The 57,038-nt window shown below is 63.0% G+C and carries 54 protein-coding genes (1 of these 54 only partly in view); 11 read left to right on the top strand and 43 right to left on the bottom strand.

Annotated elements, in window-relative coordinates; genetic code table 11:
• Positions 1–204: 204 nt before the first annotated feature.
• Together Q8R75_RS18040 and Q8R75_RS18045 are read right to left on the bottom strand one after the other, a co-directional pair.
• Entirely contained in the window at positions 205–687 is a 483-nt protein-coding gene (locus tag Q8R75_RS18040) for a hypothetical protein (protein WP_305614149.1), read from the bottom strand.
• On the bottom strand, positions 659–1,141 hold the full coding sequence (locus Q8R75_RS18045; RefSeq protein WP_305614150.1) for a hypothetical protein: 483 nt from the start codon (positions 1,139–1,141) through the stop codon (positions 659–661). The genes Q8R75_RS18040 and Q8R75_RS18045 overlap by 29 nt, the downstream gene beginning before the upstream one ends.
• A gap of 433 nt (positions 1,142–1,574) precedes the next feature.
• On the opposite strand from Q8R75_RS18045, the gene Q8R75_RS18050 reads away from it, so the two are divergent.
• Positions 1,575–2,737, top strand: a protein-coding gene (locus Q8R75_RS18050; protein ID WP_305614151.1) for an IS3 family transposase whose coding sequence is annotated in 2 segments (ribosomal slippage) — positions 1,575–1,833 and positions 1,833–2,737 — 1,164 coding nt in all. Because the reading frame shifts where the segments join, the coding sequence is not laid out codon by codon here.
• A 142-nt stretch (positions 2,738–2,879) separates the two neighbouring features.
• Here the strand turns inward: Q8R75_RS18050 and guaA are convergent.
• The 3 genes from guaA to guaB form a co-directional block, all read right to left on the bottom strand.
• Positions 2,880–4,484 carry a glutamine-hydrolyzing GMP synthase gene (gene guaA / locus Q8R75_RS18055; protein WP_305663818.1) on the bottom strand — a complete coding sequence of 535 codons (1,605 nt, stop codon included), beginning with the start codon at positions 4,482–4,484 and terminating at the stop codon, positions 2,880–2,882.
• 35 nt (positions 4,485–4,519) lie between these two features.
• On the bottom strand, positions 4,520–4,840 hold the full coding sequence (locus Q8R75_RS18060) for a four helix bundle protein (RefSeq protein ID WP_305614153.1): 321 nt from the start codon (positions 4,838–4,840) through the stop codon (positions 4,520–4,522).
• 105 nt (positions 4,841–4,945) lie between these two features.
• Positions 4,946–6,406, bottom strand: a complete 1,461-nt coding sequence (gene guaB / locus Q8R75_RS18065; protein WP_305627036.1) for an IMP dehydrogenase — start codon at positions 6,404–6,406, stop codon at positions 4,946–4,948.
• A 116-nt stretch (positions 6,407–6,522) separates the two neighbouring features.
• Between guaB and Q8R75_RS18070 the strand changes: the two genes are divergently transcribed.
• On the top strand, positions 6,523–6,963 hold the full coding sequence (locus Q8R75_RS18070; protein WP_305613811.1) for a DUF4124 domain-containing protein: 441 nt from the start codon (positions 6,523–6,525) through the stop codon (positions 6,961–6,963).
• Positions 6,964–7,003: 40 nt separating this feature from the next.
• On the opposite strand, the gene Q8R75_RS18075 is transcribed toward Q8R75_RS18070, so the two are convergent.
• Together Q8R75_RS18075 and Q8R75_RS18080 are read right to left on the bottom strand one after the other, a co-directional pair.
• Positions 7,004–7,339, bottom strand: coding sequence for an RnfH family protein (locus Q8R75_RS18075; RefSeq protein ID WP_305613810.1), 336 nt, complete (start codon positions 7,337–7,339; stop codon positions 7,004–7,006).
• A gap of 1 nt (position 7,340) precedes the next feature.
• The gene (locus Q8R75_RS18080; RefSeq protein WP_305627038.1) at positions 7,341–7,781 is read right to left on the bottom strand and encodes a type II toxin-antitoxin system RatA family toxin; all 441 of its coding nucleotides are present in this window, start codon (positions 7,779–7,781) and stop codon (positions 7,341–7,343) included.
• Positions 7,782–7,883: 102 nt separating this feature from the next.
• Between Q8R75_RS18080 and smpB the strand changes: the two genes are divergently transcribed.
• Both smpB and folK read left to right on the top strand, forming a co-directional pair.
• Positions 7,884–8,330: an SsrA-binding protein SmpB gene (gene smpB / locus Q8R75_RS18085; protein ID WP_305611775.1), complete on the top strand. Its 447-nt coding sequence runs from the start codon at positions 7,884–7,886 to the stop codon at positions 8,328–8,330.
• A 164-nt stretch (positions 8,331–8,494) separates the two neighbouring features.
• Entirely contained in the window at positions 8,495–9,043 is a 549-nt protein-coding gene (gene folK / locus Q8R75_RS18090) for a 2-amino-4-hydroxy-6-hydroxymethyldihydropteridine diphosphokinase (protein WP_305611773.1), read from the top strand.
• 2 nt (positions 9,044–9,045) lie between these two features.
• Here folK and Q8R75_RS18095 read toward each other — a convergent pair whose 3' ends face one another.
• The 26 genes from Q8R75_RS18095 to Q8R75_RS18220 form a co-directional block, all read right to left on the bottom strand.
• A complete protein-coding gene (locus tag Q8R75_RS18095) occupies positions 9,046–9,594 on the bottom strand; it encodes an NUDIX hydrolase (protein ID WP_305611772.1) in 549 nt (182 codons plus the stop codon).
• Complete coding sequence (nuoN, locus tag Q8R75_RS18100) at positions 9,594–11,075, bottom strand: NADH-quinone oxidoreductase subunit NuoN (RefSeq protein ID WP_305611771.1); 1,482 nt, start codon at positions 11,073–11,075, stop codon at positions 9,594–9,596. Before nuoN ends, Q8R75_RS18095 begins: the two co-directional genes overlap by 1 nt.
• Positions 11,076–11,087: 12 nt before the next feature.
• Positions 11,088–12,566 carry an NADH-quinone oxidoreductase subunit M gene (locus tag Q8R75_RS18105; protein ID WP_069039999.1) on the bottom strand — a complete coding sequence of 493 codons (1,479 nt, stop codon included), beginning with the start codon at positions 12,564–12,566 and terminating at the stop codon, positions 11,088–11,090.
• 103 nt (positions 12,567–12,669) lie between these two features.
• The gene (gene nuoL, locus Q8R75_RS18110; protein WP_305627041.1) at positions 12,670–14,769 is read right to left on the bottom strand and encodes an NADH-quinone oxidoreductase subunit L; all 2,100 of its coding nucleotides are present in this window, start codon (positions 14,767–14,769) and stop codon (positions 12,670–12,672) included.
• Between the two features lie 5 nt (positions 14,770–14,774).
• The gene (gene nuoK, locus Q8R75_RS18115) at positions 14,775–15,095 is read right to left on the bottom strand and encodes an NADH-quinone oxidoreductase subunit NuoK (protein WP_305663819.1); all 321 of its coding nucleotides are present in this window, start codon (positions 15,093–15,095) and stop codon (positions 14,775–14,777) included.
• A gap of 17 nt (positions 15,096–15,112) precedes the next feature.
• Complete coding sequence (locus Q8R75_RS18120) at positions 15,113–15,715, bottom strand: NADH-quinone oxidoreductase subunit J (protein ID WP_305612762.1); 603 nt, start codon at positions 15,713–15,715, stop codon at positions 15,113–15,115.
• Between the two features lie 68 nt (positions 15,716–15,783).
• The gene (nuoI, locus tag Q8R75_RS18125; RefSeq protein ID WP_257080827.1) at positions 15,784–16,263 is read right to left on the bottom strand and encodes an NADH-quinone oxidoreductase subunit NuoI; all 480 of its coding nucleotides are present in this window, start codon (positions 16,261–16,263) and stop codon (positions 15,784–15,786) included.
• Between the two features lie 19 nt (positions 16,264–16,282).
• Complete coding sequence (gene nuoH, locus Q8R75_RS18130; RefSeq protein ID WP_305612756.1) at positions 16,283–17,350, bottom strand: NADH-quinone oxidoreductase subunit NuoH; 1,068 nt, start codon at positions 17,348–17,350, stop codon at positions 16,283–16,285.
• Complete coding sequence (nuoG, locus tag Q8R75_RS18135; protein WP_305627045.1) at positions 17,350–19,677, bottom strand: NADH-quinone oxidoreductase subunit NuoG; 2,328 nt, start codon at positions 19,675–19,677, stop codon at positions 17,350–17,352. The genes nuoH and nuoG overlap by 1 nt, the downstream gene beginning before the upstream one ends.
• On the bottom strand, positions 19,671–21,005 hold the full coding sequence (gene nuoF, locus Q8R75_RS18140) for an NADH-quinone oxidoreductase subunit NuoF (RefSeq protein ID WP_305611782.1): 1,335 nt from the start codon (positions 21,003–21,005) through the stop codon (positions 19,671–19,673). Before nuoF ends, nuoG begins: the two co-directional genes overlap by 7 nt.
• Positions 21,002–21,484: an NADH-quinone oxidoreductase subunit NuoE gene (nuoE, locus tag Q8R75_RS18145; RefSeq protein WP_305611866.1), complete on the bottom strand. Its 483-nt coding sequence runs from the start codon at positions 21,482–21,484 to the stop codon at positions 21,002–21,004. The genes nuoF and nuoE overlap by 4 nt, the downstream gene beginning before the upstream one ends.
• Positions 21,485–21,517: 33 nt before the next feature.
• Positions 21,518–22,771, bottom strand: coding sequence for an NADH-quinone oxidoreductase subunit D (locus tag Q8R75_RS18150; RefSeq protein WP_305611783.1), 1,254 nt, complete (start codon positions 22,769–22,771; stop codon positions 21,518–21,520).
• The gene (locus Q8R75_RS18155) at positions 22,764–23,366 is read right to left on the bottom strand and encodes an NADH-quinone oxidoreductase subunit C (protein WP_305611784.1); all 603 of its coding nucleotides are present in this window, start codon (positions 23,364–23,366) and stop codon (positions 22,764–22,766) included. The genes Q8R75_RS18150 and Q8R75_RS18155 overlap by 8 nt, the downstream gene beginning before the upstream one ends.
• 5 nt (positions 23,367–23,371) lie before the next feature.
• On the bottom strand, positions 23,372–23,848 hold the full coding sequence (locus Q8R75_RS18160; RefSeq protein WP_018411439.1) for an NADH-quinone oxidoreductase subunit B: 477 nt from the start codon (positions 23,846–23,848) through the stop codon (positions 23,372–23,374).
• A 50-nt stretch (positions 23,849–23,898) separates the two neighbouring features.
• Positions 23,899–24,255: an NADH-quinone oxidoreductase subunit A gene (locus Q8R75_RS18165; RefSeq protein ID WP_069039991.1), complete on the bottom strand. Its 357-nt coding sequence runs from the start codon at positions 24,253–24,255 to the stop codon at positions 23,899–23,901.
• A 146-nt stretch (positions 24,256–24,401) separates the two neighbouring features.
• Positions 24,402–24,767, bottom strand: coding sequence for a preprotein translocase subunit SecG (gene secG, locus Q8R75_RS18170; RefSeq protein WP_305611786.1), 366 nt, complete (start codon positions 24,765–24,767; stop codon positions 24,402–24,404).
• Positions 24,768–24,776: 9 nt separating this feature from the next.
• A complete protein-coding gene (gene tpiA, locus Q8R75_RS18175) occupies positions 24,777–25,532 on the bottom strand; it encodes a triose-phosphate isomerase (protein ID WP_305611787.1) in 756 nt (251 codons plus the stop codon).
• A 91-nt stretch (positions 25,533–25,623) separates the two neighbouring features.
• Positions 25,624–26,409, bottom strand: coding sequence for a phosphate ABC transporter ATP-binding protein PstB (gene pstB / locus Q8R75_RS18180; protein WP_305611788.1), 786 nt, complete (start codon positions 26,407–26,409; stop codon positions 25,624–25,626).
• A gap of 37 nt (positions 26,410–26,446) precedes the next feature.
• Positions 26,447–27,379, bottom strand: a complete 933-nt coding sequence (gene pstA, locus Q8R75_RS18185; protein WP_305611789.1) for a phosphate ABC transporter permease PstA — start codon at positions 27,377–27,379, stop codon at positions 26,447–26,449.
• Position 27,380: 1 nt separating this feature from the next.
• The gene (gene pstC, locus Q8R75_RS18190) at positions 27,381–28,313 is read right to left on the bottom strand and encodes a phosphate ABC transporter permease subunit PstC (protein WP_305611867.1); all 933 of its coding nucleotides are present in this window, start codon (positions 28,311–28,313) and stop codon (positions 27,381–27,383) included.
• Between the two features lie 97 nt (positions 28,314–28,410).
• Positions 28,411–29,409 carry a PstS family phosphate ABC transporter substrate-binding protein gene (locus Q8R75_RS18195; protein WP_305611791.1) on the bottom strand — a complete coding sequence of 333 codons (999 nt, stop codon included), beginning with the start codon at positions 29,407–29,409 and terminating at the stop codon, positions 28,411–28,413.
• Between the two features lie 113 nt (positions 29,410–29,522).
• A complete protein-coding gene (locus Q8R75_RS18200; protein ID WP_305611793.1) occupies positions 29,523–30,794 on the bottom strand; it encodes an aminotransferase class I/II-fold pyridoxal phosphate-dependent enzyme in 1,272 nt (423 codons plus the stop codon).
• A gap of 131 nt (positions 30,795–30,925) precedes the next feature.
• A complete protein-coding gene (gene glmM, locus Q8R75_RS18205; RefSeq protein WP_305611795.1) occupies positions 30,926–32,281 on the bottom strand; it encodes a phosphoglucosamine mutase in 1,356 nt (451 codons plus the stop codon).
• Positions 32,282–33,151, bottom strand: a complete 870-nt coding sequence (gene folP / locus Q8R75_RS18210) for a dihydropteroate synthase (protein ID WP_305611796.1) — start codon at positions 33,149–33,151, stop codon at positions 32,282–32,284. It lies immediately after the preceding gene.
• 64 nt (positions 33,152–33,215) lie between these two features.
• Positions 33,216–35,102, bottom strand: coding sequence for an ATP-dependent zinc metalloprotease FtsH (gene ftsH, locus Q8R75_RS18215; protein WP_305611798.1), 1,887 nt, complete (start codon positions 35,100–35,102; stop codon positions 33,216–33,218).
• 102 nt (positions 35,103–35,204) lie between these two features.
• A complete protein-coding gene (locus Q8R75_RS18220; RefSeq protein WP_305611799.1) occupies positions 35,205–35,837 on the bottom strand; it encodes an RlmE family RNA methyltransferase in 633 nt (210 codons plus the stop codon).
• 34 nt (positions 35,838–35,871) lie between these two features.
• Here Q8R75_RS18220 and Q8R75_RS18225 point away from each other — a divergent pair, with 34 nt between their 5' ends.
• Entirely contained in the window at positions 35,872–36,327 is a 456-nt protein-coding gene (locus Q8R75_RS18225) for a YhbY family RNA-binding protein (RefSeq protein ID WP_305611800.1), read from the top strand.
• 24 nt (positions 36,328–36,351) lie between these two features.
• On the opposite strand, the gene greA is transcribed toward Q8R75_RS18225, so the two are convergent.
• The 6 genes from greA to Q8R75_RS18255 form a co-directional block, all read right to left on the bottom strand.
• Positions 36,352–36,825: a transcription elongation factor GreA gene (gene greA, locus Q8R75_RS18230; protein ID WP_305611801.1), complete on the bottom strand. Its 474-nt coding sequence runs from the start codon at positions 36,823–36,825 to the stop codon at positions 36,352–36,354.
• A gap of 1 nt (position 36,826) precedes the next feature.
• Positions 36,827–40,042, bottom strand: coding sequence for a carbamoyl-phosphate synthase large subunit (gene carB, locus Q8R75_RS18235; protein ID WP_305611802.1), 3,216 nt, complete (start codon positions 40,040–40,042; stop codon positions 36,827–36,829).
• Between the two features lie 82 nt (positions 40,043–40,124).
• Complete coding sequence (carA, locus tag Q8R75_RS18240; RefSeq protein WP_305626307.1) at positions 40,125–41,267, bottom strand: glutamine-hydrolyzing carbamoyl-phosphate synthase small subunit; 1,143 nt, start codon at positions 41,265–41,267, stop codon at positions 40,125–40,127.
• A gap of 416 nt (positions 41,268–41,683) precedes the next feature.
• Positions 41,684–44,269 (bottom strand): PAS domain-containing hybrid sensor histidine kinase/response regulator, encoded by a 2,586-nt coding sequence (locus tag Q8R75_RS18245; RefSeq protein ID WP_305611804.1) that lies wholly within the window; start codon positions 44,267–44,269, stop codon positions 41,684–41,686.
• Between the two features lie 89 nt (positions 44,270–44,358).
• Positions 44,359–45,156: a 4-hydroxy-tetrahydrodipicolinate reductase gene (gene dapB, locus Q8R75_RS18250; RefSeq protein ID WP_305611869.1), complete on the bottom strand. Its 798-nt coding sequence runs from the start codon at positions 45,154–45,156 to the stop codon at positions 44,359–44,361.
• 55 nt (positions 45,157–45,211) lie between these two features.
• The gene (locus Q8R75_RS18255) at positions 45,212–45,658 is read right to left on the bottom strand and encodes an outer membrane protein assembly factor BamE (protein ID WP_305611805.1); all 447 of its coding nucleotides are present in this window, start codon (positions 45,656–45,658) and stop codon (positions 45,212–45,214) included.
• A 115-nt stretch (positions 45,659–45,773) separates the two neighbouring features.
• On the opposite strand from Q8R75_RS18255, the gene fur reads away from it, so the two are divergent.
• Complete coding sequence (gene fur / locus Q8R75_RS18260; RefSeq protein WP_305611806.1) at positions 45,774–46,238, top strand: ferric iron uptake transcriptional regulator; 465 nt, start codon at positions 45,774–45,776, stop codon at positions 46,236–46,238.
• On the opposite strand, the gene recN is transcribed toward fur, so the two are convergent.
• Together recN and Q8R75_RS18270 are read right to left on the bottom strand one after the other, a co-directional pair.
• The gene (recN, locus tag Q8R75_RS18265) at positions 46,239–47,906 is read right to left on the bottom strand and encodes a DNA repair protein RecN (protein WP_305611807.1); all 1,668 of its coding nucleotides are present in this window, start codon (positions 47,904–47,906) and stop codon (positions 46,239–46,241) included.
• Positions 47,907–47,971: 65 nt separating this feature from the next.
• The gene (locus Q8R75_RS18270; protein ID WP_305611808.1) at positions 47,972–48,862 is read right to left on the bottom strand and encodes an NAD kinase; all 891 of its coding nucleotides are present in this window, start codon (positions 48,860–48,862) and stop codon (positions 47,972–47,974) included.
• 146 nt (positions 48,863–49,008) lie between these two features.
• On the opposite strand from Q8R75_RS18270, the gene hrcA reads away from it, so the two are divergent.
• Entirely contained in the window at positions 49,009–50,028 is a 1,020-nt protein-coding gene (gene hrcA / locus Q8R75_RS18275; protein ID WP_305611809.1) for a heat-inducible transcriptional repressor HrcA, read from the top strand.
• A gap of 58 nt (positions 50,029–50,086) precedes the next feature.
• Complete coding sequence (gene hemH, locus Q8R75_RS18280) at positions 50,087–51,184, top strand: ferrochelatase (protein WP_305611810.1); 1,098 nt, start codon at positions 50,087–50,089, stop codon at positions 51,182–51,184.
• Positions 51,185–51,256: 72 nt separating this feature from the next.
• On the opposite strand, the gene Q8R75_RS18285 is transcribed toward hemH, so the two are convergent.
• Both Q8R75_RS18285 and Q8R75_RS18290 read right to left on the bottom strand, forming a co-directional pair.
• Positions 51,257–51,790: an AP2 domain-containing protein gene (locus Q8R75_RS18285; RefSeq protein ID WP_190295032.1), complete on the bottom strand. Its 534-nt coding sequence runs from the start codon at positions 51,788–51,790 to the stop codon at positions 51,257–51,259.
• A 152-nt stretch (positions 51,791–51,942) separates the two neighbouring features.
• Entirely contained in the window at positions 51,943–53,325 is a 1,383-nt protein-coding gene (locus Q8R75_RS18290) for a serine/threonine-protein kinase (protein WP_305611811.1), read from the bottom strand.
• A 216-nt stretch (positions 53,326–53,541) separates the two neighbouring features.
• Here Q8R75_RS18290 and grpE point away from each other — a divergent pair, with 216 nt between their 5' ends.
• The 3 genes from grpE to dnaJ form a co-directional block, all read left to right on the top strand.
• Positions 53,542–54,075 carry a nucleotide exchange factor GrpE gene (gene grpE, locus Q8R75_RS18295; protein WP_305611812.1) on the top strand — a complete coding sequence of 178 codons (534 nt, stop codon included), beginning with the start codon at positions 53,542–53,544 and terminating at the stop codon, positions 54,073–54,075.
• Between the two features lie 93 nt (positions 54,076–54,168).
• The gene (gene dnaK, locus Q8R75_RS18300; protein ID WP_305626305.1) at positions 54,169–56,088 is read left to right on the top strand and encodes a molecular chaperone DnaK; all 1,920 of its coding nucleotides are present in this window, start codon (positions 54,169–54,171) and stop codon (positions 56,086–56,088) included.
• Between the two features lie 104 nt (positions 56,089–56,192).
• Positions 56,193–57,038 carry the 5' portion of a molecular chaperone DnaJ gene (dnaJ, locus tag Q8R75_RS18305; protein WP_305611814.1) on the top strand. 288 nt of this gene lie beyond the right edge of the window, so only the first 846 of its 1,134 coding nucleotides appear in the window; its start codon is at positions 56,193–56,195; its stop codon lies off the right edge, out of view.

The raw sequence follows: 57,038 nt of genomic DNA on the forward strand, positions 1-57,038 counted from the left end.
GTGACGTCCTGGGGTCCAGCCCTGCTGGTGGGTTTTCCCATCGCCGGCGCCGTGCCGGGGCTGTGAGCCTACGCCTTTGTGTGCTGGGGCTGGGCCGTGCTCATCAAACAAGAACGGCGGCGGCGCCCGCGGCGTGCTAACGGGGGCTGAGGAAAGCCAGCGCGCAGCAACGCCCGCAGGCCCCGCAACGGTTGCTGTCATCGATCAAGGCGGTGTGTGAAGCGCGCACCCGAAGCGTCCGGGAGGCTCCGGTCGCGTCGCCTGCCGGCGTGCGCGAGGTGCAACAACGGGCTCCTCACCGTCGAACAGCTGCCAATGGTGACGGGCCGCCTCGACAACCCTGGCTTCGCCGTCGGCGAGGTGGCCGTCTGCCCTTGCAGCAGCCAGCGACAGGCGCAGCACCGTCCTGCGCAGCACCGGGTCGGAGACCTCGGCCATCAACGATGCCAAAGTGCTGTCGTCGACGTTGTCCAGCAGCGATCCCGTCCCGTAGCCGCCCAGCATAAGTTCTTCACGCAGCGTGTAGACGAGGTGGGGCAGAAGCTGCGGTACCAAGCCAAGTTCGCGCTCGGCACCCAACTTCTTCAGGATATCGAACTCGGACATGCACACTTGACCGTCGGCGATGAGCACCATCGCGACGATGCGCGCTGCGGCTTCAGGGCTGTTGTGGGGGTAGCTGCGCATGATGATTGGCCTTGGATGTGAACGGGTTGCTCAAAGGTGGGGCTGAAGGAAGGGGTACTGTCTCCCGCCTTGCGCGGATCCGAAAGACCGTCGCGCGGGCCCTCTGTTCGTGCAGCAGCAGCGGGCGGACGCCGGCGACCAGCGCCCCGGCCATCGTCTGCGGCTCCATGACCGTTGCGCGGTGCGTTTGAAGCACGACCTTTTGCCGCAGCCGGGACGCCACGGCCTCGACCGAGTCCCGCCAGGTTCGAGCGGTCGCGCTGATGGCCACAGGGCCGCTCCCCTGCTGCACCAGAACCTCGACGCAGCCGGGCTTTTCGGCGCCGCCTGAAGCATCGTCGACGTCGTCCAGTTTGACCTTCACACGTGCCCCCAGCGCCTGGCACAGCCTGTTGGCCACACGCTGTTGCCACTGCTGGCCTTCACGGTCGTTGGATCGAAACTGAAACTTCACGATGACGGTCCCGCATGGTTGAGATGCCAAGACTCTGACGGCTTCAGGCGTTCGGTAAAAGCATAATTTGCATTACACCAAGTTCTAAAATTACGAAGTCTTTGCAGCCATGTGCTCGGGCCACGGCGAGCAGCTCGGGCAGGTCCGCGACGTCCAGACCCGGTGAACGGGGCTGTCGCGGGGACAGGCGCGCTCAGGGGCGTTGGCGCTGCACGGGGCTGACCACCGTGCGGAAGCTGTCACGCCCGGCAAAGGACTGGGCGACGCACGGTGATCGCGCCCCTGCGTTCGGGCCTACGGCCCTCACTACGGGGCGCGATCACCAACTGTGCAAATGCAATGGGTGTGTATCAGTTGTAAATTGGCAAACTGAATCGCCCCGGATTTTCTAGACACCCTGTAGCCTCACAATCGAGGCATGACGGAGGTGTTTATGGAAGAGAAGAAGTCGGGTCGTCGCTTCACCGAAGAGTTCAAGGTCGAAGCGGTTAGGCAGGTCACCGAGCGTGGCCACCCAGTGGCGGAGGTTGCCGCACGCCTTGGTGTCAGTACGTACAGCCTGTACGGCTGGATCAAGCGCTATTCGGTGAGCCCGGCTCAGCGGGTACAACAAGACGGTCAGGCCGATGAGATTCGGCGCCTGAAGGCGGAATTGCGCCGGGTGAGCGAGGAGCGCGACATCCTAAAAAAGGCCGCCGCGTACTTTGCCAAGCAGTCCGGGTGAAGTACGCCTTCATCAAAGCCCACGAGATGGAATATCGCGTACGGCGCATGTGTTCGGTGATGCGCGTGCATCCGAGTGGCTATTACGCCTGGCGCACACAGCCTGCGTCGGCTCGCGCCCGAGAGGATGCCCGGCTGGGAGCACTCATCCGCACCAGTTGGGAAGAGAGTGGATGCGTCTATGGGTATCGCAAGATCAACAACGATCTGCGTGACCTGGGTGAGCGCTGCGGCAAGCATCGCGTGGCGCGTCTGATGCGCCTGGCAAAGATGAAGTCACAGACAGGGTATGCGCGCAGGCCGCACTTTCGATCCGGCAAGCCGGCAGTGGTAGCGCCGAACCATCTGCAACGCCAGTTCGCTGTCAGCGCACCGAACAAGGCTTGGGTTACCGACATCACGTACATCCGCACGCATGAGGGTTGGCTGTATCTGGCGGCAGTCCTTGATCTGTTCTCGCGGCAGGTGGTGGGCTGGTCGATGGGCGAGCGCATGACGCGCGATCTGGCCATCAACGCCTTGTTGATGGCTGTGTGGCGCCGCAAGCCGACCGAGGAGGTGATGGTGCATTCCGATCAGGGCAGCCAGTTCAGCAGCCACGACTGGCAGGATTTCCTGAAGGCGCACCATCTGAAACCGAGCATGAGCCGGCGCGGCAACTGTCACGATAACGCGGTGGCCGAGAGCTTCTTCCAGTTGCTCAAGCGCGAGCGGATCAAGCGCAAGATCTATCCGACGCGGGCTGATGCGCGTGCCGACGTGTTCGACTACATAGAGATGTTCTACAACGTGAAGCGTCGGCATGGTTCCAGCAACGAGCTCTCGCCGGTAGAGTTTGAAAAGCAATACTTTCAGAGGCTCGGGAACGTCTAGAAAACCCGGGGCGATTCACCTCGAACCGCTTCCAAGCGACAGGTCATAGGCTATCCACCTTCTGCACGCTTGGCGGCGCATCGAGAGCCGTCCCCCCGCTTGGGACATCAACGATCCGCAGCTTTTACCGTCACGAAACCCGTCACTCCCACTCAATCGTCGCCGGCGGCTTGCCCGAAATGTCGTACACCACGCGATTGATGCCGCGCACCTCGTTGATGATGCGGTTGCTGGTGCGGCCGAGCAGGCTGTGCGGCAGTTCTGCCCAGTGGGCGGTCATGAAGTCCTGCGTCTGCACGGCGCGCAAGGCCACCACCCACTCGTTGGTGCGGCCGTCGCCCTTGACGCCGACCGACTTCACCGGCAGGAACACGGCGAAGGCCTGGCTGGTGAGGTCGTACCAGCTCTTGCCGCTGGCCGGGTCGAGGGTGTTGCGCAGTTCTTCGATGAAGATGGCGTCGGCGCGGCGCAGCAGGTCGGCGTACTCGCGGTGGATTTCGCCAAGGATGCGCACGCCCAGGCCCGGGCCGGGGAAGGGGTGGCGATAAACCATGTCGCGCGGCAGGCCGAGCGCCACGCCCAGTTCGCGCACTTCGTCCTTGAACAGTTCGCGCAGCGGCTCGAGCAGCTTGAGGCCGAGCTTTTCCGGCAGGCCGCCGACGTTGTGGTGCGACTTGATCACCGTCGCCTTCTTGCTCTTGGCGCCACCGGACTCGATCACGTCCGGGTAGATGGTGCCCTGGGCCAGGAAGGACGCCCCCTTGTGTCCCTCACCGCCCGCCTTCAGCCTGGCCGCCTCGGCCTTGAACACCTCGACGAATTCGCGGCCAATGATCTTGCGCTTGGCTTCCGGATCGCTGACGCCCTTCAGGTGACCGAGGAACTGGTCGGACGCATCGACGTGGATCACCCGTGCGTGCAGCCGGCCGACGAACATGTCCATCACCATTTGCCCCTCGTTCAGGCGCAGCAGGCCGTGATCGACGAACACACAGGTGAGCTGGTCGCCGATGGCGCGGTGGATCAGCGCGGCGGCGACCGATGAATCGACGCCGCCGGACAGGCCGAGGATGACCTCTTCGTCACCGACCTGTTCGCGGATGCGCGCGACCGCCTCCTGGATGTAGTCGCCCATGATCCAGTCGGCGGCGCAGCCGCAGACGTCGATGACGAACTTGCGCAGGATGTCGGCGCCGCGTGCGGTGTGCGTCACTTCGGGGTGGAACTGCAGGCCGTAGAAGCGGCGCGTCTCGTCGGCCATGCCGGCGATCGGGCAGCTGTCGGTCGACGCCATCAGCTTGAAGCCGGGCGGCAGTTCGGTCACCTTGTCGCCGTGGCTCATCCACACCTTGAGCATGCCGTGGCCCTGCTCGGTGCGGAAATCCTCGATGCCGTCCAGCAACTTCGTGTGGCCGCGCGCGCGCACTTCGGCGTAGCCGAATTCGCGCACCGTACCGGCTTCCACCTTGCCGCCCAGCTGCTGCGCCATCGTCTGCATGCCGTAGCAGATGCCCAGCACCGGCACGCCCAGTTCGAACACCGCCCGCGGCGCGCGGTCGGTTTCTTCCTCGTACGCCGACATGTGGCTGCCGGACAGGATGACGCCCTGCGCGCCGAAGCCGCGCACGAAGTCGTCACTCACATCGGCCGGATGGATTTCGCAAAAGACATGCGCCTCGCGCACACGGCGCGCGATGAGCTGGGTGACCTGGGAGCCGAAATCGAGGATGAGGATCTTGTTGTGCATGGGATATTCAGGAATCAGGGGACAGGGGCTGGGGTCTAGGGTGAGTCCGCGAGGCGCGACGATAGGGACGCTTGCAGACCTCTGATCATCCGGCCGAGTTCATCGGCGTCCTTCAGCGTGACGTTCATTCGTTGCGCATCCACGTAATCAAGGCGATGCGAGAGAAGGAGCCGGGTTTCGATCTCGGCAAGAGAGCCGGCTGCGATCGACAGAAAACGCAGGAAATCACGCGTGGAGCTTCTTGCATGGCCTTCGGCGATATTTGAAGGGACCGAAACAGCGGCGCGTCGCAACTGGCTCACCAGTGCGAAGCGCTCGCCCTCGGGGAAACACCGGCTCAGGGCATAGACAGGCAAGGGCGAGATCCATTGCTCGTTGCCAGACCAGCAAATCGCGATAGCTGCGCACCTCGCTCATCCAGCCCCGGTCCCTCCAGCCCCTAGCCCCTGTTCCCCAGCCCCTCACTCAACATGGTAGTTCGGCGCTTCCTTGGTGATCTGCACGTCGTGCACATGCGACTCGCGGATGCCGGCCGACGTGATTTCGACGAACTGGGCGATGCTGCGCATCTGGTCCACCGTCGAGCAGCCGCAATAGCCCATCGACGCACGCAGGCCGCCCATCAGCTGGGTGATCACGTTGACCACCGGGCCCTTGTACGGCACACGGCCTTCGACGCCTTCGGGCACCAGCTTGTCGGCATTCGATGCAGGGTCCTGGAAGTAGCGGTCGGCCGCACCCTGCTGCATCGCGCCCAGCGAGCCCATGCCGCGGTAGGACTTGTAGGAGCGGCCCTGGAACAGTTCGATCTCGCCCGGCGCCTCCTCGGTGCCGGCCAGCAGGCCGCCCAGCATGACCGCGTTGGCGCCTGCGGCGACCGCCTTGGCGATGTCGCCCGAAAAGCGGATGCCGCCGTCGGCGATCATCGGCACGTCGGTCGAGGCAAGCGCGGTCGCGACGTTGTCGATGGCAGTGATCTGCGGCACGCCGACACCGGCGACGATGCGCGTGGTGCAGATCGAACCGGGGCCGATGCCGACCTTGACGCCGTCGGCACCGGCATCGACCAGTGCGCGTGCGGCGTCGGCCGTCGCGATGTTGCCGCCGATCACATCCAGTTGCGGAAAAGTGCGCTTGACCCAACGCACGCGGTCGAGCACGCCCTGCGAGTGGCCGTGCGCGGTATCGACCACGATCACGTCGACGCCGGCTTCGGCCAGCGCCGCTGCGCGTTCTTCGGTGCCTTCGCCGACACCGATGGCCGCGCCGACGCGCAGCCGGCCATGCGGGTCTTTCGCGGCCAGCGGGTGTTCGGTCGCCTTGAGCATGTCCTTGACCGTGATCAGGCCGCGCAGTGTGTCGTTTTCGCCGAGCACCAGCACGCGCTCGAGCCGGTTGCGGTGCATGAGCGTACGCGCTTCGTCGAGCGAGGCGCCCTCATGCACGAAGATCAGGCGCTCGCGCGGCGTCATGATGCGCGCCACCGGCTGGTCAAGATTGGTTTCGAATCGCAGGTCGCGGTTGGTCACGATGCCGACCACGCGCGGGCCGTCGAGCACCGGGAAACCGGAAATACGGTGACTGCGTGTCAACCCGAGCAGCTCGCGAACCGTCATGTCGGGAGAGATGGTGATCGGATCCTTCAACACGCCGGCTTCGAACCGTTTCACTTTCGACACTTCAGCGGCCTGCATTTTGGCCGTCATGTTCTTGTGAATGATGCCGATGCCGCCTTCCTGAGCCAGCGCAATGGCCAGGCGTGCTTCGCTGACGGTGTCCATCGCGGCGGACAGCAGGGGGAGATTGACGTGGATGTTGCGGGAAATACGGGTACTGAGGCTTACATCGCGTGGCAGAACACTCGAATGTGCCGGCACAAGCAGCACATCATCGAAGGTCAGCGCCTTCTGGATAACACGCATGACTACTTTCCAATCTGTCAAAAACGTATTATACGCCGCGCGACGCAGCTGGCTGCAGCAGGCGTCCGCGGCGATCGCCGCTGTGCCTTCACTCATTCCGGGCAGGAGTTTCCAACGTGCATCTTCGCTTAACGCTCATCGCTCTGGTCTGTCTGCCGCTGGTCGCGACCGCCCAGGTGTATCAATACAAGGACGCCAACGGCAACACGGTGTTCTCGGACAGCCCGCCGCCCGGGGCAAAAGCCATCCGCAAGGACATCAAGGTCGCGCCGCCCGCCGCTGACGCACCGAACACCGACCTGCAGGACAAGCTGCAGGGCTTCCAGCAGCGACGCGAGGCGGCCGCGGCAGAGGAATCCAGGGCGGCCAAGGACAAGGCCGAGAAGGAAAAGGCCGACGCCAACTGCACGCGCGCCCGCAACAAGCTGGCTGCGCTGCAATCCGGCCAGCGCATCGTGCGTTACAACGCGCAGGGCGAACGCGAGTTCATCGACGACGCGACGCGGGCGACGGAAACCTCCGAAGCGCAGCAGTCGGTGTCGGAGTGGTGCAAGTAGCGCTACGGGTCATGCGGCGTGCCGAAGGCGTCGCTCAGGCTCAGGCAACCGGTTCTGCCTCGCCGCCCCGCTCGCCACCGCCCTTCTTCAGCACCTTGCCTTCGGCTGCGCGCTGACGGCGCACTTCCTTCGGATCGGCGATCAGCGCGCGGTAGATTTCCACCCGGTCACGGTCGCGCAGTACCTGATCTGCTTTCACCAGCTTTGCGAACACGCCCAGCTTGTTTCGCGCGAGATCGATGTCCGGATACTTCTGCAGCAGGCCGGACGCTTCGACTGCCTGCACGGCCGTGGCACCTTCGGGCAATTCGATGGTCACGATGTCCTGCCGCTCGGGCAGGGCGTAAATGACCTGGACGCAGATGCTTGCACTCACGTCAGCCCACCTTTCCGTAGATGCGGTCGGCCTGCTTCACGAAAGCCTCGACGAACGTGTTGGCGATGTGACTGAACACCGGGCCGACCACCTTTTCGATCAGACGACTGGAAAATTCGTAGCGCAGGTTGAATTCGATCTTGCACGCCACATCTCCCAGCTGCCTGAAGGCCCAGGTGCCGTCGAGCGACTTGAACGGGCCTTCGACCAGTCGTATGGTCATGCTGTGCGGAAAGGACTTGGCGTTGGCGGTTGCGAAATGCGCCTTCACGCCGTGGTAGTTGATGTCGATGCGCGCGCGCGTCAGTGTGTCAGTGCGCTCGATGACTTCACTGCCGCCGCACCAGGGCAGGAACTCCGGGTAATGCTCGACACCGTCGACCAGCCTGAACATCTGTTCCGCGCTGCGCTCGATGAGCACGGTTTTTCGGACTTCGGCCATGTCTTCAGAAGGTAAAATCGCAATTCTAGCTGCGCAGCGACTTCTCGCGCAGCCTCTCGTTCAAGCTACAGAAGCAATTCCCCCGGTCAACGGTTACCCGACATGAGCATCGCCGAAAACAAGAAAGCGTTTCACGACTATTTCATCGAAGAACGCTTCGAGGCAGGATTGGTGCTGGAAGGCTGGGAGGTAAAGGCCATCCGCGCCGGCCGCACCCAGTTGAAGGAAGCCTATGTTGTGCTGAAGGGCGAAGAGGTCTTCGTGATCGGCATGCATGTGTCGCCGCTGCTGTCAGCCTCGACCCACATCCATCCGGACGCGACGCGCAGCCGCAAGCTTTTGCTGCACGCCGAACAGATCAGCAAGCTGATCGGCTCGGTCGAGCGCGCCGGCTATACGCTGGTGCCGCTGAACCTGCATTACACGCGGGGCCGCATCAAGCTGGAGATTGGTCTGGCCAAGGGCAAGAAGCAGTTCGACAAGCGCGAAACCGAGAAGGAACGCGACTGGGAGCGCGAAAAGGCGCGCCTGATGCGCTCGCGTGTGTGACACGCATCGCGCCGGTGCGCCCGTTCGGTGGCAGGCTGATCCGCACGATGACGGCAACGCCCCGGTGTCGGAGCAGCCTGATGTCGCCACGGGTGAGCCAACCGGGCTGCCGCAAGCAGCGGTGCTAAAGTCCGCCGACCCGTTGAACCTGAAAAGAACATGCCATGAGCCGTGACAGCATTGCCCACATCGGTCTGGGCAGCAATCTCGCCGATCCGGAAGCGCAGGTGCTCGCCGCCTTCGATGAAATCGCCGCCACGCCGGGCATTACGCTTGAGCGTCGCTCCTCGCTGTACCGCACGGCGCCGATCGGCTACGACAACCAGCCCGATTTCATCAACGCCATTGCGCGCGTGCGCACCACGCTCGAACCGCAGGCGCTGCTCGACGCGCTGCTCGGTATCGAACGCACGCACGGTCGCGTGCGCGAATTCCAGAACGCGCCGCGCACCCTGGATCTGGACGTGCTGCTGTACGACGACCGGCAGATCAGCACCGACACGCTGAACGTGCCGCATCCGCGCGCGCACCTGCGTGCATTCGTATTGCTGCCACTGCTGGAAGTGTCACCGGACCTGGACATTCCAGGGCTCGGCGCGGCAAGCGCCTTTCTGGCACATTGTCAGGACCAGCCGATTTCGCGAATTGCCGATGCGATGATGGTGCGGCTTGCCGTCGGCAGCGTGGTGCCGGCGCCCGCTGCGGGGATCTGAGTTCAGAACCCCTGGCGGAACACCCGCTGCGCCCAGATCAGGGCCGACAGCGTCTTGGCATCCGTCAGTTCGCCGCGCCAGACGGCAGACATCGCGGCTTCAAGCGACAGCGGAATCACTTCGAGGAACTCGCCTGCGTCCAGATTGGCGCCGACATGGCTCAGACCGCGCGCGAGGAAGATTTCTATCCGTTCGTCCGAGTAGCCAATGCACGGATGCATCGTGCCCAGATGCGTCCATTCGTCGGCTTCGTGGCCGGTTTCCTCGCGCAGCTCGCGCACGGCCGTCTGCTCCGGCGGCTCGCCCGGATCGATCTTGCCGGCGGGAAATTCGATGAAGGTGCGGCGCGGGCCGTAGCGGAACTGACGTTCGAACAACATATTGCCGTCCGGCAGCACGGCAATGATGACCACCGCCCCGGGATGGCGGATGTACTCGCGCACCGCCTGCGTGCCGTCTGGCAGCGCCACCTGATCCTGATAAACCTTCAGCAGTACGCCGTCGTACACCTGACGACTGTCTACCGTGGTTTCGATCAGGGGATCCTTCATTACTTCAGCGTCTGCCCCAGTGCAGAGGCGCACAGCGACAACAGGGATTGCGGCATCAGGCCAATCAGTGCGATCGCCAGCGCATTGACCGACAGCAGCGCACGCATTTCGGTCGATGCAACGATGGGGGCTTCGTCCTGCGGCGCGTCGAAATACATCAGCTTGACGACCCGAAGGTAGAAGTAGGCGCCGATCAGCGACATCATCACCGCGAACACGGCAACGTACAGATAACCCGCGGCAACCACCGCCTGCAGCACAGCCAGCTTGGCGAAGAAGCCGATGAAGAACGGGATGCCGGCCATCGAGAACATGACCATCATCATCACCGCGGCAAACCACGGGCTGCGCTTGTTCAGCCCCTTCAGGTCGTCCAGTTCCTCGGCTTCGACGCCGGCGCGGGTCAGCAGCAGCAGCACGCCGAATGCGGCGGCACTCATCAGCACGTAGGCGATGGTGTAGAACATCGCGCTGCCGAAGGCGTACGAAAGGTGGATGTCGCCGGACGCGCGCAGCTCGATGACGCCGCTGACCAGACCGAGCAGCATGAAGCCCATGTGCGAAATGGTCGAATAGGCCAGCATGCGCTTCAGATTGGTCTGCGCAATGGCGACGATGTTGCCGAGCGCGATCGACAGCACCGCCAGCAGCATCAGCATCTGCTGCCATTCATCGGCCAGCGTCGGCAGGCCGTCGACCAGCAGGCGGATCGCCATCGCGAAACCGGCCAGCTTCGGTGCCGAACCGATGAGCAGCGTGATCGGCGTCGGCGCGCCGTGATAGACGTCGGGAATCCACATGTGGAACGGCACGGCGCCGATCTTGAATGCCAGCCCGGCGACCAGGAACACGAGGCCGAAGCGCAGCACTTCCATATTGGTGGTCGGGTCGGACAGCTTGCGTGCGATGGCCGAAATTTCGAGCGTGCCGGTCGCTCCATACACCATCGACATGCCGTACAGCAGCAGGCCGGATGCCAGCGCACCGAGCACGAAGTACTTCATCGCCGCTTCGGTCGACCGCGCGGAGTCGCGGTCAAGCGCGACCAGTGCATACAGCGCGAGCGACAGAAGTTCCAGGCCGAGGTAAAGCGTCAGGAAGTGATTGGCGGAAATCATCACCTGCATGCCCAGCGTGGCGAACAGCACGAGCAGGTAGTACTCGCCGCGCTCCATGCCGCGCACTTCGAGGTAGCCGCGGCTGTAGATGACGACTGCGAACACCGTCAGATACAGGCAGCTCTTGAGCACGTCGGACAGGCGGTCATCGACGAACATGCCGCTGAAGGTGAGCGTCGTGTCGGGCCCGGCCGTTGCGACCTGGATGACGAAGGCGCCGACCAGCGTGCTCAGCGTGAGGATGTAGGGCAGCCAGTTCTGGCGCTCGGACTTGAACAGGTCGGCGAGCAGCACGACGCAGGCCATCACCAGCACGAAGATTTCGGCCGATGCGGGATAAAGGTCAGGCAGTGGGAAGTTCATTCTGTGTGTCCGTCAGAGCTTGCCAACGGCAACGTGTCCCAGCAGCTGGTTCACGGTCGCGTGCATGATTTCAGTCACCGGTTGCGGCCAGATGCCCATGGCCAGGGTGCATGCGGCAAGAACGCCGAGGATCAGCATTTCGCGGGCGTTGATGTCCTTCAACTCGGCAACATGGCTGTTGGCGACAGCGCCAAAGATGACACGCTTGTACATCCACAGCGTGTAGGCCGCACCCAGGATGAGCGTGGTCGCGGCAGCGAAACCGGTCCAGAAGTTGAACTGCAGCGCGCCAAGCACAACCATGAATTCGCCGACGAAACCGGACGTCGCCGGCAGGCCGGCGTTGGCCATCGCGAACAGCAGGAAGAAGGCGGCAAACTTGGGCATGGTGTTCACCACGCCGCCGTAGTCACCGATGTTGCGGGTGTGCATGCGGTCGTACAGCACGCCGATACACAGGAACATCGCGGCCGATACGAAGCCGTGCGAAATCATCTGCACCAGCGCGCCTTCGACACCGAGCGGATTGAAGATGAAAAAGCCCAGCGTGACGAAACCCATGTGCGAAATCGACGAATACGCGACGAGCTTCTTCATGTCGGTCTGCGCCAGCGCGACCAGGCCGATGTAGATCACCGCAATCAGTGACAGGCCGATGACGATGGGCGCGAAATGGGTCGCTGCATCCGGCACGATGGGCAGCGAGAACCGCAGGAAACCGTAGGCACCGAGCTTCAGGCCGATCGCCGCAAGCACCGCCGAGCCGCCGGTCGGCGCTTCGACGTGAGCGTCCGGCAGCCAGGTATGCACCGGCCACATCGGCACCTTCACCGCAAAACTCGCGAAGAAGGCCCAGAAGATCAGTGACTGCGCCGCCATTGCAAGCGGCTCGCGGTGCCAGTCGAGGATGCCGAAGCTGCCGCTCTTGTGAAACAGGTAGAGCAGTGCGATCAGCATCAGCAGCGAGCCGAGCAGCGTGTAGAGGAAGAACTTGAACGCCGCATAGACGCGGTTCTTGCCGCCCCAGATGCCGATCACCAGATAGAGCGGAATCAGCGACGATTCGAAGAAGACGTAGAACAGGATGCCGTCGAGCGACGAGAAGATGCCGTTGAGCAGGCCCGACATGATCAGGAACGCTGCGTTGTATTGCGACACCTTGGTTTCGATCACCTGCCAGCCGGCCATGATCACCAGCAGCGTGATGAAGCTGTTCAGGATGACGAAAGGCATCGAAATGCCATCTACACCGAGGTGGTAGTTGATGTTGTAGTCGCGCACCCACGGCATCAGCTCCACGAACTGCATCGACGCACTCGATGGATCGAAACCGGTGTAGAGCGGAATCGTGATCAGGAAGCCGAAGATCGCGGTCACCAGCGCAATCAGCTTCGAGAACGCGACGTTGCGGCCATCGCCGCTGGCCAGCACCAGCAGGCCGCCGGCGATCGGCAACCAGATGGCGAGACTGAGAAGGGGAATATCGGTCATTTCTTTAATTGTCTGGCTTGCTCACCGACCGGTCCGGCCCGCTGTGCAGAAGCACTCCCTTGAATCACACGCCGCAGGCGGCAGCTGCACCGCCCGCACCCCATCACTTGAAGCCCAGCCTCCACAGCAGCAACAGGCAGACGCCGATCACCATTGCAAAAGCGTAGCGGTAGATGTAACCAGTCTGGATACCGCGCGCCAGGCGCGCAAACGCGCCGACCGCTGAAGCCGAGCCATTGACCAGTACGCCGTCGATCACTGCGCGATCACCGGCCGACCACAGACCACGGCCGAGCGCACGCGCGCCGCCGGCAAACACCACTTCATTGAACTTGTCGAAGTAGTACTTGTTCTCGAGCAGCGTATTGATCGGGCGGAAGATCGGCGCGATGCGACCCGGCAGCGACGGCATCGCGATGTACATGATCCAGGCCAGCACCACGCCGCCCACCGCCAGCCAGAACGGCAGCACCATCAAGCCGTGCAGCGCCATGCCGGTTGCAGACGTGAAGGTCTTGCCGAATTCGGCCAGCGTGTCGTGCTGCGGCAGCACTTCGATGACGCCAGCGAACCAGTCACCGAACAGCATGGGCTGCACCGTCCAGAAACCGATGCCGACCGACGGGATCGCAAGAAGAACGAGCGGCAGCCAGACCACCCAGGGCGACTCGCGCGGCTTTTCGCCCGGTGCCAGACCATGATGTTCATCGGCGTGGTCGTCGTCATGCGCTGCATGATCGTCACCGTGTGCCGCATGGGCGTGGTCATCGTGCGCCGCGTGAGCCGCCTTCGCGTCGTGGGCGGGCGCATCGTGATGGTCGTGGTGCGCCTTGCCGAAGTTCTCCGGACCGTGGAACACGCGGAAGTACATCCGGAACGAATAGAAGGCGGTCACGAACACACCGGCCACGACGCAGAAGTAGGCATAGCCGGCGCCGGGGATGGTCGAGAAATGCACCGCCTCGATGATCGAATCCTTCGAGTAGAAGCCGGACAGGAAGGGCACGCCGATCAGGGCGAGCGAACCGAGCAGCGACGTGAACCAGGTGATCGGCATGTACTTCCACAGGCCGCCCATGTTGCGCATGTCCTGGTCGTGGTGCATGCCCATGATGACCGAGCCGGCGCCGAGGAACAGCAGCGCCTTGAAGAAGGCATGCGTCATCAGGTGGAACACCGCCGCCGAGTAGGCCGACACGCCGAGCGCCACTGTCATGTAGCCGAGCTGCGACAGCGTCGAGTAGGCGACGACGCGCTTGATGTCGTTCTGGATGATGCCAAGGAAGCCCATGAACAGCGCCGTCGTCGCGCCGATCACCAGCACGAAGGACAGCGCGGTCTCGGACAGCTCGAACAGCGGCGACATGCGGGTCACCATGAAGATGCCGGCAGTCACCATCGTCGCTGCGTGGATCAGCGCGGAAATCGGCGTCGGGCCTTCCATCGAATCGGGCAGCCAGACGTGCAGCGGCACCTGGGCCGACTTGCCCATGGCGCCGATGAACAGGCAGATGCACACCGCGGTCAGCAGCGGCCAGTCGGTGCCGGCCACCGTCATCGCCACCAGTTCTTCGCGCTTGGCGAACACTTCGGCGTAGTTGAGCGTGCCGGCGTACGCGGCAATCAGGCCGATGCCCAGCAGGAAGCCAAAATCGCCGACGCGATTGACGAGGAAAGCCTTCAGGTTGGCGTAGATCGCGGTCGGGCGCTTGTACCAGAAACCGATCAGGAGGTAGGACACCAGACCGACCGCTTCCCAGCCGAAGAACAACTGCACGAAGTTGTTGCTCATGACGAGCATCAGCATCGAGAAGGTGAACAGCGAAATGTAGGAGAAGAAACGGTTGTAGCCGGGGTCTTCCGCCATGTAGCCGATGGTGTAGAGGTGCACCATCAGCGACACGAAATTGACGACCAGCATCATCATCACGGTGAGCTTGTCGATCTGGAAACCGATTTCCATGGTCAGCCGGCCGTCGCCCACTCCGCTGGTCGCCCAGGTGTAGAGCGCACCGTTGAAGGTGTTGCCGGCCTGCACGTCCTGGAAGATGACCCACGATGCGACCAGCGACACCGCGACGCCGAGGATGGTGACGCTGTGCGCCACCCAGCGCGGTATGACGCGGCAGAACAGGCCGGCGATGATCGCGCCGATCAGCGGTGCGAGCGGGACGAGCAGATAGAGCTTTTGCATCGAGGTCATGTCGCTCAACCTTTCAGGCTGTCGAGATCATCGACATGGATGGTGTTCAGATTGCGGAACAGCACCACGAGGATGGCCAGCCCGATCGCGGATTCCGCGGCGGCTACGGTGAGGATGAAGAAAACGAATATCTGGCCTGACGGGTCGCCCAGGTAATGCAAGAAGGCGACGAAATTCATGTTCACCGCCAGCAGCATCAGTTCGATCGCCATCAGCAGCACGATGAGGTTTTTCCGGTTCAGGAAGATGCCGACGATGCTGATCGCGAACAGCAGCGCGCCCAGCACCAGGAAGTGGGACAGCGATAGGGAGAGCAGTGATGTCATGTCGTGCGCTTCTTTTCTCAGTCTTTTTCGGCCGGCATCGACACCAGGCGCACGCGGTCTTCGCGACGCACCGCGATCTGCTTCGCCGGATCCTGGAACTTGGTGTCCTTGCGCTTGCGCATCGTCAGAGCGATGGCGGCAATGATGGCCACCAGCAGGATGACTGCCGCCAGTTCGAACGGATACACGTACTCGGTATAGATCAGTCGGCCCAGTTCCTTGGTATTGCTGTAGCCGGCCGCAGGTGCTTCCGGCGCCGGCGCACCGGCCGCCGAGAAGTAGCGCGCACCGAGCACTGCCACCATTTCGGCCAGCATCAGGCCGGCAACGATCAGGCCGGGCACCAGATTCGCCCAGAAGCCTTCGCGCAGACGCTCGATGTTGATGTCCAGCATCATCACGACGAACAGGAACAGCACCATCACCGCGCCGACATAGACCAGCACCAGCGTGATGGCGAGAAACTCGGCGCGCAGCAGCATCCACACGCCCCCCGCCGTGAAGAAGGCCAGCACGAGATAGAGCGCCGCGTGCACCGGGTTGCGCGCGGTGATCACGCGCAGCGACGCCAGCACCAGAATCGTGGCGAGAAAGTAGAAGACTGCAGTATGGAAATCCATCATCTATATATATCGTTCTTGTCCATTCCCTGAAGTACCGCCCGCGCACCAGCGCGGACCGGCACCCGTCAGCGGTACTTCGAGTCCGCTTCCCTGTCGCTGGCGATCTGGCCTTCATAGCGGTCACCGACCGCGAGCAGCATCTGCTTGGTGTAGTACAGGTCGCCGCGCTTCTCGCCGTGGTACTCGAGCACGCGCGTTTCGACGATGGCGTCGACCGGACAGGCTTCTTCGCAGAAACCGCAGAAGATGCACTTGGTGAGGTCGATGTCGTAGCGTGTGGTACGACGCGTGCCGTCGTCGCGCTGGTCGGATTCGATCGTGATGGCCATCGCCGGGCACACCGCCTCGCACAGTTTGCATGCGATGCAGCGCTCTTCACCGTTCGGGTAGCGGCGAAGTGCGTGCAGGCCGCGGAAACGCGGCGACTGCGGCGTCTTCTCTTCCGGAAACTGGATGGTGATCTTGCGTGCGAACAGGTGACGGCCGGTCAGTGCCATGCCCTTCAGCAGTTCGGTCAGCATCAGACCGCCAAACATGTCTTTCATCGATCCCATGACGCGTCCTTCACTTCCAGATCGACAGCGGAGACATCATCCAGCCGCCGATGAACACGAGCCACACGATGGTGACGGGAATGAACACCTTCCAGCCCAGACGCATGATCTGGTCGTAGCGATAGCGCGGAAAGGTCGCACGCAGCCACAGGAAGAAGAACAGGCAGAACGAGGTCTTGGCGGCGAGCCAGAGGAAGCCGTCAGGCAGGAAACCCACCGGCGACAGCCAGCCACCGAGAAACATGATCGACGTGAGGCAGGCGATCAGGATCATGTTCGCGTATTCGGCCAGGAAGAACAGCGCGAACGCCATGCCCGAATATTCGATCATGTGACCGGCGACGATTTCCGACTCGCCCTCGACGACGTCGAACGGCGAGCGATTCGTTTCCGCCACGCCGGCGATGAAATAGACGACGAACATCGGCAGCAGCGGCAGCCAGTTCCAGGACAGCACGCCGACCCCCATGTCGGCGAACATGCCCTCGCCCTGCCCGCGTACGATGTCCGACAGGTTCAGGCTCTGCGACACCATCAGCACGGTCACCAGTGCGAAGCCCATCGCGATTTCATAGCTGACGATCTGCGCGGCGGAACGCAGGCTGCCGAGGAAAGCGTACTTCGAATTCGACGCCCAGCCGGCGATGATGACGCCGTACACGCCCATCGACGTGATGGCCATGATGTAGAGCAGGCCCGCGTTGATGTCGGCCAGCACCATGCCTTCGCTGAACGGGATCACTGCCCAGGCCGCGAGCGACGGCGCAAGGGCCAGCACCGGTGCAAGCACGAACAGCATCTTGCTCGATGCCGACGGCAGCACGATTTCCTTGAACAGCAGCTTCAGGCCGTCGGCGATCGGCTGCGCCAGACCGCCGAGAAACTTGATGCCGAAGAAGGTGACGCGGTTCGGACCGATGCGCACCTGCATCCAGCCGATGATCTTGCGCTCGGCCAGCGTCAGGTAGGCGACGCAGCCAAGCAGCGGCAGGATGATCGCGAAGATCTTGACCACCGTCCAGACCGGCAGCCAGGCGGCGCCGAGCAGGTCCTGCACGGGTTGCAGCAGCGCATCCATTACACCGCCTCCGCTGTAAGGGTGCCGGTCAGGCTGCCCAGTGTTGCCGTCTGCGGCCAGCCGGCCGCGACGCGGACACAATCCGCCGGCACCGTGTCATCGAGTGCCAGATCCAGTTCGCAGGACGACGCTGCTCCGCGCAGGCGGACCCGCTTTCCGGCCACCAGACCGAATTGCGCAGCCGTCGTGCTGTGCATGCGGGCAACCGGTGCCGCCGAGTCGCGGGCGGCAGCCAGTGCCGGGGCACGACGCACCGTGGCGTCAGTGCGGTAGATCGGGAAGTCGGCAACGCGCTGCAGCCCGGTCGCAGGCGCCGCGTTCGTCACGCTGATACCGGACGCTTCATTGCCCAGTGCCGCGTCGGGCAGCCAGCCGGTTGCACCGGACAGCGCCTTGTCACGCACGGCTTCCGACGTGTCGAAATCGAAGCCCGGCAATTCGAGCAGGCTGCCCAGCACACGCAGCACCTTCCAGGCCGGACGGGTGTCGCCCCTGGGGCGCACGACGGCATGGAAGCTCTGGATGCGGCCTTCGCAACTCACATAGGTGCCGGAGGTTTCGGTGAAGGGCGAAATCGGCAGCAGGCAGTCGGCGTAATCCAGACCTGTCCTGAACGGCGACATCACGATCACCGTATCGGCTGCCTGCAGCGCCGCAAGTGCCGCAGGCGGATTCGCCGAATCCACTTCCGGTTCGGTATTGAGCAACACGACGGCGTGCAGCCCGGCCGCGAGCATGTCGTGCGCACTCAGGCCCGACTGTGCCCCCACCACCTGCGCGCCCACGCTGTTGGCCGCCTCGACCAGATAGCCGAACCGTGCGCCGGTGATATCGGCAAGTGCCTGCGCCAGTGCATGCAATTCGGCGGCGTTGGTCGCCTGCTGCACGACCGAGCCGAGGAAAATCGCGCGACCGCCCTCGCCTTCATCGATGAGGCTTTGCGCAATGCGCAGCCCGACTTCCGTCACCGGGCCGGCTTCGACACCACCTGGCACGGCGACGCTGCGGATCTGCGCTGCGGCCCGCACCAGGGCGGCCAATTCCGCCGCCAGCGCAGCCGGCGCCACGGTGATGCGTTCGTGCAGCGTCATCAACCATTCGCTGCCATCAACCCCCAGCGCGCTGACTTTGGTGCCGTGGCGCGCGGCCTGACGCAGACGCTGGGCAATCAACGGATGGTCCTTGCGCAGGAAGCTGCCGACCACCAGTGCTGCGTCGAGCTTCGACACGTCGGCGATCTTCATGCCCAGCCACGGTGCGCCGGACAGCTTGCCGTCGAGCGAAAAATCGCTCTGGCGCAAGCGGTGATCGATGTTGCCACCCAGCCCGCGTGCCAGCTGGCCGGCGAGGTAAAGCTCTTCGGTGGTCGAGTACGGCGCCGCGAGCACGCCAATCTTGCCGGCGCCGTGGTCACGCGCCACGCGGCGCAAACCGTTGGCGACGTATTCGAGTGCAGTCTGCCAGTCAACTTCCAACCACTGGCCATCCTGCTTGATCATCGGTTTCGTCAGACGCTGATCGCCGTTCAAGGCTTCATACGAGAAGCGGTCGCGATCCGAAATCCAGCACTCATTGACCTCTTCGTTCTCAAGCGGCAGCACGCGCATGACCTGGTCGTGCTTGACCTGCACCACCAGATTGGTGCCGAGGCTGTCATGCGGGCTCACGGTCTTGCGACGGGACAGTTCCCAGGTGCGGGCCGAGTAGCGGAACGGCTTGGATGTGAGCGCGCCGACCGGGCACAGATCGATCATGTTGCCGGACAGTTCGGAATCAACCGTGTGGCCGACGAAGGCCATGATTTCCGAATGCTCGCCGCGATTCACCATGCCCAGTTCCATGACACCGGCAATTTCCTGACCGAAGCGCACACACCGCGTGCAGTGGATGCAGCGCGTCATGTCGGTCGAAATGAGCGGGCCGAGATTCTTGTTGAACACGACGCGCTTTTCTTCCTGATAGCGCGACGTCGACGCACCGTAGCCGACCGCCAGATCCTGCAGCTGGCACTCGCCGCCCTGATCGCAGATCGGGCAGTCGAGCGGGTGGTTGATCAGCAGGAACTCCATGACGCCCTTCTGGGCGGTGATGGCCTGATCCGAATGCGTCTGCACCTTCATGCCATTGGTGACCGGCGTGGCACATGCCGGCAGCGGCTTGGGCGCGCGCTCGACCTGCACCAGGCACATGCGGCAATTGGCCGCGATGGACAGTTTCTTGTGATAGCAGAAATGCGGAATGTGCACGCCGAGACGGTTGGCGGCGTCCATCACCGTGCTGCCGTCCGGTACTTCCAGTTTCTGGCCGTCGATTTCGATCTCTAGCATGCTGCGTGGTCCACGTAGATACGGCTGCCTTCGCGCTGCACGTCGACCGGAACGAGGCAGCGCTTGTGTTCGATGTGATATTCGAACTCGGAGCGGAAGTGCTTGATGAAGCTCTTGACCGGCAGCGCCGCCGCGTCGCCCAGCGCACAGATGGTGCGGCCGGCGATATTGGTGGCGACGTTGTCGAGTACATCGAGGTCGTCCGGACGGCCCTGACCGTGCTCGATGCGATGCACCATGCGGTACAGCCAGCCGGTGCCTTCGCGGCACGGCGTGCACTGACCGCACGATTCCTCGAAATAGAAATAGGACAGGCGCTCGAGCGACTTCACCATGCATGCGCTTTCGTCGATCACGATGACCGCGCCTGACCCAAGCATCGAGCCGGCCTTGGCGATGGCGTCGTAGTCCATCGTGCAGTCCATCATGACGTCGGCCGGCAGCACCGGTGCCGATGAGCCGCCCGGAATGACCGCCTTGAGCTTGCGCCCGCCGCGCATGCCGCCGCACATGTCGAGCAATGTGGCGAACGGCGTGCCGAGCGGAATCTCGTACACGCCCGGACGATTGACGTGTCCGGACACCGAAAAGATTTTGGTGCCGCCGTTGTTCGGCTTGCCCAGCGCGAGGAACTGTTCGCCGCCATTGGCGATGATCCACGGGATGGCCGCGAAGGTTTCGGTGTTGTTGATCGTCGTCGGCTTGCCGTACAGGCCGTGACTGGCGGGGAACGGCGGCTTGAAGCGCGGCTGGCCCTTCTTGCCTTCGATCGATTCGAGCAGCGCGGTTTCTTCGCCGCAGATGTAGGCACCCCAGCCGTGGTGGGCGAACAGCTCGAAATCGAAGCCCTTGCCCATGATGTCCTTGCCAAGGAAACCTGCGGCGCGCGCTTCGGCCAGCGCCTCTTCGAAGCGGGTGTACAAGGTCCACACTTCGCCGTGAATGTAGTTGTAGCCGCGGCTGCAACCCATCGCGTAACCGGCGATGATCATGCCCTCGATGACCATGTGCGGGTTGTAGCGCAGCAGGTCGCGATCCTTGAACGTGCCCGGTTCGCCTTCGTCGGAATTGCACACGACGTATTTGTCCATCGGGAACTGGCGCGGCATGAAGCTCCACTTCAGTCCGGTCGGGAAACCTGCGCCACCGCGGCCGCGCAGGTCGGACTTCTTGACCTCGGCAATGACCTGTTCCTGCGTCATGCCGGTTTCGAGGATCTTGCGCAGGGCGGCGTAACCGCCACGCCTCACGTAGTCGGCCAGACCCCAGGTCCGGTCGCCATCCAGGCCGGCAAGCAAAATCACGGGCAGTTCGGTCGCGGCGTTCATTTCAGTTCGTCCAGCAGGGCGTCGATGCGTTCGCAGGTCATCCAGCTGCACAGGCGCGTGTTGTTGACGATGATGGCCGGCGCGTCACCACAGACGCCCATGCACTCGCCTTCCTTCAGCGTGAAACGGCCATCAGGCGTGGTTTCGTTGAAGCCGATGCCGAGCTTTTCCTTCACGTACTCGGCCGCCTGCTCGCCGCCGGACAGCGCACAGGGCAGATTGGTGCAAACGGTGACCTTCCAGCGGCCGACCGGCTTCACGTCATACATGTTGTAGAAGGTCGCCACTTCCATCGCCGCCATCGGCGGGATGCGCAGATGCTGCGCCACCGCTTCGATCGCGTCCGGCGACAGCCAGCCGTTCTGTTCCTGCGCAATGCGCAGGCCGGCCATGACGGCCGAAATGGCCTGGCCTTCGGGATACTTCGCGACCTCGCGGTCTATTGCCGCGCACGACGCTTCAGTCAGCGTGAAAGTCATTCTGTCCATGCTCATCGATCACTCATCGATCTCTTACCGGTCAATCTCGCCGAACACGATGTCCATCGTGCCGATGATGGCGACCACGTCGGAAATCATGTGGCCGCGCGACATTTCGTCCATCGCTGCCAGATGCGCGAAGCCGGGGGCGCGAATCTTCAGCCGGTAGGGCTTGTTCGCACCGTCGGACACCGCGTAGATGCCGAACTCGCCCTTCGGGTGTTCCACCGCCGCATAGCATTCGCCTTCCGGCACATGGATGCCTTCGGTGAACAACTTGAAGTGGTGGATCAGTTCTTCCATGTTGCCCTTCATCGCTTCGCGCGACGGCGGCGCCACTTTGTGGTTGTCAGTGATGACCGGGCCGGGATTGACGCGCAGCCAGTCGATGCACTGACGAATGATGCGGTTCGACTGACGCATTTCCTCGATGCGCACCAGGTAGCGGTCATAGCTGTCGCCATTGGTGCCGATGGGGATGTCGAAGTCCATCCGGTCATACACTTCATACGGCTGCTTCTTGCGCAGATCCCAGGCGATGCCCGAACCGCGCAGCATCGGGCCGGTGAAGCCAAGCGCCTTGGCACGTTCCGGCGTCACGATGCCGATGTCGACCAGGCGCTGCTTCCAGATGCGGTTGTCGGTCAGCAGGGTTTCGTACTCGTCGACGTAGCGCGGGAAGCGGTCGGTGAAATCCTGCAGGAAGTCGAGCATCGAACCGCTGCGGTTCTCGTTCAGTCGCTTGATGGCGTCAGCATTCTTGAACTTGTTCAGTTCATATTGCGGCATCGAATCCGGCAGATCGCGATAGACGCCACCCGGCCGGTAGTAGGCAGCATGCAGACGCGCGCCGGACACGGCCTCGTAGGCGTCCATCAGGTCTTCGCGCTCGCGGAACGCGTACAGGAACACCGTCATGGCGCCGACGTCGAGTGCGTGCGCGCCCAGCCACAGCAGGTGGTTCAGGATGCGCGTGACTTCGTCGAACATGACGCGGATGTACTGCGCACGTTCCGGCACTTCGATCTGCAGCAGCTTCTCGATCGCCATGCAGTACGCATGCTCGTTGCACATCATCGACACGTAGTCGAGCCGGTCCATGTACGGCACGCTCTGGATCCAGGTGCGCGTTTCGGCCAGCTTTTCGGTACCGCGATGCAACAGGCCAATATGCGGATCGGCACGCTGCACGACTTCGCCGTCGAGTTCCAGCACCAGGCGCAGCACGCCGTGGGCCGCCGGATGCTGCGGTCCGAAATTCATCGTGTAGTTGCGGATTTCAGCCATGACCGACGTCCCCGTAATTTTCTTCGCGCACGACGCGCGGCGTGACTTCGCGCGGCGCGATACTGACCGGCTGATAGATGACGCGCTTCTGGTCCGGGTCGTAGCGCATTTCGACGTGACCGGAAATCGGGAAATCCTTGCGGAACGGATGGCCGACGAAACCGTAATCGGTCAGCAGGCGGCGCAGGTCGCCGTGGCCGGTGAACATGATGCCGAACAAGTCGAACGCTTCACGTTCGAACCAGTTGGCCGCGGGCCAGACGTCGTTGACCGACGCGATCACCGGGAAATCTTCGTCCTGAATCAGCGCGCGCAGGCGCAGGCGCAGGTTGGAGGTCACCGACATCAGGTGGCACACCACTGCATAGCGCGTACCGGACGAGCGCGTCGCATGCGTCGAATAGTCGATGCCGCACAGGTCGATCAGTTGTTCGAACGGCACGTCCGCGTTGTCGCGCAGCGCGAGCGCCATGTCGTGATAGTCGGCGGAACCGACCTCCAGTGTGAGTTCGCCGAGCGCGGACGTCGTTGTCCGGATGCGTTCGCCGTACTGCGCGAGCAAAGACTCGCGCAGGGATTCAAGCCGTGAGCTCATGATGTTCAACGCGCGATCGTGCTGGTGCGACGAATCTTGTTCTGCAGTTGCACCAGACCGTAAATCAACGCCTCGGCTGTCGGAGGACAGCCCGGCACATAGACATCCACCGGCACGATGCGATCACAGCCGCGCACCACGGAATACGAGTAATGGTAGTAGCCGCCGCCGTTGGCGCAGGAGCCCATCGACAGAACCCAGCGCGGCTCGGGCATCTGGTCATACACACGGCGCAGCGCCGGAGCCATCTTGTTGCACAGCGTGCCGGCAACGATCATCAGATCGGACTGGCGCGGGCTGGGACGGAACACGATGCCGAAACGGTCAAGGTCGTAACGCGACGCACCGGCCTGCATCATTTCGACGGCGCAGCAGGCCAGACCGAAAGTCATCGGCCACAGCGAACCTGTGCGCGTCCAGTTGATCAGCTTGTCCAGCTGCGTCGTGACGAAGCCTTCCTGCAGTACACCTTCAATGCTCATCGCTCAATCCGTCGAAAAAACTGCAAGTACCGGGAGAACAGCCAGCGCGTTCATTCCCAGTCTAGTGCGCCCTTCTTCCATTCATAGACAAACCCCACAACGAGGATGCCGAGAAAGATCATCATCGCCACGAAACCGAACATGCCGATCTCTTCGAGCACGATGGCCCACGGGAAGAGGAAGGCGATTTCAAGGTCAAACAGGATGAACAGAATGGCCACGAGGTAATAGCGGACGTCGAACTTCATCCGCGTATCTTCGAACGCCTCGAAGCCACATTCGTAGGGGGACAGCTTTTCGGGGTCGGGACGACTGGGCCCGACGAGCTTGCCGGCGAGCATCGGCACGAAACCGAAGGCGACACCGATCAGGATGAACAGAAGGACCGGGAAATATTCGATCAACATGACGGGTTGTTCATGCGTAAAAACTGTTCCGGCGACACGGTGAGTAGTCCGGGGCCGGCATCGACGCAGGGGCGGATGGACCCTGCATCACGTTGCACTGCAGCGTGAAACGCGCGGAGTATAGCGCGTTTCACATCAGCCGAAACCTACTTGGGGATATCGGCAGCCTTCGAATCGGGATTCTGCGCTTCGGGCGCCTGAGGCGCAGCCGGCACGGCAGGAACCGTCACACCTTTGGCTGCATCGATGACCGAACTGGCACCGGAGCGCGGCTGATTCGACGCAATGTAGCTCAACCCCAGGCTGGTGCAGAAAAACACTGCCGCCAGCGCGCCGGTGGCACGGCTGAGGAAGTTGGCCGAACCGGACGACCCGAACAGGCTGCCCGACGCACCACCGCCGAACGCAGCCCCCATGTCGGCGCCCTTTCCATGCTGCAACAGCACAAGAACGATCACGGCGATTCCGACCAGAACGTGGACCGAAAGTACGACTGAAAAAACGATGCCCATCAAATCACCTCAGGATGCAGCAGCAGCTGCAACGATGGCGAGGAAGTCCCCCGCCACCAGCGCCGCGCCGCCAATAAGACCGCCGTCAATATCAGGCTGGCTGAAAAGTTCGGCTGCGTTTTGCGGCTTGACACTGCCGCCGTAAAGAATCGATGTGCGCGCTGCGACCGCCGCACCGCACAGTGCGTCAAGGCGCGCACGAATGAAGGCATGCACCGCCTGCGCCTGCGCCGGGGTGGCCGTCACGCCAGTGCCGATGGCCCATACGGGTTCATAGGCAATCACGCAGCGCGCCAGTGCTTCGCTTCCGATGCGCTGATGGACTGCAGTGAGCTGCCGCTCGACCACTGACTCGGTCACGGCACACTCGCGCTCTTCCAGCGTTTCGCCGACACACAGGATCGGAACCAGCCCGGATGCCAGCGCGGCTTCTGTCTTGACGGCGACGAGCGCGTCGCTCTCACCATACAACGCACGCCGTTCGGAATGGCCGACCAGCACGTATCGGCAGTCGAAATCCTTCAACATTGCACCAGACACTTCGCCTGTATAGGCGCCGTACTGTGCATGTTCGCTCAGATTCTGGGCGCCCCAGCCAACCGAGGAACCCTCAAGCAAGTTACCCGCCTGATGCAGATAGGGAAACGGCACGCAGACCGCCACCGGGAAGCCCGGGTCGGGCGCATCGCTCAAGGCCTTGAGCAGGTCGGCGTTCGCCGCCTGCGAGCCATGCATCTTCCAGTTGCCTACGACCAGTGTTCGCATCGCCGCCACAGTCACCTGCCAAAAGCAAAACCCCGGATTCTAGCGCATGGCCGCGCAAAAATCCGGGGTTCGCACGTCGGAAGACTGCAGGTCAGCCGAATCGACCGGTGATGTAGTCCTCGGTTTCCTTGCGCTGCGGTTTGATGAAGATCTGGTCGGTCAGTCCGAATTCCATCAGCTCGCCCATGAACATGTAGGCGGTGTAGTCGCTGACGCGCGCCGCCTGCTGCATGTTGTGCGTCACGATCAGGATGGTCACCTTGTCCTTCAATTCGGTCACCAGTTCCTCGATGCTCGCGGTAGCAATCGGATCGAGCGCCGATGTGGGCTCATCGAACAGGATGATTTCCGGATCGGTCGCCAGTGCGCGCGCAATGCACAGCCTCTGCTGCTGCCCGCCGGACAGATTGGCGCCCATCTCATTCAGACGATTCTTCACTTCGTCCCACAATGCTGCGTCGTGCAGCGCCTGCTCGACGCGCTCATCGATCACCGAACGCCGTGTTTCCCCGCGGACACGCAGGCCGTAGGCCACGTTTTCATAGATCGACTTCGGAAAAGGATTCGGCTTCTGGAACACCATGCTGATGCGCATGCGCACCTCGATCGGATCGACGTCGGCGTCGAGCAGATTGGTGTTGTCCGGATTCAATACGATGGCGCCCTCGTAACGATTGCCAGCGTAAAGGTCATGCATGCGGTTGAAGCAACGCAGCAACGTGGACTTGCCGCATCCGGACGGGCCGATCAGGGCGGTGACCTTCTTGTCATGCACCGGCATGTTGATGCCCTTGAGGGCATTGAACGCGCCATAGTGGAAACTGAGGTCGCGCACTTCCGCCTTGATGGCCGTTTTTGCTTCGGTCACTGTATTCATGTTCGGGTCTCGTTCTTGAATGGAAGGCGGGCAGCGCTTACCACTTGATGTTCCGGCGGAGCCGGTAGCGCAGCCATATGGCCAGTCCGTTCATCGCAAGCGTCATGAACACCAGGATGAAACCGGCTGCGGCCGCGTTGTAATGGAAGGTGGGATCCGGACGCGATACCCAGTTGAACATCTGGATGGGCATCACGGTAAAGGGCGCAAAGAGCCAATCGAACAAACCGGCCGGCGGATCACCCGTGAAGGGTGCTGTCGGCAGGAAGGCAATGAACGTGAGCGCTCCGATCGTAATGATGGGCGCAGTCTCTCCGATAGCGCGAGCCATACCGATGATCACGCCGGTCAGGATGCCCGAACCGGAATAAGGAATGATGTGGTCGCGCACCAGTTGCCACGTCGTGCAGCCGCAGGCGTAGGCCCCCTCCCGAATATGTATGGGAATCGAGCGAATCGCCTCACGGGTGGCGACGATGACGACCGGCAGAATGAGCAACCCGAGCGTGAGCCCTGCAGACAGAATGCTCTGCCCGAAACCGAAACCGTACACAAAGATGCCCAGCGCAAGCAGCCCATAGATGATGGACGGCACGCCGGCAAGATTGGTCACATTGATTTCTATGATGTCGGTCACCCAGTTCTTGCGTGCGTACTCCTCCAGATAGACGCCCGCCGCAACGCCGACGGGCACGGCAGAGACCAGCGTCACCAGCATGACCAGCGAGGTCCCCACCCAGGCCGACAATATGCCGGCCTCGCCGGAGCGCCTCGACGGGAAGTTGGTCAGGAACTCCCACGACAGTCTCGGAGCGCCGTCGATGGTCATCTGCGCGAACAGGGCGACCAGGGTCAGTACGCACAGCATCATGGCCGAAAGACCCACCACACCGAAGAGCATGTCCCAGCGCTTGTGCCGACGGATGATGGCCCGGATGTGAGCAAGCTTGTCCGTGTTTGTATTGTTCATGTCAGTAGGCCTCGCGGTACTTCTTGCGCATCCAGTAGCCAAGCACATTGAACAGCAATGTCAGCAGCACCAGCGTAAGACCGGCTGCGAAAATGGTCTGATAGCCGATCGATCCATGCGGCAGATCACCCAGTGCCACCTGCACGATGTAGGCGGTGATGGTGGCCGCCGGCTCCATCGGATTGAAGGTCAGGGTCGGCTGCATGCCGGCCGCAACGGCAACCACCATGGTTTCGCCCACTGCGCGAGACACACCGAGAATGTAGGCTGCGGCGATACCGGAAATGGCCGCTGGCGTCACCACCCGGACTGCGGTCTGGAAACGCGTTGCACCCATCGCGTAGGAGCCTTCCCGCAGGGCCATCGGCACTGCGCGCATCGCATCTTCGGTCACCGAACTGATATAGGGCACGATCATGATGCCGATCACGATGCCGGGAGACAGCATGTTGAACCCCGGCAACCCGGGAAATATTTTCTGCAGGAGCGGCGTCACGAAAAGCAGCGCAAAGTAGCCATAGACGATGGTCGGCACGCCCTCGAGCATTTCGAGGAAGGGCTTCACCGTCTCGCGCACCGTGACCGACGCGAATTCAGACAGGTAGATTGCGATGATGGTACCGAGAGGAATGGCCACCAGAAGACCTACGCCAGCCACTGTCAGCGTACCTGACAACAGCGGCAGGATGCCGTAGTGGGCGTCCTCGAACAGAGGCGTCCATTGCGTATCCGTCAGGAAGTCGATCAGTGGAACTGTTTCGAAAAACGCGATCGATTCCGAAATGAGCACGTAAAGAATGGCCACTGTAGTGAAAACGGAAACGAACGCTGCAAACAGCAGGATCGCCTCGATCACCTGTTCCTTCAGGTGGCGGGATCGCTTTCTCTTGAGCCGATCGCTGACCACCAGCGGGGCCTGTGGCATGCCAGCCATGGCGACACTTGAATTCATCGAAACTTCCTTGGACGCAACCTGAATGGAAACGACGAAGGCCCCGAAGATCAATCTCCGGGGCCTGCTACATCCGCTGTTACTTGGCTTCGAGCGCCATCAACTGCTCGATCGTGATGCCCACCTTGTTCTCGCCTCCGAACTTGGTGCCCTTGACGCCCTTGGCAACCTGCTGAAGGTTGTATTCATACGCCTTGGCCGGGAGCGGCACGTACTTGACTTCGCGGATCAGCTTGGAGCCTTCCTTGTTGTAGAAATCCACGAACTCGCGAACTTCCGGCTTGGCCAGCGATTTTGCGCTGATGTAGATCATGATCGGGCGGGACAGCGGCGTGTAGGAGCCATCGAGCACGGTTTCCATCGACGGGCCGACCGCTTCCTTGCCGCCGTCGGCAATGATCTTCACCGCCTTGAGCTTGTCCTTGTTTTCTTCGTAATACGCATAACCGAAGAAACCCAACGCATTGATGTCGCGCGAAACGCCCTGCACCAGGATGTTGTCGTCTTCCGACGCCGTGAAATCGCCGCGGCTGGACTTCGCCTTGCCGGTCACCGCTTCGGTGAAATAGTCAAAAGTACCGGAATCTGCACCGGCGCCGAACAGCTTGAGCGCGCGATCGGGATATGCCGCATTCACCTGGTTCCACTTGGTGATCTTGCCCTGGGCAGCCGGCTCCCACATTGCCTTCAATTCCTTGACGGTAACGCCCTTGTCAACCCAGTCATTCTTCGGATTCACCACCACGGTCAGCGCATCGAAGGCAATCGGCAGTTCGATGAACTCGACGCCATTTGCCTTGCAATCATCAATCTCCTTCTGCAGGATCGGACGCGAGGCGTTCGAAATATCGGTTTCGCCGCGGCAGAATTTCTTGAAGCCGCCGCCCGTACCGGACACACCCACGGTCACGCGGATCTTGCCCTTCTGGGCCTTCTGGAATTCTTCGGCGACTGCTTCAGACACCGGAAACACCGTGCTGGACCCGTCGATCTTCACCAGGGATTGGGCCAGCACCGAGCTGGATGCGAACAGGGCGCCAATGGCGGCGGTCAGGGTGGCGATCTTGCGTACGTTCATCAGTAATCTCCGTAAGGTGTCATCGATTTCGATGCGACCCGCGCAGTCTATGAAGGCTTTGTTACAGCCATGTGAAGGTGTAACAATTGATCGAACCGCCCTTTCGCCGATCGTCAAACGTTCTGGAGCGCCTGTTGCAGATCGTCCACGATGTCGTCGATGTGCTCGATGCCGATCGACAGGCGGACCATGTCTTCCGACACGCCGGCCCGCTTCAGCTCGTCCGGCGACAGCTGGCGGTGGGTGGTCGATGCCGGATGGCAGGCCAGTGATTTGGCGTCGCCGATATTGACCAGCCGGGTGATCAGCTTCAGCGCGTCCTGGAAGCGCGCTCCCGCCTCTCGACCGCCCTTGACGCCGAAGGTGAGCAGACCGGACGCCTTGCCGCCGAAATAGCGCCGCACCAGACCATGGCTCGGGTGCTCCGGCAGGCCGGCGTAATTCACCCATTCGACCTTGGGATGCGACTGGAGGTGACGGGCGACTGCGGTCGCGTTTTCGCAGTGGCGGTCCATGCGCAGCCCCAGTGTTTCGAGTCCCTGCAGTATCAGGAAGCTGTTGAACGGCGAAATCGCGGCGCCCATATTGCGCAGCGGCACCGTGCGTGCCCGGCCGATGTAGGCCGCCGGCCCCAGCGCCTCGGTGTAGATCACGCCGTGATAGCTCACTTCCGGCTCGTTAAGCCGGCGAAAGCGCGCCTTGTGTTCGGTCCATGGGAAACGGCCACCGTCGACGATGATGCCGCCGAGGCTGGTGCCGTGACCGCCCATGTACTTGGTCAGTGAATGCACGACGATGTCGGCGCCGTGCTCGATCGGCCGTGTCAGCCAGGGCGACGGCACGGTGTTGTCGACGATCAGCGGCACACCAGCGCCGTGCGCAACGTCGGCGAAGGCAGCGAAGTCGACCACATTGCCGAGTGGATTGCCGATCGACTCACAGAACACCGCTTTCGTACGCGCATCGATCTTCGCCGCCACCGAGGCCGGATCGGCCGCATCGACGAAGCGCACCTCGATGCCGTACTGCGGCAGCGTGTGCGCGAACAGGTTGTAGGTGCCGCCATACAGCGCCGACGTGGCGACGATGTTGTCGCCGGCCTCGGCGATGGTCATGATCGCGTAGGTGATCGCCGCCTGGCCGGAAGCCAGCGCCAGTGCTCCGATGCCGCCTTCGAGTGCGGCAACGCGCTGCTCCAGCACGTCGCTGGTCGGGTTCATGATGCGGGTGTAGATATTGCCCTTGACCTTGAGATCGAACAGGTCGGCCCCGTGCTGGGTGTCGTCGAAGGCGTAGCTGGTGGTCTGATAGATCGGCACCGCCACCGCCTTGGTGGTCGGATCCGGCGAATACCCGGCGTGGATTGCGAGCGTGTCGAAGCGCATGGTCGTGCCCTCCCTGAGGTGAAGGGCGGAAATCTACACGCGACAGGCATCGCGCACAAAAGCGGTGCAGCAAAAGAAAATGCCGCCCCGCAGGTGCGGAGGCGGCATTTCGAATGAAAACCGCTGTGCCGTCAGGCAGCCATCGCCGACTTGACGACTTCGGCCAGTCGCGTCGCAAGCCGACCGACCTCCGCCGCATCCTGCCCCTCGACCATGACGCGCAACAACGGCTCGGTGCCCGACGGACGCAACAGCACACGACCTCGCTGGGCCAGTTCACCTTCGACTTCGATGCGCGTCTGATCGATGATGGGTGCCTTGGACCAGTCGAATCCCGGGCGCAGCTTCACATTGACGAGTTTTTGCGGGTAGAGCGTCAGCCTGGAGCAGGCCTGATCCAGACTCATGTCCTGCGAGCGCAGCGCCGCGAGCACCTGCAGTGCAGCGACGATGCCATCACCGGTCGTATGGCGATCAAGGTCGATGATGTGCCCCGAATTCTCGCCACCCAGACGCCAGCCCTGCCGGTGCAGGGTTTCCAGCACGTAGCGATCGCCGACCTTGGCACGCGCAAGCCCGACGCCCATTTCGTTCAGTGCGTGTTCCAGCGCCAGATTGGTCATCAGCGTGCCGACCACACCGTTCAACCGGCCTTCGCGCAGCCGCTGGCCGGCGATCACGTACAACAGTTCGTCGCCGTCGTAGATGCGGCCGGAGGCGTCGCACATCATCAGGCGATCGGCGTCACCATCCAGCGCGATGCCGATGTCCGCGCCGTAGGTGCGTACCGCCTCGGACAACGATGCCGGCGCCGTGGCCCCCACACCATCATTGATGTTCATGCCGTTCGGGCTGCACCCCACACAGACGACTTCGGCACCCAGTTCGTGGAAAACCTTGGGCGCGATCGAATACGCAGCACCGTGGGCGCAGTCGAGCGCAATCTTCAGGCCGCGCAGGTCGAGTTCGGTCGGGAAAGTGCTTTTGCAGAATTCGATGTAGCGACCCGGTGCATCCTCGATACGGCGCGCCTTGCCCAGTCGCGACGACTCCATGCAACCCATCGGCTCGTCGAGCAGTGCCTCGATCTGCAGTTCGACCTCGTCGGGCAACTTGGTGCCGCGCGCGGAGAAGAACTTGATCCCGTTATCTTCGAACGGGTTGTGCGACGCGCTGATCACGACGCCCGCCTGCAGGCGCAGCGCGCGCGTCAGATAGGCGACCGCTGGCGTCGGCACCACCTTGGCAAGCATGGTATCGACGCCGGCTGCCGCAAAACCTGCTTCAAGTGCCGCTTCGAGCATGTAGCCCGACACCCGCGTGTCCTTGCCGATCAGCACGGCAGGGTGTTCGCCGGCCGGCAGATGTTCGGTCGCCACCAGCACGCGTCCGGCCGCATAGCCCAACCGCATCACGAAATCGGGGGTGATCGGCGCATGACCGACACGGCCACGCACGCCATCGGTACCGAAATAACGTCTCGACATCTAGTTTTCTCCTGAGGGGCGCGCCGGGAACACCCCGGCGACCTGCCAGACGGCCAGCGCATCGCGCGTCGCCGCCACATCGTGTACCCGCACCATCCATGCACCCCGTGCAACGGAAGCCAGCGCCGCCGCCACACTGGCAGCCACTCGATCCGTGACCGGGCGACCGGTCAGCCGCCCGAGCACGGACTTGCGCGACAGACCGACCAGCAACGGGTAACCGCATCGGGAAAGTTCGGTCAGTCCCTGGAGCAACGCCAGGTTGTGCTCAGAGGTCTTGCCGAAACCGAAACCCGGATCGAGCATGATCCGTGACCGGTCGACGCCTGCATCCTGCGCCCGCTGGGCGCTTTGCAGAAGGAAATCAGTCACTTCACGGCATACATCGGCATAACTCGGCGAAACCTGCATGGTTTGTGGAGTGCCCTGCATGTGCATGATGCACACGCCTGCATGGGTCGCCGCGACGACGTCAAGCGCGCCGGGAGCGCGCAGGCCATTGATGTCATTGACCAGCGACGCACCCGCCGCCAGTGCGGCCCGCATCACCTCCGGTTTCCAGCTGTCGATCGACAGTGGCACGCCCAGACCGGACAGCGCTTCGATGACCGGAACGACACGCCGCAACTCTTCCTCCAGCGACACGGGATCGGACCCCGGACGGGTCGACTCGCCCCCGATGTCGAGCACGTCTGCCCCATCGGCGATGAATTGCTCCGCCTGGGCAATGGCCCGCCCGACGTCGAAGGCCACGCCATCGCCCGAGAAGGAATCCGGTGTGGCGTTGATGATGCCCATGATCAACGGACGGTCGAGAGGTAGGCGGTAGTCACCGCAAAGGAAGCTTCGGGCGGTGGAAGGTAGGTTCATGGCGCTCACAAAAGAAAACCGGAGGCATCAAGCCTCCGGTCGGGATTCCAGCAATCAGCGTCGATCAGGCCGGTGCAGCGGCACTCGGGGCAGCGCCCGGCGTGTTGCTGTCGGCCGACGGCTTCGGCGGACGTGAGGTCGGCTTCGGCGGGCGCACCGGGCGACTGTTCATCACGTCGTCGATCTGATCGGCGTCGATGGTTTCGAAATCCAGCAGCGCCTGGGTCATCGCCTCGACCTTGTCGCGGTTCTCTTCGAGCAGGCGTCGCGCTTCGGCGTAACGGTCATCGATGATGCGGCGGATTTCGGCGTCCACCCGCTGCATGGTCGTTTCCGACATGTTGCGGTGGGTAGCCATCGACCGGCCGAGGAACACCTCGCCCTCCTCCTCGCCATACACCATGGCGCCCATCAGATCCGACATGCCCCACTGCGTCACCATCCTGCGCGCCAGATCGGTCGCACGCTGGAAGTCGTTCGCCGCACCGTTGGTCATCTGGTGCATGAAGATTTCTTCGGCAATGCGACCCGCCAGCATCATCGAAATAAGTTGCAGGCAATATTCCTTGTCGTAGCTGTAGCGGTCTTTCTCGGGCAGCGACATGGTCACACCCAAGGCACGGCCACGCGGAATGATCGTCACCTTGTGCACCGGATCGCACTTGGGAAGCAACATGCCGACCACCGCGTGACCAGACTCGTGGTACGCGGTGTTGCGCTTCTCTTCCTCGTCCATGACCATCGTGCGGCGCTCGGCGCCCATGATGATCTTGTCCTTGGCGCGCTCGAAGTCTTCCATGTCGACCACGCGCTTGTTGCCGCGCGCAGCGAACAGCGCCGCTTCATTGACCAGGTTGGCCAGATCAGCGCCGGAAAAACCCGGCGTACCGCGGGCGATGATTTCCGCCTTGACGTCGGGCGCCAGCGGCACCTTGCGCATGTGAACCGCGAGAATCTGTTCGCGACCGCGGATGTCCGGCAACGGCACCACCACCTGACGGTCGAAACGACCCGGGCGCAACAGCGCAGGATCAAGCACGTCCGGTCGATTGGTCGCAGCGATCACGATGACGCCCGTCTGCCCTTCGAAGCCATCCATTTCAACCAGCAACTGATTCAGCGTCTGCTCGCGTTCGTCGTTGCCGCCGCCCATGCCGGCGCCGCGCTGACGACCGACCGCGTCGATTTCGTCGATGAAGATGATGCAGGGCGCCTGCTTCTTGGCCTGTTCGAACATGTCGCGCACGCGCGCCGCGCCCACGCCGACAAACATTTCGACGAAGTCGGAACCGGAAATCGAGAAGAACGGCACTTTCGCCTCGCCGGCAATCGCCTTAGCGAGCAGCGTCTTGCCGGTACCCGGCGAGCCAACCATCAACACGCCCTTCGGAATACGGCCACCCAGCTTCTGGAACTTCGACGGGTCACGCAGGAATTCGACCAGTTCGGCCACTTCTTCCTTCGCTTCGTCGCAGCCCGCGACGTCGGCGAAGGTGATGCTGTTCGTCGACTCGTCCAGCATGCGTGCCTTCGACTTGCCGAAGGAGAATGCACCACCACGGCCGCCACCCTGCATCTGACGCATGAAGAATATCCAGACGCCGATCAGCAGCAGCATCGGGAACCACGACACGAAGATGCTCATCAGGAAGCTCTGCTCTTCCTCCGGCTTCGCGACCACCTTGACATTGCTCTTCAGCAGATCGCTGACCAGCCAGATGTCCTGCGGCGGCGCGTAGGAGGTGATGCGCTTGCCATCCACGGTCGCCGCGTTCAGCGTCCGACCCTGGATTTCAACCTTCGCAATGCGCCCTGCCTTGACTTCGTCAAGGAATTCAGAGTATTCGATAGTGCCCTGTGCAGTCTGGCGCTGGTTGAACTGGTTGAAAACCGTCATCAGCACGATGCCGATCACGAGCCAGATTGCTAGGTTTTTGAACATGTTGTTCAAGGCAGTTCCTCAGTATCACGATGGCCGGGGAACCGGCCGGATCAATGCAGCAACAGACAGACCAGACAAGGCGCTTTATGTTCCGGGTTTGGGTACGACTTTTCAGGCAGATGGCTCGCCTCGCCTGCCGCGACACAGAAGATACACCTCTGCACTGCGGTCGCGCGAACTGTCGGGTTTTCGCACGGACACCGTTTCGAAAAGCTGCTCCATGTCACGCCGCAGCGCGTCGAAGCCGGTGCCCTGGAACACCTTGACGAGCATGTCACCGCCGCTCTTCAGGTATTCACGGGAAAACTCCAGCGCCAGTTCCAGCAGATGGATCGATCGGGCCTGGTCGGTCAACGCTATACCGGTCAGGTTGGGGGCCATATCCGACAATACAAGCCCGACCGGCCGACCGTCCAGCGCCGAAACCAACTGGCCGAGCGTGTCGTCCTCGCGGAAATCGCCCTGGATGAAATGAACACCGGTCACCGGCTCCATCGGCAGGAGGTCGAGCGCGATGACGCGTCCGCCGGGCAGGACCTTCTTTGCGGCGACCTGCGACCAGCCGCCGGGCGTGCTGCCCAGATCGACCACCACCTTGCCGGAGCCGAGCAAGCGGTCGCGCTCGTCGATCTGCAGCAGCTTGAAGGCGGCGCGCGAACGATAGCCCTGCGCCTGCGCCTGCTTGACGTAAGGGTCGTTGATGTGGTCGTGCACCCACTGGCGGCTGGTTTTGTTCTTTGCCATGACTTAAACTTGCGCGCCTTTACGGATCAAGTACATGTTGACTCTTTCGCCTGACGAACGCCGCGCCCTGCGCGCAAGCGCCCACCCGCTCAAACCGGTCGTGATGATTGCCCAGAACGGGCTGACGGACGCCGTGCTGAAGGAAATCGAGCTCGCGCTGACTTCGCACGAACTGATCAAGGTGAGGGTGTTCGACGCCGAGCGCGAACAACGTGACGCGTGGCTGGCAGCAGCCTGCGAGGCACTCGGCGCCGCACCGATCCAGCGCATCGGAAACATTCTCGTGCTGTACCGTCCGAACCCTGCGCTACATGTGGTGGCTGCACCGCCTGCCGCACCGGTGCGCAAGACGCGCGCCAACGCGGGCGACAAGCCATCGGCCGGCAAACCGGTACCGACCCGCAGCAAACCAGCCAAGCCGGTGGCCGGCCGACGCGGTGTGGCGCGCAACGCCAAACCCGCAAGCACCTTCAAGGCGCGCGGCCGGTAGTCACCCGGCCGCGACGGCGGTCGTTCAGACGTAGCGCACATCCACGATTTCATACTCGCGCACGCCGCCCGGTGCCTGCACCTCGGCCATATCGCCGGCGTACTTTCCGATCAGCGCACGGGCAATCGGCGAATTCACCGAAATCATGCCTGCCTTCAGGTCGGCTTCATCGTCCCCGACGATCTGGTAGCTGACCGGCTTGCCGGCTTCGACATCTTCCAGATCGACGGTTGCGCCGAACACCACACGGCCTTCCGCGTCCAGCGTCTTCGGATCGATGACCAGCGCATTGGCCAGTTTGCCTTCGATTTCCTGAATGCGCCCCTCGACAAAGCCCTGACGTTCCTTCGCCGCGTCGTATTCGGCATTTTCGGACAGGTCGCCATGCGAGCGCGCTTCGGCAATCGCGGCGATGACGCCCGGACGATCGACGGTTTTCAGGCGGTGCAACTCCTGCTTCAGCTTTTCGGCACCCGCCACGGTAAGAGGTACGCTCATGTCAGTCCATCTGCGCATGCAGGGCCTGCAGCGCGTAAGTTTCGAGTTCGGAAATGCGCATGCCGGCACACGCGGCACGCGCCCCTTCAACCGTCGTGAACAGGGTCACCCGGCTGGCGAGCGCGCTGGTGCGGATGGAACGCGAGTCGTTGATGGCACTGCGTTTTTCATCCACGGTATTCACGATGAAAGTGATTTCATCATTCTTGATCATGTCGACGATGTGCGGGCGACCTTCGTTCACCTTGTTCACGGCGGTCACCGGCAGACCGGCGGCCGCAATCGCGGCCGCTGTGCCGCGTGTGGCGGCCAGCGTGAAGCCAAGTTCGTGCAACTCGCGCGCCACATCGACCGCCTTGGGCTTGTCGGCCGGACGTACCGAAATGAAGGCCTTGCCGCTGCGCGGCAGTTTCACCCCAGCCGCCAATTGACTTTTGACGAAGGCCTCGCCGAAGGTGCGACCCACGCCCATCACTTCACCGGTCGATTTCATTTCCGGACCCAGGATGGTGTCCACACCCGGGAACTTGACGAAGGGGAACACCGCTTCCTTGACCGAGAAGTAAGGTGGCACGACTTCGCGCGTCACGCCCTGATCAGCCAGCGAACGACCGGCCATGCAGCGCGCTGCGATCTTGGCCAGCGGCAGGCCGCAGGCCTTCGAGACGAAAGGGACGGTGCGCGAGGCACGCGGATTCACTTCCAGCACATAGACGGTGTCACCCGACGCATCTCGCTGGATCGCGAACTGCACATTCATCAGGCCGACCACGTTCAGGCCGCGCGCCATCAGCTCGGTCTGGCGACGCAGTTCGTCGCACAGTTCAGGCGTGAGCGAGAACGGCGGCAGCGAGCAGGCGGAATCGCCCGAATGCACGCCCGCCTGTTCAATGTGCTCCATGATGCCGCCAATGATCACCTGGGTGCCATCCGAAAAGGCATCGACGTCGACTTCAGTCGCATCATTCAGGAAGCGGTCCAGCAGCACCGGCGAGTCGTTGCTCACCTTGACCGCCTCGCGCATGTAGCGCTCCAGGTCGGACTGCTGATGGACGATTTCCATCGCCCGGCCGCCCAGCACATAGCTCGGACGCACCACCAGCGGGTAGCCGATTTCGGCCGCCAGACGCACCGCCTGGTCTTCGGCCCGCGCCGTGCGGTTCGGCGGCTGCCTGAGCCCCAGTTCATGCAGCAGCTTCTGGAAGCGTTCGCGGTCTTCCGCGGCATCGATCATGTCGGGGCTGGTGCCGATGATGGGCACGCCGTTGGCTTCGAGGTCACGCGCCAGCTTCAGCGGCGTCTGGCCGCCGAACTGCACGATGACGCCCACCGGCTTTTCGATGGAGACGATTTCCAGCACGTCTTCCAGCGTCAGCGGCTCGAAATACAGCCGGTCCGAGGTGTCGTAGTCGGTTGATACCGTTTCCGGATTGCAATTGACCATGATGGTTTCGAAGCCATCCTCGCGCAGTGCGAGCGCCGCGTGCACGCAGCAGTAGTCAAATTCGATGCCCTGACCGATACGGTTCGGACCTCCGCCGAGCACCATGATCTTGCGCGCCGACGTCGGATTGGATTCACATTCGTCCTCATAGGTCGAATACATGTACGCGGTATCGGTCGCGAATTCTGCCGCACAGGTATCCACCCGCTTGTACACAGGCCGCACGCCCAGCGTCTGCCGGTGCAGGCGCAGCGCCGTTTCATCGCACTGGAACAGCCGGGCCAGACGGCGATCGGCAAAGCCCTTGCGTTTGAGGTCGCGCATCGTCGCGGCATCGACGCTCTTCAGACTGCGGCCGAAGAAGGCGCGCTCGGTCAGGATGATGTCTTCGATCTGAGCCAGGAACCACGGGTCGATCTTGGTCAGCTGATGCACAGCGTCGAGACTCATGCCGTTGCGGAAGGCCTGGCCGACATACCAGATGCGGTTAGGGCCCGGCAGCGCAAGCTCCCGCTCCATCTCGTCAGGGTCGGTTTCGATCTCGTCGAACCCATAAACGCCGACTTCCAGACCGCGCAGCGCCTTCTGCATCGACTCCTGGAAGCTGCGACCCATGGCCATGACTTCGCCGACCGACTTCATCTGCGTGGTCAGACGATCATTGGCCTGCGGAAACTTTTCGAACGCGAAGCGCGGAATCTTCGTGACCACATAGTCGATCGACGGCTCGAAGGACGCCGGCGTTGCGCCGCCGGTGATGTCGTTCTGCAACTCGTCCAGCGTGAAGCCCACCGCCAGCTTGGCGGCTATCTTGGCGATCGGGAAACCCGTCGCCTTGGACGCCAGGGCCGACGAGCGCGACACGCGCGGGTTCATTTCGATGACGATCATCCGGCCGTCTTCCGGATTGATCGAAAACTGCACATTCGATCCACCGGTATCGACGCCGATTTCGCGCAGCACGGCAATCGACGCGTTGCGCATGATCTGGTACTCGCGGTCGGTCAGCGTCTGGGCGGGGGCCACGGTGATCGAGTCGCCGGTGTGCACGCCCATCGGATCGAGGTTTTCGATCGAACACACGATGATGCAGTTGTCGGCGCTGTCGCGCACAACCTCCATCTCGAATTCCTTCCAGCCGAGCAGCGATTCCTCGATCAGCAGTTCGCTGGTCGGTGACGCCTCGAGCCCGCGCTTGCAGATTTCGACGAATTCCTCGTGGTTGTAAGCGATTCCACCGCCGCTGCCGCCCATCGTGAAGGACGGGCGGATGATGGCGGGGAAGCCGATGCTGGCCTGCACCTGCAGCGCTTCTTCCAGCGAGTGGGCGATGCCGGAGCGGGCCGAGCCCAAACCGATCTTGGTCATCGCGCGCTTGAACTTCTCGCGGTCCTCGGCCTTGTCGATCGCCTCCTGCTTGGCGCCGATAAGTTCGACCTTGTACTTGTCGAGCACGCCGTGCCGGGCAAGATCGAGCGCACAGTTCAGCGCAGTCTGACCGCCCATGGTCGGCAGCAGCGCATCGGGGCGCTCCTTTTCGATGATCTTTTCGACTATCTGCCACGTGATGGGCTCGATGTAGGTCACATCCGCCATGCCGGGATCGGTCATGATGGTCGCCGGGTTGCTGTTGACCAGCACGACGCGGTAACCCTCTTCGCGCAGGGCCTTGCACGCCTGGGCGCCGGAGTAGTCGAATTCACAGGCCTGGCCGATAACGATGGGGCCGGCGCCGATAATCAGGATGGATTGAATGTCTGTACGTTTTGGCATTTGTCTTTGAGGGACCAGGGGCGAGGGTTCAGGGTCTAGGGGAAACGTCGGGGCGGCATCGCCGCCGCATGCTCTCCAGTCCCTAGCTCCTCTTCGCTGACCCCTCCTCCATCATCTTTACGAAACGGTCGAACAGATACGCAACATCATGCGGCCCCGGGCTCGCTTCCGGGTGGCCCTGAAAGCAGAACGCCGGGCGGTCGGTCCAGGCCATGCCCTGCAGGCTGCCGTCGAACAGCGATACATGGGTGACCCGCACGTTGGCCGGCAGCGTCGCTGGATCCACTGCAAAGCCGTGATTCTGGCTGGTGATCAGCACACGGCCGGAATCGTTGTCCTTCACCGGATGGTTCGCACCATGGTGGCCGAATTTCATCTTCGACGTTCTGGCACCGGCGGCGAGGCCCATCAGCTGATGGCCGAGGCAGATGCCGAAGGTCGGAATCTTGCGATCAAGGAAGGTCCGGATGGCAGATATCGCGTAATCGCAGGGTTCCGGGTCTCCCGGGCCGTTCGACAGGAACACGCCGTCCGGTTGCATCGCCAGTACCACCGCGGCTGGCGTTTGCGCCGGCACCACGGTCAGCCGACAGCCGCGGCTGGCAAGCATGCGCAGTATGTTCCGCTTGACGCCGAAATCGTAGGCCACGACATGGCGCGGGGTGGCAACCGGCTTCACGAAACCCCGACCGAGCTGCCACTCGCCCTCGGTCCATTCGTAAGGCTCGGTGGCGCTGACGACTTTCGCCAGATCCATGCCGGACAGGCCGGCGAACGCCCTCGCCTGGGCGACCGCCTCGGCCGCATCGACCTTGCCGGCCATCAGACAGCCGCTCTGCGCGCCCTTTTCGCGCAGCACGCGGGTCAGCTTGCGGGTGTCGATGTTGGCGATGCCGGGAATGCCCTGCTCCCGCAGATAGGCATCCAGGGTCTGGTGACTGCGGAAATTGGACGAACGCAGCGGCAGGTCGCGGATGACCAGACCGGCGGCAAATACGCGGCTTGCTTCAACGTCTTCATGGTTGATGCCGGTGTTTCCGATATGCGGATAGGTCAGCGTGACGATCTGGCGGGTGTAACTCGGGTCGGTCAGGATTTCCTGATAGCCGGTCATCGCGGTGTTGAACACCACCTCGCCCGTGGTGACCGTTTCCGCTCCGATGCTTTTGCCGTGAAAGACGGATCCATCGGCGAGTGCGAGCAGCGCGGGCGCATGGGCGGACACGTAAAAACTCCTGAAATCTGTTCGGGGGACGGCGGCGCACGCAAGCGCCACATATGCGAAGCGGGAGACGCCGGTTTGGGCGCTCCCGCTGATTTCCGAATTATACCTTGCCGGTGGTGCGCCGCGCAATTTCGCGGCCGCTGCCCGCCAGGGTCTGTTCTCATCAGGTTCGTACATCACGCGAGCAGCCAGCGCATCCAAGGGCAAGGCGCACCGACGCCGCCTGACTGGCCGTCAGGCCAGACGGTGCAACGCGGCCATGTGGCGCTCTGGCTGCGCGCCCTGCGGGTTGCCCCCGGGCTGGCCGCGCCCTGCGTTGCACGCCTTGTCGCGACAGCCCCTCTCGACCGCGTTGTGCGCCTTGTTCGCGGCCAACCCAAGGGCAACGTGACGCACGAATCTAATGGGACCAGACCCTAGGCGGCGGGCGCCATCACCGCATCGCGCGCGTCGAGCAGCGCTTCGGACAGCCGGGCGAGTTGGACATCCACCCGCCCATGCTGGCTGACCAGAGCCGGCACGTCGCCTACGCGGGCGCTGTCCTCGAGCTTCGCTACGACGGCTTCTGCCCGCGCGGCGCCGAATACCGACAGGGAGCCCCGCAGGCGGTGACAGATGCGGGCGACGCCGGCACCGTCCTTGAGCTGGATGCACACACTGAGGCCGCTGCGCAGTTCCGGCAGTTCGCCGAGGAACACATCGATCACGCGCAAGACCATCGCGCGGTCACCTTCAAGGGTTTCCAGCGTGTGTGAAATGTCGATCACGGGCGGTTCGGCCGGCTCCGCATCGAGCACCGCACCGTTGAAATCGGTACTGACCGGCGCGCCGTCGGGTTCGCAGCGCGACAGCACGCGCTCCAGCGTCGCCAGTAGTTCGTCCGCCTTGACCGGCTTGCTGATGTAGTCGTCCATGCCTTCTTCCAGGCACAGTTCGCGGTCACCCTTCATCGCATTGGCGGTCATCGCGATGATGGGCATATGCTGCACATTCTCGGTATCCACCACCCAGGACCGTCGCTGCTCGCGCGCACGGATGGCGCGCGTGGCTTCGATGCCACCCATGACCGGCATCTGCACGTCCATCAGCACGACCTCGAAGTGGTCACGTTCCAGAAGATCCAGCGCTTCCTGACCATTGGACGCAACCGTTACTACATATCCCGCGCGCTCAAGCGTACGCACGGCCACCAGCTGATTGACCGGATTGTCCTCGGCCAGCAGCACGCGCCGCTTGCGCGCATTGCCGATGCCTTCGTGCGCCAGCGAGCGCTCGATGTCGATATCCCCGATGGCAAATGCGAAGTCGTCCATGTCCGGCGCAGCGTCGTCCGGATGCGTGGCCAGTGCCTCGGCCAGCGCGCCGGCCAGCTCATTCGCCGAAAACGGCTTGTGCAGGCGCCCGCGCACACCGAGCGAACGGGCATGCGCGTTGTCGGCTGCCTGGTTGGAGCCGCTGAACATCATCACCACGCGGTTGAGCCGGTTCGGCCCCTCGCAGAAGGCAGAAATGAAATCGAAGGCGTCGGCATCCGGCAGGGTGCGGTCGACCAGCAGGATGTCAAAGGGGCGTCCTGATTCGTGGGCCTGCTTGAGTGCCTGGCGCGCTGCCTGCACCGAGCTGACCGCCAGCGCGGAAGCGCCCATGTCGCCCAGCATCGCCGCCACGACGCCGCGCGACGGCAGGTGGTCTTCGATCAGCAGCACGTGGCGCCCCGCAAAGCGACGGAAGTGCGCCGGCAACGTGGCCTGTTCGATCACCGTGCCGCGCAGCGTGAAATGAAAGGTCGAGCCCTGCCCGGGCACGCTGTCCAGCCACAAGCGGCCACCCATCAGGGACACGAGCCGGTTGCAGATGGCCAGGCCGAGGCCGGTGCCACCGAAGCGCCGCGTTGTTGACGTGTCGGCCTGCGCGAACGCTTCGAACACGACGGCCTGCTTTGCGGTGTCGATGCCGATCCCGGTGTCGCGCACCCAGACATGCAGTTCGACCTCGCTGCCGCTGCCGACCGGCGTGCCTGTTGTCTCGCAGCCGATCTCGATTTCACCGCGCGCAGTGAATTTGACGGCATTGCCTATCAGATTGACCAGAATCTGCCGCAGGCGCCCGGGGTCGCCCAGCATGCGCACCGGCAGATCGGGTGACAGGCGACAGTACAACTCCAGCCCCTTGTGTTGCGCGGCGATGGCCAGCCCGCGCGCAGCGTCGCCGACCACTTCCCCGACCGAATGCTCGACCTGTTCGATTGCGAGCTTTCCCGCTTCGATCTTCGAAAAGTCGAGGATGTCGTTGATGATGACCAGCAGCGCATCGGCCGATGTCTTGATGGCACGCACGTACTCGAGCTGTTCGCTGTCGAGCGTGGTGTCGAGCATCAGTTCGGACATGCCCATGATGCCGTTCATCGGGGTACGGATTTCGTGGCTCATGTTGGCCAGGAAGTCGCTTTTGGCCCGGCTGGCCGCCTCCGCCTTTTCCTTGGCCAGCAGCAGTTCGATTTCGGCCTGCCGGCGCGCATCAAGCTGGCCGAGATGACCCGATACCCGGATAACGCGGCCGCGTTCGTCGCGCTCGGTTGAACCGGCTTCCAGCCTGACCCAGACCGTACGGCCATCGGCATGCCGGACCCGGCAGTCCAGCGAGGCGTCGTCCGCCATGCTCGCCAACCTGTCTTCAAGCCACTGGTCGAAGGCGGTGGTTTCGTCTGCATGCACGATGTCGCGCCATACCGGAAGGGAGTCCGGCAGATCGGTCGGGCCGTAACCCAGTGCCGCCTTGAACTCCGCCGACACCTCGAAGCGCGAACTCGAAGGTGCCCACTGCCAGCGGTGGCGCGATGCATCGGTCGTGTCGCCCGCTTCGAGTAATTGATCGATGCGCTGCAGCGACTCGGCCAGCGCCGCCGCGGACGGCCCGCTGGCAAGCCATTGCGCGATTTCGCCCTCATTGATCGACGGCAGGCCGAGGTGCTGCAGCAACAGGGAGGACAGTGCTGGATGCATGGAATCCGGGACAGGTAGGACCTGTTGAATTAACGGCCGTACAACGTCGGGCTGAAGAACCGGGGCGCGCGCGGCTCCATACCCGCCACTCAGCGCAGACCCAGCACGTCCTGCATGTCGTACAGACCGCAATCCTGGCTGTTCAGCCAGCGCGCGGCGCGCAGGCTGCCCAGCGCATAGGGCATGCGGCTGGCCGACTTGTGGGTGATTTCGATGCGCTCGCCGAGGCCGGCGAACAACACGGTGTGGTCACCGACGATGTCGCCTCCGCGTATCGTGGAAAAACCGATGGTCGTGTCCTGCCGCTCGCCGGTATGCCCCTCGCGGCCATAGATGGCGCAGTCGGCCAGTGAGCGACCGAGCGCGTCGGCCACCACTTCGCCCATGCGCAGCGCGGTACCGGACGGCGCGTCGACCTTCATGCGGTGATGCGCCTCGATCACTTCCACGTCGTAGCCGCTGTTCAGGATGCGCGCCGCGACGTCGAGCAGCCGGAACACGGCATTCACGCCGACCGCCATGTTCGGCGCGAACACGATGGCGATGTCGCGCGAAGCCTCGACCAGCCGGGCGCGCTGCGCATCGGTGAAGCCGGTCGTACCTATGATCATCTTCACGTTGTGGCGCAGACATGCGTCAAGGTGAGCCAGCGTGGCTTCCGGACGGGTGAAATCGATCAGGAAGTCGGTACCGGCCAGGGCGGCATCTACATCGCTGCTGATCGGCACACCGGCCGGGCGGCCGAGAAAGGCGGCCGCGTCTTCGCCGATGGCTGGCGCATCAGGGCGGTCAAGGGCAGCGACCAGCCGGGCGCCTTCATCGCGCGAAGTCGCTTCGATCAGCATGCGGCCCATGCGGCCGGACGCCCCGGCGATCGCTATGCGCATCGGTGACATGGAATCCTTTCAAACGTGAAATGTGCCGCGAGGATCCTGCGTCGCATCACTTCGGCGCGACAACCTCGCCCAGATCGATCGTGCGGGTACGCGGCACCTCGGGCTGGTTCAGCTCGGCTTCTTCCGCCCCAACCACGTCGCCACCAAGGCTGACCAGCTTGTCATCCTCGAAAAAGACAATGAGGCGGCGCTGCTGGGTATCTTGCGGCTTGTTGCCCGGCTTGAAGTAGTACAGGTAGTCCCAGCGGTCCGGATGGAATACGTCGGCCAGCATCGGCGACCCCAGCACGAAACGCACCTGGTCGCGCGACATGCCTGGCTTGAGCTGGAAAGCCATTTCCTGCGTCACCAGGTTGCCCTGGCGGATATCGATGCGGAACGGATTCAGACGATTGGTCACGTCGAGCGCCGAAGGCACATTGGAGCATCCCGCGAGCAGCGGAATCAGGGCCGCAAGGGCGTAGCGGACAACTACCACGGGGGCGAAGGACATCGCTGGACGGGACTCGGTTAGGGCTTCTGGCAAATCTGCCCGCTCGCGGCGCGACGCCGGACGGGAGACGAAAGTCTATATTATAGCGACCTTGATATCGCCGTCAGCCTTGCCCATGAGCGCAAACTCGCACAACCTGAAGAACATCGGCCTTAAGGCCACCCTGCCGCGATTGAAAATCCTCGAGCTGTTCCAGCGCGCGGATGTGCGCCACATGAGCGCGGAAGACGTCTACAAGGCGCTGCTGCAGGAAGACATGGACATCGGTCTGGCCACTGTCTATCGGGTGCTCACCCAGTTCGAGCATGCCGGTCTGCTGGAACGCCACTTCTTCGAATCCGGCAAGGCGATGTTCGAACTGAACGAAGGGCACCACCACGATCACCTCGTCTGCATCCAGTGCGGCAAGGTGGAAGAGTTCTACGACGCGGAAATCGAGCGCCGCCAGATCAAGGTCGCCAAGGACCACGGCTTCGCGATGCATGACCACGCCCTGACGATTTTCGCCAATTGCACGACCGAAGCCTGCCCGAACAAGAAGAAGCCGCAGCGCGACCCGGGCCGATCCGAGCCGGGTTGATCAGCCCGCCGGGCGCTCGCCCAGCATTTCCTTCGCATGCGCGCGCGTCGTGTCGGTGATGACTTCACCGCCCAGCATGCGCGCGATTTCCTCGATCCGCGCCGCCGCATCAAGCGCACTCACCGTACTGACCGTCTGACCCGCCTGACTGCGCTTGGCGATAGACCACTGCCAGTCGGCGCGGGCCGCGACCTGGGGCAGATGAGTGACACACAGCACCTGACGCGCCTTGCCCAGCCGCGCCAGTTGGCGCCCCACCACCTCGGCCACCCGGCCACCGATGCCGACATCCACTTCGTCGAATACCAGCGTCGGCGTTCCGCTGCGTGCGCTGGCGATCACCTGGATCGCCAGTCCGATGCGCGACAATTCACCACCCGACGCGACTTTTGCCAGCGGTGCCAGCGGCTGCCCCGGATTGGCAGAAACACGGAACTCGATTTCTTCCAGTCCGGTGGCGGACGGTTCTGCGAGAGGCTGCAGGGCGACTTCGAAGCGGCCACCCTGCATCGCCAGTTCAGCCATGGCCGCAGTCACTTCGGTCGACAGGCGCGCAGCCACCGGCTTGCGCGCACTGGACAGATGCGTCGCCGCATGCAGACAGGCGGTGCGCGCTTCATCGCGCGCCTGCTCGAGCCGCGCCGGATCGGCGTCGGCGGCCAGTCTGTCGAGCTGCAGCTGGCTGTCGGCCAGAAGCGCCGGCAGGTCGTCCGGCTCGCAGCGGTACTTGCGCGCCGCGCCGAGCACGGCGGCGATACGATCATCGGCACGCGCCAGCGCGGCCGGGTCCGCATCGAGTCGATGTGCGTAGGCGCGCAGCGCGCGTGCGGCTTCACCGACCTGGGCCGACGCCGAATCAATCAGGCTGCAGCATTCGCCCAACGCAGCATCGAAACCCTGCAATCGGCCGAGCACGGCAGCGATGTGGGCGAGCTGCGCGTCGAGCGCCACCTCACCATCCTCCAGCAACGCGAGCGCCTCGGCGCTGCCTTCGAGCAGCTGCGTGACATGTGCGAGCCGACTGTGCTCCTGCTGCAGCGCTGCCCAGGCAGCGGGCTCGAAAGCCAGCGTGGTGAGCTCCTCGACCCGCCACTGCACGCGTTCGCGCTCGCGCAGGGCGGCATCACTGTCCTGCACGGCGCGCAGCAGCGCCTGCTCGCGGGCCTGCCATTCCCGATAAAGCTTCGTGACCTCCGTGACCTCAGCCTGCAGGCCGGCATGCTGGTCGAACAGCTCGCGCTGCGCCGATTCGCGCATCAGGGCCTGGTGCGCGTGCTGGCCGTGGACGTCGACCAGCAGCCCGCCCAGCTCGCGCAGTTGTGCAATGCCGGCCGGCACGCCGCCTATCCATGCGCGCGAGCGGCTGCCGCTGTCGATCACCCGCCGCACGATGACCCGGTCGCCGTCGCATTCGAAATCCTGCGCAACCAGCCAGTCGCGCGCCGGACTGTCCGGCGCCAGCACGAATTCGGCCGACAGCTCCGCGCGCTCCCGCCCGAGTCGTACGACCGGCGCGTCCGCACGCGCGCCGAGCAGCAGCCCGAGCGCATCGACGAGGATCGACTTGCCGGCCCCGGTTTCACCAGTCAGCGCGCCGAAGCCGGCCGAAAAGTCGAGTTCGAGCTGGTCGACGAGGATGAAATCGCGGATGAAAAGGCGTTCGAGCATGCAGCGCAGTGAGGATTCGGTTCAGTGGTGAATCGGTGATGTAAATCGGGCGGAACGGGAAAAATTCAGGCCTCCTTCGGCGCCTCGCTCCAGCGGAGCTTTTCACGCAGCATGGCAAAGTAGCTGTAGCCGGGAGGATGCATCAGGGTCACGCAATAGGGCGAGCGCTCGATGCGCAGGCAGTCGCCACCCTGCAGATTGAAATGTTCCTGACCGTCGAAATGGGCACGCGCGTCATGCCGCAGAAACAGCCGGACATCGAGTACCGAACTGTCGCTCAACGCAATCGGCCGCGACGACAATGCATGCGGACACAGCGGAACGATGAGCATGCTTCCGAGCGACGGATGCACGATGGGCCCGTTGGCCGACAACGAATACGCAGTCGAGCCGGTCGGCGTGGAAATGATCAGCCCGTCGGAGCGCTGGCTGTATACGAATTCGTCGTCCACCCGGACTTCGAATTCGATCATGCGGCCCAGGTCGCCCTTGGACAGTACGACATCATTCAGCGCAAGCGCCGAAAACATCGACTCGCCGTCACGCAGCACGCCCGCCTGCAGCAGCGCACGGCGCTCTCGGGTGAATTGCCCGGCCATCAGGGCTTCCATCGCCGACAGCATGTTGGAACGGGCGACGTCGGTCAGAAAACCCAGCCGCCCCTGATTGACGCCAACCAGCGGCACGTCGTGCGGCGCCATCTTGCGGGCCGCGCTGATCAACGAACCATCGCCACCAATGACCACCGCCAGCGCGGCGCGACGGCCGATCCCGTCGAATGAAGCCGGCTCGAAATCATTGCCGGCCAAGGCGTCTGCCGAATCCTGCTCGATCAGCACCTCGCGGCCGGAATCGCGCAGCCAGTGCGCGAGCGTGCGCATCGATTCGCCCACTTCCGCGCTCTGGTACTTGCCAATCAGGGCGACGCAGCCGAACGACGGTGGGGTTTTATCCATCGCCGAATTAAACCACAAAGCCCGCGATCGACCGCGAAGCCGACCTCAGCTGGCCCCGGCCTGTGTCAATATCCGGGCGTGACGCCGTCGCACCCGCGGCGACGTTCTAGAATCTGAAGCCGGAAGCGTACCCAAACCGCGAAGTCATGCTCGAAGACCGCTCCAGACTGCTGCTCAAAACCCTGGTCGAACGCTACATCGCCGACGGTCAGCCGGTCGGCTCCCGCACGCTTTCAAAGTATTCGGGGCTGGATCTGTCGCCGGCCACGATACGCAACGTGATGTCGGATCTCGAAGAACTGGGTTTCATCACCAGCCCGCACACCTCGGCCGGACGCGTTCCGACGCCACGCGGCTATCGGTTCTTCGTGGACAGCCTGCTGTCGGTTCAGCCATTGGAGCCCGGCCAGATCAGTGAACTGAAGGGCGAACTGCGCCCGGCGGACCCGCGCGTGCTGGTCGGTCAGGCCTCGCAACTGCTGTCGCAGTTGACCCACTTCGCGGGCATCGTGGTGGCACCGCGCCGCCAGCTGGTGCGCATCCGCCAGATCGAATTCCTCAGCCTGTCCGACAAACGCATCCTGCTCATCATCGTGACCGATCAGGGCGAGGTGCAGAACCGCATCCTGCTGACGGAGCGCAATTTCTCGCCGGCGGAGCTGGTCAGCGCGGCCAATTTCCTGAATCAGAACTATGTCGGTTTCGATTTCGAGGAGATCCGCGGCCGGCTGCAGGCGGAACTGAAAAAGCTGCACGGTGATCTGACGTCACTGATGGCGGCTGCGCTGCAGGCGGGCAACGAGGCCTTTTCCGGCGACAAGGGCCAATACGTCATTTCCGGCGAACGCAACCTGCTCGCGGTGGATGATCTGGCATCGAACATGTCCCGTCTGCGCGAGCTTTTTTCGCTGTTCGACCAGCGCACCCAGCTGGCCAGCCTGCTCGATCTGTCACAGCAGGCGGAAGGTGTGCAGCTGTTCATCGGCGGCGAATCCGGCCTGGCACCGCTGGATGAATGCAGCGTGGTCACCGCGCCCTACGAAATTCAGGGTCAGGTGGTCGGCAGCGTCGGCGTGATCGGCCCGACCCGCATGGCGTACGAGCGCGTCATTCCGATTGTCGATGTCACCGCCAAGCTGCTTTCGAGCGCGCTCAGCCAGACCTGACCCGAACCACCCGAACCGGGCGCGCCATGAATGTGCGCGCCGTAACCCCAACGAGCCCATGTCACGATTCAACGCCGAACCGTCCTACACCCATGGCCAGCCCGCACGCACCGGCGTGTTGCTGGTGAACCTCGGCACGCCAGACAAGCCGGACGCCCCTTCGCTGAGACGCTACCTGAAGCAGTTCCTGTCGGACGACCGGGTGGTCGAGATTCCGAAGGCCGTGTGGTGGTTCATCCTGAACGTCATCATCCTGAATGTGCGGCCGAAACAGTCGGCAGAGAAGTACGCCTCGGTGTGGACCGATGAAGGTTCGCCGCTGCGCGTGCATACCGAACGCCAGGCGAAGCTGCTGCGCGGCTGGATGATTGCCGAAGGTCAGCCCGACATCGAATTGCGATTTGCCATGCGCTACGGCAGTCCGGCCATCGGCGACGTACTGCAGCAGATGAAGATGGACGGCTGCACGCGCATCCTGATGCTTCCGATGTATCCGCAGGCGGCGTCGAGCACGACCGGATCGATGATCGACGAACTGGCGCATACGCTGCTGCGCTGGCGCAATCTGCCGGAGCTGCGCTATCTGCGTGCCTTCGCGGCGGACGCTGGTTACATCGGCGCACTCGCTGCCAGCGTGCGCGAACACTGGGCGAAGAACGGCCGTGCGGACAAGCTGGTCATGTCCTTCCACGGTGTGCCGCACTTCCATCTGGAACAGGGCGACCCCTACCATTGCGAATGTCACAAGACCGGGCGCTTGCTGGCCGAGGCGCTCGGACTGGCAAAGGATCAGTATCTGGTCACCTTCCAGTCGCGCTTCGGCAAGGCGCGCTGGCTCGAGCCCTATACCCAGCCGACGCTTGAAAAACTCGCCGCGGAAGGCCTGCAGAGCGTGGACGTCATCTGCCCGGGATTCGTCGCCGACTGCCTCGAAACGCTGGAGGAGATCGCGGTGGAAAACCGCGAAGCCTTCATCGGCAAGGGTGGCAAGACCTTCCAGTACATTGCCTGCCTGAACGAGCGCGCCGACTGGATCGACGCACTGGGCCGCATCGTGCGACGCGAACTGGGTCACTGGTGGGACGAGGCGAGCCCGCTCGCCGATCAGCTGGCCCTGCAGGCCGAACGCGCGAAGGCTTTCGGTTCGCCGAAGTAGCAGCGTGATGCCAGGGCTTGCCACAAACAAAAAGGCGACCGGAGGGTCGCCTTTTTCAATGCCGACCGGCGGTCACGCAGCGCGTGCTTCGGCCACCGGCGTTTCATCGTTCTTGGCCCGACGCGGGCGGCCGCGGCGCGATGCACCCGGATCGAACTGCCCGTCGAGCTTCTTCAGTGCGTCCTTGCGCGCCTTCAGTGCCATCTTGAACGCGCCTTCCTCGCCGTACTTGTTGACCGAGAATTTCACCCGCTTGCGCCGGCCCGACGGCAGTGGCCAGGAAGCCACCCAGAACCAACGCTGCTTCTCTTCCGGCATGTCGCGCGTTTCCGACGCACAGTAGCGACATACCCCGACGACGCCGGAGCGGTTGTTCTTCTTGACGATGCTCGAATACTCGCGCAGTGAAAACGGCGGAAACTTTGCAATGATGTCGTCCCGGAACTGCTTGGCGGCAGTGAACGCCTTCTGCTTGCCGCCGAACACGCCATCGCTGAAGTGCTTGCGGTGTATCACGCCGCGTCGCTGGATGGTCACCAGCCAGCCGTGCGTCCGGCTGGCTTCGTTATCCACGCGGCTGATGCCATAAACTGAATTGCGGCTCAAGGTCGGTCTCCTTCCGATCAGCACCCAGTTGGCCGGGTGCCTGTGAGGAGAGTTTCGGCCTGCAGGATCGAAACTTTAGCGGCCTGAGCGGCTGCGTTTCACGATGAAACAGACGGTTCGTGACGTGGGTCCGGACCGGGAATCGGCATCGTTCAACGACGGAGCGGCGGATCGGGTGCCAGTTCGAGATCAAGCCCGACGCCAGCGACGCAGAAACCTGACTCCGTGGGCAGCATGACTTCTTCGCCCTGGGCAGCGAGCGCCGCGTTGGCGCGGATCAAGCGCTGCACGACGGTGCCGATCAGCTGGCCGCGGAAATGTTCGAGACATTCCTCGGACGCGAGCGTCAGCGCCGACGGATTGATTTCCAGGAAGGTGATCTGGGTGGTGGCGATCACCGTGGCCGACCGGCTGACGTGCTTCGGATCCAGATAGCCCATCTCGCCCACCACGTCACCGGTGCCCAGTTCGGCCAGCAGGCGACCGCCTACGCTGACCTGAGCCTGTCCCGACACGATGAGGCCGAACCGGTTGTCGGTGTCGCCCTCGCGCATCATCACGGCGTTCTCGGCAAACTGGCGCCAGCCGGAAAAGCGGAGCACCTCCCACACCTCGACATCGTCGAATTCGGTGAAGAAGGCCATCTTGCGCAGGATGGTGAAACGGGTGGTGTCCGGCGGCCTGTAGCTGTCGTCAAGCAGTTTGAAGCGCACCGACGACAGGTCCTTCGCGAACTCGGCGCCGTTCTTGTAGCGCGAGTACAGATCCTTCTCGAGCGCCTTGCGGATCACCCGGTCCATCCCTTCGGGCACTTCCGGATTCAGCTGCGACGCGGACGGCGGATCGGCATTGATGATCTTGTAGATGAGCTGGGCTGGATGCTTGGCGCGAAAGGGCAGCCGTCCGGTCAGCAGGTGGAACAGCACCACGCCGAGCGAATACAGATCGGTTTTCTGGTTCAGCGGATAGCCCTTGACCTGTTCCGGGCTCATGTAGGCCGGCGAGCCCACGCCCATGATGAAGGTCGAATCCTTGTCGTTTTCCTTCGCGACATTCAGCGCCAGCCCGAAATCGGTCACCTTCACGAGGTCGTTGGCGCCGATCAGGATGTTGGCCGGCTTGATGTCGCGGTGCACGACGCCCTGCTTGAACGCGTAGTCGAGCGCCATGCAGCACTTGAACACGATGCTGACGGCGCGTGGCAGCGGCAGCATCTTGTTGAATTCGCAGTAGTGATCGAGTGCTTCGCCCTCGATGTACTCCATCACGAGATAGGCGCGCCCCTCTTCCACCTGGGCGTCGAAGATGCGGATGATGTTCGGGTGATTGAGTTTGGCAGCGATCGCCGCTTCGGTCAGGAACAGCTTGCGCATGCGGCGCGACCATTTGCCCTGATCACGGTTCTTGTCGCCGAAATCGACCAGCTTCACGGCGACCAGCTCTTCGATGTCATCGGCCTTGCATAGGTAAACGGTGGCGGTTGCGCCCTTGCCTATTTCCCGGAGAACCCTGTATTTGCCGATGCGATCAAGCATGCTTGCAGTGCGATGGAGGCGTCATGAACAGCCGCAATGATAGGGCATCGGCCGTAAACGAACAAAAGCACTTCCCGTGGCTGGCCCGAACCTGTCCCCGGTCTGCGACTTGATGCAACAGACGCCAGGGCAAAAACCATACGGGTCGGCAGGGCTTGAAATCGGCTGGCAACGGCCCCAAGTGCATCGGGTCCGAAAGCCAGAGGAAATCGCTGTATGACCGATCAGACCCCGCAAGACCTGTCGAACGAGTTGCCGGCCGATGCCGCCGCGACCGCCGACACGCAGACCCCCGTTGCCGATCAGGCGCTTGCCGCTGCCGAACTCAAGGTGGCCGAGCTGCAGGACGCCCTCCTGCGCGCCAAGGCCGAAACCGAAAACATGCGTCGCCGCGCGGCCGAGGATGTACTGAAGGCCGGAAAGTTCGGGGCCGAGAAGTTCGCCAACGCCATGGTGCCGGTGAAGGACAGCCTCGAAGCCGCGCTCGCCGACCATTCGTCCGACGTGGCCACGCTGCGCGCCGGAGTCGAACTGACGCTCAAGCAGCTGCACCAGGCATTCAGCGGCGCCGGCATCGAGGAAACCGATCCGCTGGGCGAAAAGTTCGATCCGCACCGTCATCAGGCAATCAGCCAGATCGAAGCGCCGGGCGAACCGAACCATGTGGTTCAGGTGCTGCAGAAAGGGTATCTGCTGCACGAACGCGTGCTGCGCCCCGCCCTCGTGATCGTTTCCAGGGCGGCCAGCTGAATGACCCCTTGAAATGAGGGCGAATGCGCCCACATCTGACGCCAAGCGGTCATTTCGCTCCCGACACACACTTATATATAGAGGACCCCGAACATGGGAAAAATCATCGGCATCGATCTGGGCACCACCAATAGCTGCGTGTCCGTCATGGAAGGCGGCAAGCCCAAGGTGATCGAGAATTCGGAAGGCGCACGCACCACGCCGTCCATCGTGGCCTACACCGAAGATGGCGAAATCCTGGTCGGCGCCTCGGCCAAGCGTCAGGCGGTCACCAATGCCGCGAACACGCTGTTCGCGGTCAAACGCCTGATTGGTCGCCGCTTCGAAGAAAAGGAAGTGCAGAAGGACATCGCGCTGATGCCCTACAAGATTTCCAAGGCCGACAACGGCGACGCCTGGGTGGAAGTGCGCGGCAAGAAGATTGCACCGCCGCAGGTGTCGGCCGAAGTGCTGCGCAAGATGAAGAAGACCGCTGAGGACTACCTCGGCGAAGAAGTGACCGAAGCCGTCATCACTGTGCCGGCGTATTTCAACGACAGCCAGCGCCAAGCGACGAAGGACGCGGGACGCATCGCCGGTCTGGACGTCAAGCGCATCATCAACGAGCCGACTGCAGCAGCGCTCGCCTTCGGCATGGACAAGAAGCCGGGTGATTCGAAGATCGCCGTGTATGACCTCGGCGGCGGCACGTTCGACGTGTCCATCATCGAAATCGCCGACGTCGATGGCGAACACCAGTTCGAAGTGCTGGCCACCAATGGCGACACTTTCCTCGGCGGCGAAGACTTCGACCAGCGCATCATCGATTATGTGATCGACGAGTTCAGGAAGGATCAGGGCGTCGACCTGAAGAAGGACATCCTCGCGCTGCAGCGCCTGAAGGAAGCGGCCGAAAAAGCCAAGATCGAACTGTCGTCGGGTGCGCAGACCGAAATCAACCTGCCCTACATCACCGCCGATTCGAACGGCCCGAAGCATCTGGCGATCAAGATCACGCGTGCCAAGTTCGAGTCGCTGGTGGAAGAGCTGATCGAACGTTCGATCGAGCCCTGCCGCATCGCGATCAAGGATTCGGGCGTCAAGGTGAGCGACATCGACGACGTGATTCTGGTCGGTGGCATGACCCGTATGCCCAAGGTGCAAGAGCGGGTGAAGGAATTCTTCGGCCGCGAGCCGCGCAAGGACGTGAATCCGGACGAAGCCGTCGCAGTCGGTGCTTCGATCCAGGGTGGCGTGCTGCAGGGCGACGTGAAGGACGTGCTGCTGCTTGACGTGACCCCGCTTTCGCTGGGCATCGAAACGCTGGGCGGCGTCATGACCAAGATGATCCAGAAGAACACGACGGTGCCGACCAAGTTCTCGCAGACCTTCTCGACCGCCGACGACAACCAGCCGGCGGTGACCATCAAGGTCTATCAGGGCGAGCGTGAAATGGCGACCGGCAACAAGTCGCTCGGCGAGTTCAATCTGGAAGGCATCGCGCCGGCACCGCGCGGGCTGCCGCAGATCGAGGTGACCTTCGACATCGACGCCAACGGCATCCTTCACGTCGGCGCAAAGGACAAGGCGACCGGCAAGGAAAACAAGATCACCATCAAGGCGAATTCCGGCCTGTCGGAAGACGAAATCCAGAAGATGGTGAAGGACGCCGAGCTGCACGCCGAAGATGACCGCCGGGCGCGCGAACTGGCCGACACCCGCAACCAGGCCGACGCGCTCGTGCATTCGACGCGCAAGGCGCTGACCGAGCACGGCGACAAGGTGGATGCCGGCGAAAAGGAAGCGATCGAAGCGGCCATCAAGGAGACCGAGGACGCCATCCGTTCCGGTGACAAGGAAGCGATCGAGGCCAAGAGCGCCGCATTGTCGACCGCAGCGCAGAAGCTGGGCGAAGCGATGTACGCGCAGCAGCAGGCAGCTTCCGGTGAAGCTGGCGCCGCACCGGGCGGCTCGGGCAAGGACGACGGTGACGTGGTCGATGCCGAGTACACCGAAGTGAACGACAAGAAGTAAGCTGCGCGACTTCCGGTTGCCAATGGCGACCTGACCGCCGGGGCACAGAGAGGCAGGGTCGCACCCTGCTCCTCTGTGCCTCGGCGTATCTGTGGTGACAACGAATGGCAAAACGCGATTTTTACGACATTCTCGGCGTCAATCGGGACGCATCCGACGACGAGATCAAGAAGTCCTACCGCAAGCTGGCGATGAAGTACCACCCGGACCGCAATCCGGACAGCAAGGAAGCGGAAGACAAGTTCAAGGAAGCCAAGGAAGCCTACGAAATCCTGTCGGACGGGCAGAAGCGCGCCGCCTATGACCAGTACGGCCACGCCGGCGTCGACCCCAATATGGGTGGCGGCGGTGGTGCAGGCCCCGGTTTCGGTGATGCCTTCGGCGACATTTTCGGGGAAATCTTCGGCAACGCCGCCGGACGCGGCCGGGCCGGCGGCGGGCGCAGCGGCATCTATCGCGGCGCCGACCTGCGCTACAACCTGGAAATCACACTCGAAGAAGCGGCTCGCGGCACCGATACGCGCATCCGCATTCCGACCATGGACGAGTGCGGTACCTGCGATGGCAGCGGTGCGAAGCCGGGCACCAAGCCGGTCACCTGCACGACCTGCAATGGCGCGGGGCAAGTGCGCATGCAGCAGGGCTTCTTCTCGATCCAGCAGACCTGCCCGAAATGCCATGGCACCGGCAAGATGGTGAAGGACCCGTGCGGCACCTGCCATGGCGCAGGCCGCGTGAAGTCGAGCAAGACGCTGCAGGTGAAGATTCCTTCCGGCATCGACGAAGGCGACCGCATCCGGCTGGCCGGCGAAGGCGAACATGGTCAGGGCGGCGGCCCGGCCGGCGACCTGTATGTGCAGATCCACATCAAGCCGCACAGCGTATTCCAGCGCGAGGGCGACGACCTGCACTGCGAAATGCCGATCGGCTTCGCCACCGCGGCATTGGGC

The organism is Methyloversatilis sp., from assembly GCF_030696805.1.
In the GTDB taxonomy this organism is placed as follows: Bacteria; Pseudomonadota; Gammaproteobacteria; order Burkholderiales; family Rhodocyclaceae; genus Methyloversatilis.

Bases quoted from the DNA above. Each gene is read 5' to 3' on its own strand.
- Q8R75_RS18040 (WP_305614149.1), bottom strand. From the start codon at position 687: ATGCGCAGCTACCCCCACAACAGCCCTGAAGCCGCAGCGCGCATCGTC.
- guaA (WP_305663818.1), bottom strand. From the start codon at position 4,484: ATGCACAACAAGATCCTCATCCTCGATTTCGGCTCCCAGGTCACCCAG.
- guaB (WP_305627036.1), bottom strand. From the start codon at position 6,406: ATGCGTGTTATCCAGAAGGCGCTGACCTTCGATGATGTGCTGCTTGTG.
- Q8R75_RS18080 (WP_305627038.1), bottom strand. From the start codon at position 7,781: ATGGCCGAAGTCCGAAAAACCGTGCTCATCGAGCGCAGCGCGGAACAG.
- smpB (WP_305611775.1), top strand. From the start codon at position 7,884: ATGAGCATCGCCGAAAACAAGAAAGCGTTTCACGACTATTTCATCGAA.
- folK (WP_305611773.1), top strand. From the start codon at position 8,495: ATGAGCCGTGACAGCATTGCCCACATCGGTCTGGGCAGCAATCTCGCC.
- Q8R75_RS18095 (WP_305611772.1), bottom strand. From the start codon at position 9,594: ATGAAGGATCCCCTGATCGAAACCACGGTAGACAGTCGTCAGGTGTAC.
- nuoN (WP_305611771.1), bottom strand. From the start codon at position 11,075: ATGAACTTCCCACTGCCTGACCTTTATCCCGCATCGGCCGAAATCTTC.
- Q8R75_RS18105 (WP_069039999.1), bottom strand. From the start codon at position 12,566: ATGACCGATATTCCCCTTCTCAGTCTCGCCATCTGGTTGCCGATCGCC.
- nuoL (WP_305627041.1), bottom strand. From the start codon at position 14,769: ATGACCTCGATGCAAAAGCTCTATCTGCTCGTCCCGCTCGCACCGCTG.
- nuoK (WP_305663819.1), bottom strand. From the start codon at position 15,095: ATGACATCACTGCTCTCCCTATCGCTGTCCCACTTCCTGGTGCTGGGC.
- Q8R75_RS18120 (WP_305612762.1), bottom strand. From the start codon at position 15,715: ATGGATTTCCATACTGCAGTCTTCTACTTTCTCGCCACGATTCTGGTG.
- nuoI (WP_257080827.1), bottom strand. From the start codon at position 16,263: ATGAAAGACATGTTTGGCGGTCTGATGCTGACCGAACTGCTGAAGGGC.
- nuoH (WP_305612756.1), bottom strand. From the start codon at position 17,350: ATGGATGCGCTGCTGCAACCCGTGCAGGACCTGCTCGGCGCCGCCTGG.
- nuoG (WP_305627045.1), bottom strand. From the start codon at position 19,677: ATGCTAGAGATCGAAATCGACGGCCAGAAACTGGAAGTACCGGACGGC.
- nuoF (WP_305611782.1), bottom strand. From the start codon at position 21,005: ATGAACGCCGCGACCGAACTGCCCGTGATTTTGCTTGCCGGCCTGGAT.
- nuoE (WP_305611866.1), bottom strand. From the start codon at position 21,484: ATGACTTTCACGCTGACTGAAGCGTCGTGCGCGGCAATAGACCGCGAG.
- Q8R75_RS18150 (WP_305611783.1), bottom strand. From the start codon at position 22,771: ATGGCTGAAATCCGCAACTACACGATGAATTTCGGACCGCAGCATCCG.
- Q8R75_RS18155 (WP_305611784.1), bottom strand. From the start codon at position 23,366: ATGAGCTCACGGCTTGAATCCCTGCGCGAGTCTTTGCTCGCGCAGTAC.
- Q8R75_RS18160 (WP_018411439.1), bottom strand. From the start codon at position 23,848: ATGAGCATTGAAGGTGTACTGCAGGAAGGCTTCGTCACGACGCAGCTG.
- Q8R75_RS18165 (WP_069039991.1), bottom strand. From the start codon at position 24,255: ATGTTGATCGAATATTTCCCGGTCCTTCTGTTCATCCTGATCGGTGTC.
- secG (WP_305611786.1), bottom strand. From the start codon at position 24,767: ATGGGCATCGTTTTTTCAGTCGTACTTTCGGTCCACGTTCTGGTCGGA.
- tpiA (WP_305611787.1), bottom strand. From the start codon at position 25,532: ATGCGAACACTGGTCGTAGGCAACTGGAAGATGCATGGCTCGCAGGCG.
- pstB (WP_305611788.1), bottom strand. From the start codon at position 26,409: ATGAATACAGTGACCGAAGCAAAAACGGCCATCAAGGCGGAAGTGCGC.
- pstA (WP_305611789.1), bottom strand. From the start codon at position 27,379: ATGAACAATACAAACACGGACAAGCTTGCTCACATCCGGGCCATCATC.
- pstC (WP_305611867.1), bottom strand. From the start codon at position 28,313: ATGGCTGGCATGCCACAGGCCCCGCTGGTGGTCAGCGATCGGCTCAAG.
- Q8R75_RS18195 (WP_305611791.1), bottom strand. From the start codon at position 29,409: ATGAACGTACGCAAGATCGCCACCCTGACCGCCGCCATTGGCGCCCTG.
- Q8R75_RS18200 (WP_305611793.1), bottom strand. From the start codon at position 30,794: ATGCGCTTCGACACGCTCGCAATCCACGCCGGGTATTCGCCGGATCCG.
- glmM (WP_305611795.1), bottom strand. From the start codon at position 32,281: ATGTCGAGACGTTATTTCGGTACCGATGGCGTGCGTGGCCGTGTCGGT.
- folP (WP_305611796.1), bottom strand. From the start codon at position 33,151: ATGAACCTACCTTCCACCGCCCGAAGCTTCCTTTGCGGTGACTACCGC.
- Q8R75_RS18220 (WP_305611799.1), bottom strand. From the start codon at position 35,837: ATGGCAAAGAACAAAACCAGCCGCCAGTGGGTGCACGACCACATCAAC.
- Q8R75_RS18225 (WP_305611800.1), top strand. From the start codon at position 35,872: ATGTTGACTCTTTCGCCTGACGAACGCCGCGCCCTGCGCGCAAGCGCC.
- greA (WP_305611801.1), bottom strand. From the start codon at position 36,825: ATGAGCGTACCTCTTACCGTGGCGGGTGCCGAAAAGCTGAAGCAGGAG.
- carB (WP_305611802.1), bottom strand. From the start codon at position 40,042: ATGCCAAAACGTACAGACATTCAATCCATCCTGATTATCGGCGCCGGC.
- Q8R75_RS18245 (WP_305611804.1), bottom strand. From the start codon at position 44,269: ATGCATCCAGCACTGTCCTCCCTGTTGCTGCAGCACCTCGGCCTGCCG.
- dapB (WP_305611869.1), bottom strand. From the start codon at position 45,156: ATGCGCATAGCGATCGCCGGGGCGTCCGGCCGCATGGGCCGCATGCTG.
- Q8R75_RS18255 (WP_305611805.1), bottom strand. From the start codon at position 45,658: ATGTCCTTCGCCCCCGTGGTAGTTGTCCGCTACGCCCTTGCGGCCCTG.
- fur (WP_305611806.1), top strand. From the start codon at position 45,774: ATGAGCGCAAACTCGCACAACCTGAAGAACATCGGCCTTAAGGCCACC.
- recN (WP_305611807.1), bottom strand. From the start codon at position 47,906: ATGCTCGAACGCCTTTTCATCCGCGATTTCATCCTCGTCGACCAGCTC.
- Q8R75_RS18270 (WP_305611808.1), bottom strand. From the start codon at position 48,862: ATGGATAAAACCCCACCGTCGTTCGGCTGCGTCGCCCTGATTGGCAAG.
- hrcA (WP_305611809.1), top strand. From the start codon at position 49,009: ATGCTCGAAGACCGCTCCAGACTGCTGCTCAAAACCCTGGTCGAACGC.
- hemH (WP_305611810.1), top strand. From the start codon at position 50,087: ATGTCACGATTCAACGCCGAACCGTCCTACACCCATGGCCAGCCCGCA.
- Q8R75_RS18290 (WP_305611811.1), bottom strand. From the start codon at position 53,325: ATGCTTGATCGCATCGGCAAATACAGGGTTCTCCGGGAAATAGGCAAG.
- grpE (WP_305611812.1), top strand. From the start codon at position 53,542: ATGACCGATCAGACCCCGCAAGACCTGTCGAACGAGTTGCCGGCCGAT.
- dnaK (WP_305626305.1), top strand. From the start codon at position 54,169: ATGGGAAAAATCATCGGCATCGATCTGGGCACCACCAATAGCTGCGTG.